This is a genomic window from Rhizobium sp. CSW-27 (assembly GCF_018760785.1).
Classification (GTDB): Bacteria; Pseudomonadota; Alphaproteobacteria; order Rhizobiales; family Rhizobiaceae; genus Neorhizobium.
Window position 1 is genome coordinate 1 of record NZ_JAHHZO010000016.1, and the last position, 56,955, is coordinate 56,955.

The window sequence follows — 56,955 nt, forward strand, 5'->3', positions numbered from 1 at the left end:
CGAAACTTGAGGGCGCGCCTTTCCTTGCCTATAGCGCGGTCGCGCCCGACGGCCGGGTGCGCCTGGGCAACGGGCCGCAGGCGCCCGAACTGCATCTTGCGCCGGTTCTTCTCAGCGGCAATGAAACCCTGCTCTATCTGGCGGCACGGGAGGGGCTCGGCCTGTCCATGATGCCGCACTGGCTGGTTCGGGAGGACCTTGTGGAAGGACATCTGGAGGCGGCCCTGCCTGAAAGCCTCTGGCCCGCCGTCACCTTGCATGCCGTCTATCCCAATCGCAGCTATCTGCCGGCCAAGACACGCTGCTTCCTGGATTTCCTGATCGGCCCCGACGGCATCGGCGGACTTCAGACGCAGTAGACGACAATCGCCCCGGAGAACATGGCGCGTCGAACATACCGGCCGATGCCGCGCTCTCAGGTGAACTGATAAGGTGGATACTCCGGGTTCGCTGGAGGCGAGATGCGCCCTTTGCATCACCGTTCAGTCTGCAATCGCGATTTTCCGAGAGCGGACACACTTCGTGGGGTTCACGTTGCCTATGGGGCGGTTGCGGTCATCAATGCGTCCTTTCGTGATGACGGGCGAAGAGCTGCAACAAAGGGCGCAGCAGCCTGTCTAGTACATCGTCTTCCTATAGTCTTCCTCCAACCCTGCATCGATCTTCCGCATTTCCTCATCCCCTGGCGCACCGGTCGTTTCATCGAGGATCATCTTGATCAACGACGGCATTTGGCTGCGGTCCTGGCGGTGATCTGGATGCCAGATCTGCGAACGCCTGAGGGCCTTTGCACAATGCAGAAAGACCTCTTTCACCTGCACCACGATCGCAAGACTTGGCACCCGGTTGTTGATCGTTATGGTCTCGAGAAGATTCGGATCGACGACCAGTCTGGCAGATCCGTTGACGCGCAAGGTGTCGTCAAAGCCGGGTATCATGAACAACAGTCCGATAGCCGGGTTCGTGATGATGTTGGACAGGCTATCCAATCGGTTGTTTCCCGGACGGTCGGGGATGGCCAGCGTTTCGCTGTTCAGGATTTTTACGAAACCGGCCGGGTCGCCGCGCGGGCTCACGTCGGCGCGGCCATTCAGATCCTGTGTCCCCAGGCAAAGGAACGGCGAATGCCGGATGAAGTCTTGGGCGTGCACGCCAAGAGTTGCCTGTACCTTCTGAACCGCAAGGTCATGCGTCGCCGGATATAGTTCCCGCAGTTTCTCCTCGCGAGTGATCGTAAATCTGTCTCCCATAATTTCCTTCTCCTAAAGGTTGCACGCAGATATGACGTACGTACCTCAATTCTGTCAAGGATCCCCTGCTGTGGTCGTGGCAGCGGTTTCACGGGAATGGGAATGGCTGTTGTGTTGAGACGCTTCTGCCCAGGCCGCTCGGCTCCTCCTTCGTGAGGCCGCTTCCAGAATCGGACTCGTAGAAACGGGCTCGTTTTCCGCTTTTCATATGCGGCATGGCTGGCAGCTTCGGGTGGGCAGCGGAAATCATTTCCGTTTCGCGTCGTCATGCCGGTCATCGCCGCGACGCCGGGCGCCGCTCTTGCGCGTGCGTCTGTGTCGCTTGCGAAGATGCGCTTTCACGCCCATCCCGATCATCATTGCTGCCATCGCCATCGTAGAGGCTTGCGCAGGATCAACGCACGGATGGAAGGGCTTGTCTACTTTGATTGGAGACGAACGAGAAGGTTGAACGATCGTGGCTGTTCCGCAAAACAAGGACGAATTGCTGAAAGCGATAACCGACAATTTCGATCAACTGATGAAAGACTTGGGTGCGATCCCGGTGGCGGTGGTCCATGAATGCAGCCTAGAGGGCCATGCAAAGGGCACGGAGATGAGCGTGGCGAACCTTGCCGCCTATCTTTTGGGGTGGAACGAACTGGTGCTGAAATGGCTCGACCGACACGCAGCCGGTGAGCCAATCAATTTCCCCGAAACCGGCTTTAAATGGAACGAGCTTGGCCGCCTCGCTCAAAAATTTTATCGCGATTATGAAGCGATCTCCTATTCACAACTCCTTGACCGACTGCAAGGCGCCAATGACCGGATTGTCTCGCAGATCAAGGCCCGCACCAACGACGATCTCTACGGGCGCCCCTGGTACGAGGGGAAATGGACGATGGGGCGCATGATCCAGTTGAACACGTCATCGCCCTATGCGAATGCGCGCGGCCGTCTGCGCAAGTGGATGAAGGTTAGGGGCTTCTAGCAGGCTGTTGAAGAAGCCTTGGCCTCATGAATGATTGTCAGTTCGGAAGGCCATGGCGGAGAGGGTGGGATTCGAACCCACGATACGGTTGCCCGTATGCCGCATTTCGAGTGCGGTGCTTTCGACCACTCAGCCACCTCTCCGGTCAATCTGGTCGGCACCTTGGCGGTGCGGTGCGCTACATAGCGATGAACGGGGCGGGTGGCAAGGGAGAAATCGCAGTCTTTCCAGTCTTTTTCCTTGACAGGTCAAGGGGGCTGAATTAATCCCCACGCATTCCGGTATGGGGTATTCCGTCCGGAGCCTTGTCCGGGCTCGCTTCAGGGTCCGGTTTCACCGGCAGACCGGTTCAAAAGAGTTCTTCTTTTGCAATCCTGCTCAAACGTGGACTGATAAAAAGACGGCCTTCCGTTTTGGCGGAAAGAGCCGGATCGAACATGAAAGGATAAAAAATGTTCGCAGTCATCAAGACCGGCGGTAAGCAGTACCGCGTTGCGGCTGACGATGTCGTCACCATCGAGAAACTCGACGTTGCCGCAGGCGAAGTCATCGAATTCAACGAAGTCCTGGTTGTCGGCGAAGGCGCCGATGCCAAGATCGGCGCGCCCTTCGTGGCCGGCGCCGTCGTGAAGGCCGAAGTGGTCGAGCATAACCGTGGCAAGAAGGTTCTGTCCTTCAAGAAGCGTCGTCGCCAGAATTCCAAGCGGATTCGCGGCCATCGCCAGCATCACACGGTCGTTCGCATCACGGCGATCAGCGCCTGACCGGTCCCCAGGATTTTCGAGAGATTTAAAGGAGAACTCCCATGGCACATAAAAAAGCTGGCGGTTCCTCGCGCAACGGTCGCGATTCCAATTCCAAGCGCCTTGGCGTGAAGAAGTTCGGCGGCGAATCGGTCGTTGCGGGCAACATCATCGTGCGTCAGCGCGGCACGCAGTGGCATCCGGGCGCCAATGTCGGCCTCGGCAAGGACTACACCATTTTTGCGCTCACCGCCGGTAACGTCGACTACCGTACCAAGGCCAATGGCCGCGTGTACGTGTCTGTGATGCCGAAAGCGGAAGCCGCGGAATAAAAGCCGGTAGCGCGTTAAAACAGCCGGCGTCTCATCGACCCGGCTGAATACCCGCAAAAGGTTCAGTCAAGAAAACAGGGGAGATGGGGCGCCACCCACCTTCCCTTTTTCTTTGTCCAAAAGGAGGACTGAACCATGCAAGGCGAAATGTTACGGAGCGGCCAGAGCCGGTCGCCCGAAGAGCGGTTGAGACCGCAACGGTTAAGGAGCGATTGCCCCGTCTTATTGTCGCAGAGACTGGTTCTGCGCGCCCCCCACGAAGAAGACATCGACGCCCTTTCCCATCTCGCCAACAACGCCAATATCGCGACCATGGTGTCGCGTATGCCGCATCCATACACGGCAAAAGACGCCGCCGATTTCGTACGACGTACGAAAGCCGGCGAGATTGGCAAGTGCGTCTATGCCATTACCCGAGCCGATAACGGAGCCTTCCTCGGTTGCTGCGCGCTGGAGCCGCATGCCAACGACGCCCTGACGCTCGAGATCGGCTACTGGCTGGGCGAACCCTACTGGAACAAGGGCTATGCGACGGAAGCCGCGCATGCGCTGATCGACATGGCGTTCCGCACCCGCGACATCGACCAGATCGATGCGCGCTGCCGGGTCACCAATGTCGCCTCGCGCCGCGTCATCCAGAAGTGCGGCTTCCAGTTCCAGGGGTCCGGCATGGTCGGCTCGCTGGCGCTTGGCGGCATGGTGCCCGTCGAGTGGTTCCGGCTCGACCGCAAGACCTGGATGTCGCTGAAGAGCTGGGGGGAGATGCGATGACCGCGAACCTCCTCGCAAGGCGGCCCCGCACCGGTGGTATGCTCGGCCCCTGCCCGATCATCGAAACGCGGCATCTGGTGCTGCGTGCGCACCAGATGAGCGATGCCGATGCGATTGCCAGTTCGCTCGGCGACTGGCAGGTCACCCGCATGCTGTCGCGGGTTCCTGCCCCCTACAGCCGCAGCGATGCGGTGGACTGGCTGAACGCCAACCGTGCCAGCACGGACTGGCATTTCGCCATCACCGAGGGCGATGGCGTGCATATCGGCTGTGTCGCGGTGGAATTGCGCCATGGCCAGTGGCATCTGGGCTATTGGCTGAACCGCTTCTACTGGGGGCAGGGGCTGATGTCGGAAGCGGCGGGCGCGGTGGTGGAGCGCTTCTTCCGGCGCATGCCGGAGGCGGTGCTGCATTCCGGTGCCTTTGCCGACAATGCCGCTTCGCTGCGCATCCAGGAAAAGCTCGGCTTCTCCATCCTGCGCTGCGCTGACCTGTTCAGCATGGCGCGCAATGCCATGGCGCCGCACCTGGAAACCCGCCTCACGGCGGAGGCGTTTCGCCAGCCATGACCACGTGATGGCCGGCCCGCAGGAGGAATTGTCGCCTGCGGGCCGGCCGAACGGCTGCCGGAGGCCCCGGCAACCACGATAGGCTTTGACGTGACAGCAAAGCGACGATAACGAAAAGCCCGGAAAACAATCCGGTTATCGTCTCGATCAACCGCATGACGAACGGGCAGAACCCATGAAATTCCTCGACGAGGCAAAAGTCTATATTCGTTCCGGTGATGGCGGCGCAGGCGCCGTCTCCTTCCGCCGCGAGAAGTTCATCGAGTTCGGTGGCCCGGATGGCGGCGATGGCGGCCGGGGCGGCGATGTGTGGATCGAGGCCGTCAACGGCCTCAACACGCTGATCGACTATCGCTACCAGCAGCATTACAAGGCCGGCACCGGCATTCACGGCATGGGCCGCAACCGCACCGGCGCCAATGGCGCCAGCGTCACCATGAAGGTGCCGGTCGGCACCCAGGTCTTCGAGGAAGACAACGAGACGCTGATCGTCGACCTCACGGAAGAGGGGCAGCGCTTCCGCCTGGCTGCCGGCGGCAATGGCGGCTTCGGCAATGCCTATTTCAAGTCCTCCACCAACCAGGCGCCGGATTGGGCCAATCCCGGCCTGCCGGGAGACGAGAAGACCATCTGGCTGCGGCTGAAGCTGATTGCCGATGCCGGTCTCGTCGGCCTGCCCAATGCCGGCAAGTCCACCTTCCTCGCCACCGTCACCCGCGCCCGGCCGAAGATTGCCAATTATCCCTTCACCACCCTGCATCCCAATCTCGGAGTTGCCACCATCGATGGACGCGAATTCGTGCTGGCCGATATTCCGGGCCTGATCGAGGGCGCGCATGAAGGGGTCGGCATCGGCGACCGTTTCCTCGGCCATGTGGAGCGCACCCGCGTGCTGCTGCATCTGGTTTCCGCCCAGGAGGAACATGTCGGCAAGGCCTACAAGACGGTCAAGCACGAGCTGGAAGCCTATGGCGGCGGCCTGGAGGACAAGCCGGAAATCGTGGCTCTGTCGCAGATCGACGTCCTGGACGAGAAGGAACTGAAGAAGAAGGCAAAGGAGTTGCAGAAGGCCTGCGGTTCGCCGCCGCTGCTTCTGTCCGCCGCCGGGCATATGGGTGTCACGGAGGCGCTGCGGGCGCTGCGCGACGTCATCGTGGCCTCCAGCGAAAAGACCGCGCTTCCCGACCGCAGCCTTCCGGCCGCGGATGCGGACGATGCCACCGATGCCGAGGATGAGGGCTGATCCATGTCCCGCAAGGCTTTGAACGCTCATCGCCGGATCGTCATCAAGATCGGCTCAGCGCTTCTGGTGGACCGCAAGACGGGACTGAAGTCCGGCTGGCTCGATTCGGTCTGTGCCGATATCGCGGCGCTGCGGGCGCAGAACATCGAGGTTCTGGTGGTCTCCTCCGGTGCCATCGCGCTCGGGCGCACTGTTCTCGGGTTGGCACCGGGCGCGCTGAAGCTGGAAGAAGGCCAGGCGGCGGCGGCCGTCGGCCAGATCGCGCTTGCGCGTGCCTGGTCGGAAAGCCTGTCGCGGGACGGGATCGTCGCCGGCCAGATCCTGCTGACGCTGGGCGATACGGAAGAGCGGCGCCGGTATCTCAACGGTCGCGCCACCATCAACCAGTTGCTGAAGCTCGGCGCCGTGCCGATCATCAACGAGAATGACACGGTGGCGACCACCGAAATCCGCTATGGCGACAATGACCGGCTGGCGGCGCGCGTCGCCACCATGACCGGTGCCGATCTCCTGGTGCTGCTCTCCGACATCGACGGGCTTTATACGGCCCCGCCGCACCTCGATCCGGACGCCAGGTTCCTGGAGACGATCCCGTCGATCACGCCGGAGATCGAGGCCATGGCCGGCGGCGCCGCCTCCGAGCTTTCCCGCGGCGGCATGCGCACCAAGATCGATGCCGGCAAGATCGCGACAAGCGCCGGCTGCGGCATGATCATCGCCTCCGGCAAGACCGATCATCCGCTGAAGGCCATCGGGGAAGGCGCGCGGTCCTCCTGGTTTGCGCCCTCCGGCACGCCCGTCACGGCGCGCAAGACCTGGATTGCCGGCCAGCTGCAGCCGGCGGGCACACTCACTGTCGATGCCGGCGCCGAAAAGGCGCTCGCCTCCGGCAAGAGCCTGCTGCCGGCCGGCGTGCGCGCCGTCATCGGCCCGTTCAGCCGCGGCGATACGGTGGCGATCATCGGCACACAGGGGCGGGAAATCGCCCGCGGCCTGGTGGGCTACGATGCGGACGAGGCGCGCGCCATTGCCGGGCGCAAGTCCGGTGAGATCGAATCCATTCTCGGCTATGCCGGCCGTGCCGCCATGGTGCACCGGGACGATCTGGTGATCACCGGCCTGCTGCTTGCCGAACCCAGGGACAATGCGGAGGAGGATGCTGCTCATGCTGGATAAGGTTGCCGTTTCCGACATCGATCAGATGATGCAGGCGATCGGTCGCAACGCGAAGACGGCGGCGCGCCGGCTGGCCACGGCCTCGAGCGAGGCGAAGAATGCGGCACTCAATGCCGCTGCCGATGCCATTGTCGCGGCCATGCCTGAAATTCTTGCCGCCAATGCGGCGGATCTGGCTGCGGTTGCCGACAAGGGGCTGCAGCCCTCCTTCATCGACCGGCTGACGCTCAATGAAAAACGCGTCGCGGAAATGGCCGAAGGGCTGAGAGCGATCGCCGGCCTGCCCGATCCGGTCGGCGATGTGATTGCCGCCTGGGAACGCCCGAACGGCTTGAAGATCGAGCGGGTGCGCACGCCGCTCGGCGTGATCGGCGTCATCTACGAAAGCCGCCCGAACGTCACGGCCGATGCCGGCGCGCTGTGCCTGAAGGCCGGCAATGCGGTGATCCTGCGCGGCGGATCCGATTCGCTCCATTCATCGCAGGCGATCCATCGCTGCCTGTCGAAGGGTCTGGCAGCTGCCGGCCTGCCGGAAGAAGCGATCCAGATCGTGCCGGTCGCCGATCGCGCCGCCGTCGGTGCCATGCTCTCCGGCCTCGATGGCGCAATCGACGTGATCGTGCCGCGCGGCGGCAAGAGCCTGGTGGCGCGCGTCCAGTCGGAAGCGCGCGTGCCGGTCTTTGCGCATCTGGAAGGCCTCTGCCACATCTACGTGGACAAGTCCGCCGATCTGGAGATGGCCGTCAATGTGGTGGTGAATGCCAAGATGCGCCGCACCGGCATCTGCGGGGCCGCCGAAACGCTGCTGGTTGATCAGGCCGCGGCCGACACGCATCTGAAACCGATCCTCGAGGCGCTGGCGGCCAGGGGCTGCGAGATCCGCGCCTCCGAGGCGGTCCGCGCACGCATGCCCGGCCTCATCCCCGCGACCGAAGAGGACTGGTGCACGGAATATCTGGAGGCGATCATTTCGGTGACGCTGGTGGATGGCATCGAAGGCGCGATCCGCCACATCAACACCTATTCCTCCAGCCACACCGAGGCGGTGCTGGCGGAGGATCCGGCCGTGGTGGCGCGCTTCTTCAACGAGATCGACTCGGCGATCCTCCTGCACAATGCCTCCACCCAGTTTGCCGATGGCGGCGAGTTCGGCATGGGCGGCGAGATCGGCATCTCCACCGGCAAGATGCATGCGCGCGGCCCTGTCGGCGTCGAGCAGCTGACCTCCTTCAAGTACCGGGTGCACGGCACCGGCCAGACGCGGCCCTGACGCGCGTGGCGGAGGGGGAACGCCTGACACCTTATCTGTCCATGCCGCATGTGGAGCGCGGCATGGTGGTCGGCCTGTTCGGCGGGTCGTTCAATCCGCCGCATCCGGGCCACCGGCTGGTGGCCGAGATCGCGCTGAAGCGGCTCGGCCTCGACCAGCTGTGGTGGATGGTCACGCCCGGCAATCCGCTGAAAAGCCGGTCCGTTCTGTTGCCGCTGGCGGAGCGCATCGCGCTCAGCCGCGAGCTGGCGCGCAATCCGCGCATCAAGATCACCGCCTTCGAGGAGCGGCTGAAGACGAGCTTCACCGCCCATACGCTGGCGCATGTGGTGGCGCGCCATCCGGGCGTGCGCTTTGTCTGGATCATGGGCGCCGACAGCCTGAAGACCTTTCACCGCTGGCAGAAATGGCGGGAGATCGCCGATCTGGTACCGATTGTCGTGGTGGACCGGCCGGGCGCCACGCTTTCCTTCCTCTCCTCGCCGGCGGCGCGTGCGCTCTCCTTTGCGCGGGTTGATGAAAATGCAGCACGATCGCTCGGCCTGCGCCGCCCGCCGGCCTGGACCTTCATTCACGGACCGCGCTCGACGCTGAGCTCCACCGAAATCCGCCAGGCTTCGCGGCAGAGGCCGCGGCCGGCCTTGCACGGGGCTCCCGCGCGTGATCGCGGCGCCTTGAAAGATTAACCATTCGATGCCACCTTCATGATCGTGGATCCTCCGGCGGAGGATTCGCGTCGTGCCTGTTCTGTTCGTGACGAAAGGAAGACCTCTGACAACAGTACACGCCAAGGGGAGAACGCTCAGCGTCATCCCGAAGAGCCTGGAACGTGGCGCCGATGCCGCCGCCCGCGCTCTCGAAGTGGTCCTCGCCAGCCTTGAGGACTCCAAGGCCGAAGATATCGTCACCATCAACATTGCCGGAAAATCCGCGCTGGGCGACTATATGGTCGTGGTCACCGGGCGCTCGAACCGGCATGTGTCGGCAATCTCGGAACACCTTTTGACCGACCTGAAGGACGAGGGATTCGGCAGCGCCCGCGTCGAAGGCATGGACACGGGTGACTGGGTGCTGATTGACACCGGTGACGTCATCATCCATGTGTTCCGACCGGAAATCCGGGAGTTCTACAACATCGAAAAGATGTGGGCGGCTCCCGATGAGGAAGGAACGCTGCACTAGCGGCCGGATCGGTCTGATCTGACGTCGCAGTGCCATGCGCCGCAACGGGCGGCTGGGCAAGGGTCCAGCCGGTAGCCCTTTTTGCGGCAACAGAACATGCGGTGGCAGAAATGCGGATTGGCCTTTTTGCCGTGGGACGGCTCAAAGCCGGACCTGAGAAGGAACTTGCGTCACGTTACCTCGACCGCTTCGCCAAGGCCGGCCCGGCGGTGAGCCTCGAATTTTCGCGCGTGACGGAAGTGAACGAAAGCCGTGCCTCGGCGGCGGAGACCCGCAAGCGCGAGGAGGCAGGCCTGCTGGAGAAGAGCCTGCCCGAGGGGGCGGTGCTGATCCTGCTCGACGAGCGCGGCAAGGCGCTCGACAGTCCTGCCTTTGCAAGCCTGGTCGGCAGATATCGCGATCAGGGCAAGCGGGAGATGATGATCGCCATCGGCGGTGCCGACGGTCTCGATCCTGCCCTCTATGACCGGGCGGATGCCGTCATCAATCTCGGCGCGATGACCTGGCCGCACCAGCTGGTGCGCATCCTGATCGCCGAGCAGCTCTACCGGGCCGTCACCATCCTGTCCGGCCATCCCTATCACCGGGTCTGATCCCCGCGCGACCGGTATGGGGCCTCAGATCTTGCCTACACGATCTTGTTTCTGGTGCTGGCCGGCAAAAGGCCTTAGGTTCGTTCGATCAGGGCCGACGCAACGGGGTGGAATGCGCAAAGGACAAGACAGCACACGCCTGGCGCTGCCGCTGGTTGCGGCGGTTTTTCTTGTCGTGCCTGCCGCACCGCCCCTCAGCGCCCAGACCGTTGAGAACGCCCAGGCGGTCGATATCGGCGCCGCCGCCGATGCGTCGCAGCCCGAAGGCACGCCCGCCCCCTCTCCTGCCGTGGATGCGCTGGAACGCAAGCGCGATGAGACGCGGACCGAGCTGGACGATCTGTCGAAGACGCTTACCCTGTCCGCAGACAAGGCCAGATCGATCGAGCAGGCGATTGCCGCGCTCGACAAGAGCAGCGCCTCGATCCGCCAGGCCCTGATCGAATCGGCTGCCCGCCGCAAGCAGATGGAAGCGACGATCCGCGACAGCGAGGACAGGCTGGCGAAGCTGCGCGTGAAGGAAGACGGCATCCGCGCCTCGCTGCACGAGCGGCGCGGCGTGCTGGCCGAGGTTCTGGCTGCGCTGCAGCGCATGGGCCGCAATCCGCCGCCGGCGCTGCTGGTCACGCCCGAGGATGCGCTCGGATCGGTACGCAGCGCCATCCTGCTCGGCGCCGTGGTGCCCGGCATGCGCGCCGAGGCGGAACGCCTGATGGCGGATCTCAATGCCCTGTCCGATCTGCAGAAGCAGGCGGTGGCGGAGAAGGAGAAGGCGAGCGCCGCCATGAGCGCCAGCCTGGAAGAGGACCGCCGCATGGACCTGCTTCTGGCGGAAAACGACAAGCAGAGCCGGCTGAGCGCCGCAGAGCTGGAGGCCGAGCGGCGGCGTTCGCAGGAGCTTGCCAGCCGCGCCACCAGCCTGCAGGGGCTCATCCAGTCGCTCGAAGGCGAGATTTCGTCCGTGCGCGATGCGATGGCTGAGGCGCGCGAGGAGGAAGAGCGACGCAAGCAGCTGACGGCGGAGCAGCGCGAGAAGGCCGAGCAGCTCGCTGAAAGCGGCGTGCCCGACAAAAACCGCATTGCGCCCGCATATCCCTTTGCGAGCCTCAAGCAAAAGTTGGCCTACCCGGTCGAAGGCGATGTGCTGAGGGCCTATGGCGATCCCGACGGCACGGGGCATCCGGCCAGGGGCCTGACACTCGCCGCAAGCCCCGGCGCCGTTGTCACGGCGCCCGCCGATGGTCTGGTCGTCTTTGCCGGAGCCTTCCGCAGCTATGGACAGATGATCATTCTCAATGCAGGCGATGGGTATCACCTCGTCCTGACAGGCATGGAAAAGGTCAATGTGCGGCAGGGAAAGTTCGTCTTTGCCGGCGAACCGATTGCGGCCATGGGCGAGAAAAGAGTGGCGAGCGCAACGGCGTTGGCGCTGGAAACAGATCGGCCGACGCTTTACATTGAATTCAGAAAGGACGGCACTCCGGTCGATTCGAAGCCGTGGTGGTCCGCAAAGGAAACTGGAAGGGCACGAAATGATTCGTAGGGCTTCTCTTGTCATCGTTGGGGCGCTTCTCGGCGCCACAGCCATGAGTGTCGTCTATTCCGCGGGCGTGCCGGCCCAGGCTGCGGGATCCTCGACCTATCGTGAGCTGTCGATTTTCGGGGACGTGTTCGAGCGTGTGCGCGCCCAGTATGTGACCCCGCCTGACGAACAGAAGCTCGTCGAAAGCGCGATCAACGGCATGCTCTCCTCGCTTGATCCGCATTCCAGCTACATGAATGCCAAGGATGCCGCCGACATGCGCACCCAGACCAAGGGTGAGTTCGGTGGCCTCGGCATCGAAGTCACCATGGAAAACGAGATGGTGAAGGTCATCACGCCGATCGACGACACGCCGGCAGCGCGTGCCGGCGTGCTGGCGGGCGATTTCATCTCCGAGATCGACGGTCAGCCGGTGCGCGGCCTGAAGCTGGAAGACGCCGTCGAGAAGATGCGCGGCCCGGTCAAGACGCCGATCAAGCTGACCATCCTGCGCAAGGGTGCCGACAAGCCCATCGAACTGACCGTTGTGCGCGACACGATTGCCGTGCGTGCCGTCAAGTCGCGCGTCGAGCAGGGCGACGTCGGTTATGTGCGTGTCATCTCCTTCACCGAAAAGACCTATGACGACCTGGAAAAGGCGATCAAGAAGATCAAGGCCGATGTTCCGGCCGACAAGCTGAAGGGTTATGTCCTCGACCTGCGCCTCAACCCGGGCGGCCTGCTCGATCAGGCGATCAATGTCTCGGATGCCTTCCTCGAGCGTGGCGAGGTGGTCTCCACCCGCGGTCGCAACCCGGAGGAAACCCGCCGCTTCAATGCCGGCCCGGGCGATCTGACCGATGGCAAGCCGGTGATCGTGCTGATCAATGGCGGTTCGGCATCCGCATCGGAAATCGTGGCCGGCGCGCTGCAGGATCTGAAGCGGGCGACGGTGCTCGGCACGCGTTCCTTCGGCAAGGGCTCGGTGCAGACGATCATTCCGCTCGGCGATGCCGGCGCACTGCGCCTGACGACGGCGCTCTATTACACGCCGTCGGGCAAGTCGATCCAGGGCACCGGCATCCAGCCGGACATCAAGGTCGAGCAGCCGTTGCCGGCGGAACTGCAGGGCAAGATCCGCCCCGAGGGCGAATCCAGCCTGCCGGGCCATATCCAGGGTCAGAACGAAACCGACGAGGGGTCGGGCTCCAGCGCCTATGTGCCGCCGGAAGCCAAGGACGACGTGCAGCTGAACTACGCACTCGACCTGATGCACGGCACCAAGACGGATCCGTCCTTCCCGCCGCACCAGGACAGCCCGACGGCATCCGCCACCAAGCCCTGATCTTTCGAATATCGGGAACCCGCTCTACCCTTGCGGCAGGGCGGGTTTTCCATGACCGTGCACCGGCCCTGTCCGGTCGCACCGTCCGTGACGACGGATAAGGCCGCGTCGACTGACGCGGCCGGTATTGGGACAGGCTGAACCCGTGGGGACAGATCTTCGAGCACCGCTGGGCGGCAGGGACAGGCGCCGGACGAGGTCCGGGCGCGGCCTGACGCTCGCCGCCGTGCTGACCGGCTGCGGTGCCGCCGCCCTGCTCGCTCTGTCCTTCTATGCCATGCGGTCCTCCGGCCTGCCGCCGGTGGATCCCGTGGCGGTGACGCTTGCGGTTCCGCCGCTGCCTGCGGCATCCGCCGGTGCAGCACCCTCTCCGGAACCGGCTGCCTCTCCTTCCCTCTCTCCCTCTACCCCGGAGGCCGCCTCTGCCGCGCCGCTTGCTGCCGAATCGGGCCGGGCCGGCACGGAGATTGCCCGCACGCGGCTGGAGGATGGCTCGGTCGTGACCACGTTTTCGCCGCGCCGCAGCGAGGCGGGCGGGCCGCGGCTGATCGATGCCCGCCGGCCGGGGCAGGATCCGCGCCTTGCTGCCCTGCCGGATGACGATTTGCTGGAGGATACTCCTTTCGGTCGCCTGCCGGTGCGCGGGCCGGATGGTCTGCGGCCGATGGAGCAATATGCCAGGCCCTGGTCCGGGGCGCGCGGCACCCGCATTGCCATCGTCATCGGCGGGCTCGGCATCAGCCAGACGGGCACGCAGCGCGCCATTCGCCAGCTGCCGGGCTCGGTCACGCTGGCCTTTGCGGCAAGCGGCAACAGCCTGCAGCGCTGGCAGCAGGAGGCGCGCACCGGCGGCCACGAGATCCTGCTGCAGGTGCCGATGGAGCCATTCGATTATCCGGCGAACGATCCCGGTCCGCTGACGCTGGTGACCGGCAGGCCGGCGGCGCAGAATCTCAAGGCGCTGCATCAGGCCATGGGGCGGATGAGCGGTTACACCGGTATCGTGAATTTTCTCGGGGGCCGCTATCTTGCAGATCCGCAGGCGCTGGAACCTGTGCTGCAGGACATCGCGGCGCGCGGCCTTCTGTTCGTCGATGACGGCGCCTTTGCGCAGTCGAAGACGCAGGCCCTTGCGGGGGCGCTCGATCTGCCGCATGGCTTTGCCGATGTGAGGCTGGATGACCAGCTGCAGCGCGACGTCATCTTGCGCAAGCTGGATGACCTGCAGCGGATCGCCGAACGCAGGGGCAGTGCCATCGGCATCGGCACTGCCTTCGACGAAACGGTTGATGCGGTGGCGGAATGGATGAAACAGGCAGAGGGCCGGGGTATCGAGGTGGTCGGCGTCTCCGCCCTCGTCTCCGGACCGCAACAACAGTGAGGACGGGATGAGCCACAACACGCAACGCTCGGCGGACGAACTGCCCTATCGCCCCTGTGTCGGCATCATGGTGCTGAACCGGCAGGGGCTGGTCTGGGTCGGCCGGCGTCTTTCGGAAAACAACAGCGAATCGGACGGCTCGCCGCAGCTCTGGCAGATGCCGCAGGGCGGCATCGACAAGGGCGAGGATCCGCTGAAGGCCGCCCATCGCGAGCTGTTCGAGGAAACCGGCATGACGACCGTCTCGTTTCTTGCCGAGGCGAAGGACTGGATCAATTACGACTTGCCGGCGCATCTGATCGGCATCGGTCTCAAGGGCAAGTTCCGCGGCCAGACGCAGCGCTGGTTCGCCTTTCGCTTCGAGGGCGAGGAAAGCGAGATCAACATCGAGAACCCGCCGAGCGGCCAGCACCAGGAATTCGACGCCTGGGACTGGAAGCCGATGGCGGAGCTTCCCGGCCTGATCGTACCCTTCAAGCGCCCCGCCTATGAACGGGTGGTGGCGGAATTCTCCCATCTCGCCGGCGTGCCCGGTTAACGGCAAGGTCACGTCCCGGGCGCGTCGTCGGTCTGCCGCAGGGCGGCCCTGATCGTCACCGTCAGGTGGTCGATCACGGTTCGGATGCCTGGCGCGTGCCTGAGGTCGCTGTGCACCACCAGCCATGCCTCGCGCATCAGCGGTGCGGCCTCCGGAAAGGCCGGAACGAGACCCCGGCGTTCCGGCCGCAGGAAGTCGGGCAGCATGGCGATGCCGGCGCCGTGGCAGGCCAGCGCCATCTGCATGGACACCTCCCCGGACCACAGGGCAAAGCGGCGCCCGGCGGCGAGCCTTGCCAGCTCATGCTGCTGCGGCGACTGGCGTACCTCGCCATCCGAGCCGATGAAAAGCCAGTCCTGCGGATCGTGCGCGGCCAGATGCTCCGGACTGGCATAGGCGCGGAACGTCACGTCCGCCAGCTTTGTCAGCGTCAGGTCGCCCTCGGCCGGTCGGCTGAGCCGGATGGCGATATCGGCCTCGCGCCGGTCGAGCGCGGCCGTCCGCGCCTCGCCCAGCAGCCGGATCGTCAGGCGCGGATGGTTTTGCGCCAGGCCGCAAAGCGCGGGCGCCACGACGATGCTGCCAAAGGCCGGCGGGGCCGACAGCGTTACCTCTCCCGATATGTCCTCGGCGGCCCCCCGCACCAGCCGGGCAATGGCGTTCGCCTCGCCCTCCATGCGCCGGGCAATCGCGGCGATCCGCTCGCCCTCGGCCGTCAGCCGCAGCCTGCGGCCGCGCCGGTCCACCAGCTTCAGCGCAAGGCTGCGCTCCAGCGCCTCGATGCGGCGGGAAATGGTGGCATGTTCCACGTGAAGCGCGCGTGCCGCAGACAGCAGGCTGCCCTGTTCGGCAAAGGCTGCGAAATGCCGAAGATCGTCCCAGTCCATCGCCTCGATCCCTCGTCCCGCACCGGCGTTTTGCGGCGGCGGCCCTGTCTGTTGTGCAATTCTTCCCATTCACTGGGCAGATTGCGGGAATTTCGCACAGCGCAGCGGCGCCGTACAGTCTGCTGCAAAGGAGATCAGCCATGTCCCATGCGAGCCCGTTTTCCATGCAGTTTTCCGCCATCGGCGGTCCCGAGGTCCTGCAGCCCGTGGAACATTCGCGCCCTGTGCCCGGCCCCGGCGAGGTGCTGATCGCGCAACAGGCGATCGGGCTCAATTTCATCGATGTCTATCATCGCAGCGGCGCCTATCCCCTGCCCCTGCCCGGCATTCCCGGCGTGGAGGGGGCAGGTGTCGTGGAAGCGGTGGGCGAGGGTGTGGAGACTGTCGCGGTGGGCCGGCGGGTCGCCTATGCCGGGGCGGTCGGTGCCTATGCGACGCATCGCCTGCTGCCGGCCTGGCGGGCGATCCCGCTTCCCGATGCGCTGGCCTTCGAGGATGCCGGCAGCAATCTTCTGCGTGGCCTCACCGCGCACATGCTGCTGTCGCATGTCCATCCGCTGCGCCCGGGCATGCGGGCGCTGGTGCATGCCGCGGCTGGCGGTCTGGGCTCCATTCTGGTGCGACTGGCAAAGCGGCTGGGGGCGGAGGTGATCGCCACCGTCGGCCATGCGGACAAGGCCGCCATGGCCCGCGCACATGGGGCCGATCATGTGATCATTGGCCGAGACATCGATCTGGCGGCCGAGGTGGCGGCGCTGACGGCAGGCGAGGGCGTGCATCTGGCGATCGACGGCATCGGCGGCAGCACGCTTGCCCGGACAATCGCCTGCGTGCGTCCCTTCGGCATGACTGCCAGCATCGGCCAGGTGGCGGGTGTCGCGCCGCCGGTGCCGCTTGCCGCCTTGCGCTCCAATGCGCTGTCGCGGCCGAGCGTCATGGCCTTCAGCGCCAACCGGGAGGCCTATGGCCCGGCCGTGGAGGCGGTGCTGGCGCTGATGCAGCAAGGCCTGTTCGACAGGCCGCAGCAGGTCTACGCGCTTGCGGATGCGGCGAGCGCCCATGCCGATCTCGAAGCGGGCCGGATCGTCGGCAGCGCCTGGCTTCGTCCGTAAGGCGATGTGCACGCCGCACACTGTGCAGCAAAAAGCCGGCCACGAGCGGTGGCCGGCTTTCGATCGGCAGCGGCAAGCTTACTCGGCTGCGTCCGCGGATTCGGCGTTCAGCAGGCCGTAGCGCTCTTCGCCGAGCTTGTTCAGCAGTTCGATCTGCGTTTCGAGGAAGTCGATATGGCCTTCCTCATCGATCAGCAGTTCCTCGAACAGCTTCATGGTGACGTAGTCACCGGCTTCATGACAGATATCGCGCGAGGCCTTGTAGGAGGTGCGGGCATCGTATTCGCCGGCAAGGTCGGCTTCCAGCACTTCGCGAACGTTCTGGCCGATGCGCAGCGGGGCCAGCGTCTGCAGGTTCGGGTGGCCTTCCAGGAAAATGATACGGGCCACCAGCTTGTCGGCGTGCTGCATTTCCTCGATGGATTCGGCACGCTCCTTCTTGGCGAGCTTGGTGTAGCCCCAGTCTTCGAGCAGACGGTAGTGCAGCCAGTACTGGTTCACCGCGCCGAGTTCGAGAAAGAGGGCCTCGTTAAGCCGCTCGATGACTCTTTTGTCGCCTTTCAATGTCCGCTCTCCTGTTGTCTTCGTGGAACTTTCTGAGGCGAGACATATAATCGACAACCTCGGCTTCCGTCGAGTGGCGCCGAGCGTGATATTCTTCGGTGGTGCGGATAATGAGATCGACGACGTTCGGGAAACAGCCGCAGCAGCGGCCGCGCTTCTGCATGGCGTGATATACCTTGGCAGGAACGATCAGCTGCCAACAGTCCTCATCGAGGAGGCCGTTGATCACATCCCTGATCTCCCGGTCGGTTATGTAATTGCAACTGCAGACAAGCATGCGTATTAGCCATCAAACATGACGTTGGACGTCCTCTTTTTTGATAAAGAGGATAGCATATGTCAAGAAAAATGAATCGGAGGGTGCCGCGCCCACCCGCCCCGTGGCCGGGCCGGCGCTCACAAGTGCGTGTGTCGGCGGCTTTTGTCTCTTCGCACGGTGGGCGCGGGGTGGGCGCGGGTGGCGGGCCGGCTGCCGCTCAGTGGAAGTTGCGCCCCTTTGGCAGCACCCGGGCATCCTCGCTGAGCAGGGCGGGCGACGATGCCGGCGTCGGCCGGTCAGGCATCCGCTTCTTGCGGGCCAGCCTTTCCCGATGATCCGGTGTCGCGCGCACCACCTCGTCGGCGCGGTCGCACAGTCCGAAGCGGCGCCTGTCCGCCTGCAACAGCCCCAGCATCGGGGTCAGGTCCTCGATCTGGTCGGCAATCACATGGATCACGTCGCTTTCCCGCTGCAGCAGTCCGCGAATGCGCACCAGCCGCGCCGCCATCACCACGGCGCGGTAGCGGGCAAAGATCTTCGGCCGCACGATGATGTTGGCAACGCCCGTTTCGTCCTCCAGCGTCATGAAGATCACCTTGGCGGTGCCGGGGCGCTGGCGGATCAGCACCAGGCCCGCCACCTCCACCCGGCGGTTCTTTTCGGCGGTTCTGAGGGTGGCCGTGGTCACCATGGCTCGCCTCGCGAGTTCCCCGCGCAGGAAGGAAACGGGATGCGCCTTCAGCGACAGAGTGAGGCTGCGGTAATCCTCGATCACCTGTTCGCCCGGCGGCATCTCCGGCAGGTCCATCGCCGGTTCGTGCTGCAGGTCTTCGTGGCCGGCTCGTTCGAACAGCGGCAGACTGTCGCGGGCGCTTGCGGTATCCAGCGCCCGCACCGCCCAGAGTGCCTGGCGCCGGTCGAGACCGAGCGAACGGAAGGCATCCGCTTCGGCCAGCTTCTCGATGGTGGCGCGGTTGAGGCCGGAGCGCAGCCACAGATCGCGGATCGAGCGGTAGCCATCGCCGCGCGCCGCCACCAGTTTCTCGCGTATCTCCGTTTCCGACAGGCCCTTGACCAGCCGGAACCCCAGCCGCACGGATTTCGTCGCCCGGATGACGCCGCGCATGTCCCGGTGCTGTGGCGCCATGCGGCGGGCGTCGAAACCGTGCCCCTCTTCCAGGCCCGCATCCCATTCGGAAAAGTTCACGTCGACCGGCAGCACCTCGACCCCATGCTCGCGCGCGTCGCGCACCAGTTGGGCTGGGGCATAGAAGCCCATGGGCTGCGCATTGAGGATCGCGGCGAGAAACACGTCCGGATAAAGCGCCTTGAACCAGCAGGAGACATAGACCAGCAGGGCGAAGGAGGCGGCATGGCTTTCCGGAAAGCCGTATTCGCCGAACCCCTCGATCTGGCTGAAGCAGCGCCGCGCAAAATCCGGGTCGTAGCCGCGGCGGATCATGTTGCCCACCATCTTGTCGCGGAAATGGTGAATGGTACCGGTGCGGCGGAAGGTGGCCATGGCGCGGCGCAGCTGGTCGGCCTCGCTCGGCGTGAACTCTGCCGCCACGATGGCGATCTGCATGGCCTGTTCCTGGAACAGCGGCACGCCGAGCGTGCGCGCCAGTACCGCCTTCAGTTCCTCGCTCGGATAGGGGATGTCGCGGCCCATCCGCTCATCCTCGCGGCGCTTCAGATAGGGATGCACCATGTCGCCCTGGATCGGGCCGGGGCGCACGATCGCCACCTCGATGACGAGATCGTAGAACTTTCGCGGCCGCAGGCGCGGCAGCATGCTCATCTGCGCCCGGCTCTCGATCTGGAAGACGCCCACCGTATCGGCCCGGCAGATCATGTCATAGACCGCGTCGTCCTGGTCGGCGAGGATCGAGGGCAGGCTTTCCGGCCGCCGGTAATGGCTTTCCAGCAGCCGGAAGGCCTTGGCAAGGCAGGTCAGCATGCCGAGCGCCAGGATATCGACCTTCAGGATGCCGAGTGTGTCGAGATCGTCCTTGTTCCATTCGATCATGAAGCGGCCGGGCATCGCCGTCGGCATGATCGGCACCACCTCGTCCAGCCGGTCGCGGGTGATGACGAAGCCGCCGACGTGCTGGGTCAGGTGGCGGGGAAAATCCATCAACTGGCGGGCATAGGTCAGCACGCGCTGCGTCGTCGCATCCTCAGTGTCGAGCCCGGCATTCTTCGCCTCCCGCTCCGACAGGCCGTCCGTCGACCAGCCCCAGACGGTGCCGGACAGCGCCGACTGCACGTCCTGCGACAGGCCGAAGGCCTTTGCCACCTCGCGTCCGGAAGAGCGGGTGCGATAGCTGGTGACGGCCGCCGCCAGCCCCGCATGCTCCCGCCCATAGGTGCGGTAGATGAACTGGATCACCTCCTCGCGCCGCTCGTGCTCGAAATCCACGTCGATATCCGGCGGCTCGTCCCGCTCGGTCGAGAGGAAGCGGGCAAACAGCAGCGAGGACTTGCGCGGATCGACATCGGTGATGCCGAGACAATAGCAGACGATGGAATTGGCGGCCGAGCCGCGCCCCTGGCAGAGAATGTCCTGCGAGCGGGCATAGTCCATGATGTTGCGCACGGTGAGGAAATAGGGCGCATATTGTTTCTCGCGGATCAGGTCCAGCTCCTCGCGGATCTGCCGGCGGATCGTGTCGGTGATCTCGTGTCCGAACCGTCTTTCCGCACCGGCCTGCACCAGTCGCTCCAGCGTCTCGGAGGGCGTTTCGCCTGAAATGCGCTCCTGCGGATAGTTGTGGCGCAGCTCGCGCAGCGAAAACTGCAGCCTGTCGAAGAAGCGGACGGTTTCGGCCAGCGCCTGCGGATAGCGCCGGAAGATGCCGGCCATGCGGGAGGCGGGCTTCAGGAAGCGCTCGGCATTGGCGGCAAAGCGAAAGCCGGCTTCCTCCACCGTCACATGCGCGCGGATGGCGGTCACCACATCGCAGAGCGGCCGCCGGCCGGGATGGTGATAGAGCGGCTGGTTGGTGGCGATCAGCGGCAGCCGCGCCGCTTCCGCCCACTGGGCCACACTGGCAAAGGCCAGCGAATCGCGTCCGTCATATTCTGCCGAAAGCCCCACGCAGAGATGCGCGCCGAAGCGTTCGCGCAGCCGGGCAAGCAGGCCGGCAAAGGCCTCGCCCGCAGCGGCATCATCGAGCAGATGGCGGCCCGGCAGCACGGCCAGCATCAGCCCATCGCCCCAGGTCATCAGGTCATCGAGAAACAGCCGGCAGTCGCCCTTTTCGCTGCGCAGGTTGCCGGCGCTCAGCAGGCGGCAGAGATTACCCCAGCCGGTGCGGTTGCAGGCAAAGGCCAGCACGTCAGGCGTTGCGCCGGCAAAGGCGAGGCGGGCACCCGGCTGCACCTTCAGGTCCACGTCGTCCGGCAGGTCGCGCAGTTTCGCATGGGCGCGCACCACGCCCGCCACCGTGTTGCGGTCGGCAATGCCGAGACCGGAAAGCTCGCCGCGTCGCGCCAGTTCGGCGGCCGCCTGCACCATTTCCTCGGGATGCGAGGCACCCTCCAGGAAGGAGAAATTGGTGCGCGCGCCGATCTCGCAGAAGGCCGGGGGCATGATCATGCAAAGATCCCGTGCATGAACCAGCGCGGATGCGCCACCTCGTCATAAAGACCCTGGCGATAGACCCAGAAGCGCTGGCCGCTGTCGGATTCCAGCCGGAAATAATCCCGCGTCAGCGCCTCCTCCCCGTCCAGCCACCATTCGGCCGACAGCCGCTCCGGCCCTTCGGCCCTGAGCACCCGGTGGGTCAGCCGGCGCCAGCGAAAGCGCATCGGCGGGCCGTCCGGCACCTCCACCGCAAAGGTTTCCAGCGGTTCCGGCCGGGCAAACAGCCGGAGCGGCCGTTCCGCCCGCGACACCGTCACGCCGAGCGGTGCCGCCTCCGGCAGCGGAATGCGGGCCGGTGCCTGCTCAAGGGCAGGCCGCATGCGAACCGCCCGTTCCGGCACATGGCTTTCGCGCAGCTGGCAGGTCTGCAGGCCCTCCGGCCCCAGCCGGGCCGAAACCTGGTCGATGAAATCGGAGAGCGACAGGCGCCGGCGGTCGTCGCCCTCGAAATCGCCCTGGGCACTGTCGAAGGCCTCGTGCTGCAGCACGTTGATCCGCAGGATCTCGAAGCCGAAGCCGGCATCGAGCTCGTCATGCAATCCCTTCAGCCGCTCGGCAAACAGCTTTGCGATGCGCGGCGGATCGCGCAAGGGACGCGAGGCGCCGGCGCTCAGGCGAAACACATGGCCATCCACGCGAAACAGCACCAGTTCGAACACGCGCCCGCCCGCCCCGCGCGCTTCGAGCCCCGGTTTCAGCCCTTCGGCGACGGTCGCGGCAAGGGCCAGAATGTCGTCTTCCGCCCGGATCGGCTCGACCAGCCGCCGCTCCGCCGACAGATGCGCAACCGGCCGGCGCGGCGAGATCGGTTCCTCGTCGGCACCGGTCGCCTGGTCGAGTCTCAGCATCAGTTCGGTGCCGAATCTGCGGGCGAGCGGCGCCCGCGGCGCCTCCACAAGGTCGCCCACCTGCCGCAGGCCCAGCGTGTGAAGGGCCTGCACCAGCGTGTCGTCGAGGCGCAGCGCCGCCACCGGCAGCGGTGCCAGCGCGGCCTCCTCCTCCCCCTCCGCAACGATGCGGTTGCCGTCGAAGCGGGCGAGCGCCCGGCACAGGCCGGGGGCGGAGGAAATCGCGCCGCGCACCGCAAGTCCCATCTGTGTCAGCCGTGTCAGGATCTCCTGCAGCATGGCCGCCTCGCCGCCGAACAGATGCGTGCAGCCGGTGATGTCGAGGAACAGCCCGTCGGCCCCGTCCAGCCCGACCAGTGGGGTGAAACGGTCGCACCAGTCGGCCAGCGCCTCCAGCAGGCGCCGGTCGGCGGCCGCATCCTCCTCGATGACGATCAGGTTCGGACAGATGGCCCGCGCCTCCGCCAGCCCCTGGCCCGCCCGCAGCCCCGCGGCCTCGGCCATTTCGTCGAGTGCCAGAAGGCGCATGCCATTGTCGCGTCGACCGGCCACGACGACGGGTGTGTCGTCAGGACGCCCGTTCGAACGCCCGTTCAAACGCCAGGACAGCCCCCAGCGCCGGCGCAGGATCCGGTCGGTCGGAAGGCGCGGAAAGTGCAGCGCCAGAATGCGCTGCCTTCGGTTCGAAAGCCTGAGCCTGTCTTGCGGGGTCGAGAGCCAGGAAACGGCGGTCATGGGGGTTCCACTCCAGGAAGAGGGAGAGGGGAGCCGGGTTGCGGCTCTTCTCCAGGGTGAGACGGAAGACGGGATGGCCGATGCTGCCGCCAAGCATCGATCCGTCGGGAAGGCGCCGCGCAAGCGCCGGCGCCGGTTCGGCCAGCAAGCGGAAGGCCGCACTCGAGGCCTCCTCCTCACCCGCCTGTCGCAGCAGCAGAAGCGGCCGCCCCGCCGCCTTTGCCCTGAGGCTCAGCCGGCGGCTTTCCGTCAGCCCGAAGGCGGGCGGGTTGCCGCGCACTTCCAGAAGGGTGGCGGCAAACAGGCCGCTTTGCAGCGCCGCCTCCGCCAGCCACAGCGCATCCTCCAGCCGCTGCGGCAGCGCCTGGAAGAAACGGCGGATGTCGAGCCCGAAGGCCTTGAGACCCGGCGCATAGGGCAGGCCCGCCTCGCCTCCCCCCATCCGGTCGCCGATCCACAGGAAGGGAGCGGGTTCCCTCGCCCGTTTTTCCTCCGTCGCCTGCAGAAGAGCCGCCAGTGCCAGCGCCAGGCCGCTCGCCGCCCCGGCATGGCGAAAGCCGAGGCTGCGGATCTCGGTGATCGCATCGAGCGGCAGGCCGCCATCCAGCGCCTGATCGAAGGCCTCGACGCCTGTCGCCAGCCGAGCCTCCCCTGCCCGTCTCCTTGCCGCAACCCCGCCATCCTCGAGGTCCGCCAGTTGTTCCGCCAGTTGTCCGGCCAGTTGTTCGGCCAGCAGCCCGGCCTCTGCGGCCGCCTGCTCCGGCAGGGGCCGGCCTTCCAGCCGGGCGATTGTTTCGCGCAGGGCAAAAACCCTCTCCTGCGCCAGGGCAGCGTGTGCCATGACGTCGGCTCCATTCGAAATGTTCACTTTATGTTCTTATGGATTCCAGAGGCTGCCGGAAGAGTCAACAGGGCCGGGGGCGAGATTCATTTACGCTGTGCGCCTGCTGCTTGAATCCGCTCTCGAAAAAATTTCCCAAAAACCTTATATGGCTCCCAAAAAGGAGCACACATGGCCCGTGTCGACCAGACCGATGATTGGCGGGATCGCCACGCCCCGACCATCAGCACGTTCGAATCGCTGGCAATCGAGGCCTATGGGAACCTGCCGGAGGAATTCCGCGCACTGACCCAGAACCTCACCATCGAGATCGAGGATTTTCCGGATGACGACGTGTTCGAGGACATGGCGCTGGAAACCCCCTTCGATCTGCTCGGCCTGTTCGAGGGCCGCGGCATTTCCGAGCGATTCACCGTGGAAACCGGCGAACTGCCGAACCGCATCCGCCTCTATCGCCGCCCGATCCTCGATTACTGGGCGGAAAACGAGGAGACTTTGGGGGATATCATCACCCATGTGCTGATCCACGAGATCGGCCATCATTTCGGCCTTTCGGATGACGACATGGAGCGCATCGAGGCAAGCGCCGAAGAGGCGGCCGACCGCACGGGCTGAACGGGTGGGCGCTTCCTGCAGCCCTTGCGCAAAAAAAAGTGCCCCGGAGCCGGTCATCATGTCCGGTCCGGGGCGCCACGATCAAGGGGTCTTACTGCTCTCCGAGCTTCATGCTCGGGTCGTAGTCCTTGCCGTGAACGGTCTTTACCACGGCCTGACCGCAATACATCCTGTTTTCGGCGTGGTTGAAGGTCAGGCTCGGGGCGCCGTGCAGTTCCCACCCTTTGTTGAGGGCGTCGGTCACCCGGTGGCAGAAGCTGGAATCGTCGGGTCCGGTGAGGAAGCGGTAGACTTTCATGCACTCGTCTTTCTGTTTTCAAGAACCTGCACCAGGGCCAGAAGCTTCTCTGCCTCCTCCAGGTGCAGGCGTTCGATCATGCGGCCATCAAGAGTGATGACGTTCAGGTTTTCCGCCTCCGGCCGGGCAAAGGCGGCCGCGATGGCGAGCGCTTCCGCGATCTCTTCCGGCGCGGGGGCAAAGGCCCGGTTGGCGGCCTCTATCTGCGCCGGGTGGATCAGCATCTTGCCGTCGAAGCCCATCTCGCGGCCCTGCCGGCATTCGGCCTCGAACCCGTCCGCATCGCGGAAATCGTTGAAGACGCTGTCGATGAGGCAAAGCCCGTGCGCGCGTGCGGCCAGCACCACCTGCATCAGCCAGGGCACGAGGAAGGTGCGGCCCGGCCGCGGCGGCACGCGGGTCTGCTTGCGCAGGTCGTTGAGGCCGATCACGAAGGCTTGAAGGCGCCCTGCCCTGTCGCCTGTTGCGGCAATTGCCCCGGCCTCGAGGATGCCGCGTGCCGTTTCCATCATCGCCCAGATCGCCACCGTCTTCGGGCAGCCGGCGGCATCGAGCCTCTCCTGAACGGAGAGGATATCGTCCGGGCGCTCCACCTTCGGCAGCAGCACTGCATCGGGCTGAACCGCAAGAACCAGATCGAGATCGGCGGCCGCAAAGGGGGAGGAAAGGTCGTTGATGCGGATGATGCGGGTCTTGCCGTCGCCGGTATGGTCGCAAAGCCGCTCTCGCAGGGCCTCGCGCGCCTCTGCCTTGCGCTCGGGAAAGACCGAATCCTCCAGGTCGAAGATCACCCCGTCGCAGTCAAGATGCGGGACCTTGTCCAGGGCCCGCTGGTTGATGGCGGGGACGCTGAGCAGGGAGCGGCAGGGGCGCGGCATGAAGGACAGGGCGTGGGACATCGCGACTTTGTGACAAGCTTCGGGGTGAGACGCAAGAGCGCACAGGTGCCAAGGCACTTGCAAGTGGAAAGAGAAAGGCCCACATTCACGCAAGAAGAAAGGTTCATAAAACCATGCAGAACATCCGCGCAGTTTTCCTCGGTCTCATCGGCATTGCGGCGATTGGTAGCCTTGTGGTGCTGACGGCTTCCATCACCCTTGCCTTTGCCGGCATGCTGGCCGTCTTCACCGTGGTCAGGGCGCTCACCCCGCGCCTGAAGCCGGTGCCGGTGCGTGCGCGTGCCAAGGGCGCCCGGCCCGACATGCGCGTCTGGAACGACGGTCGCGGCACGATCATCGATCTCTGAGACGCTCCCGCACAGGCTTCCCGAACCGTCTGGTTCATCACCTTGCTCCCGCTGGCCGCCCGGCCAGCCTGCCGTTTGGCGGTCACAGTACCGTTTGACACGAATGTGACCTTCAAATCCTGCGGGAATTGGTCTATGGCAGCATCCGCGTCAAACGTCTCGCGGAGGCAGATCATGGAAAAATTCGTCAAGCTCACCGGCGTTGCTGCGCCGCTTCCGGTCGTCAACATCGACACGGACATGATCATCCCGAAGGATTATCTGAAGACCATCAAGCGCACCGGCCTCGGCAAGGGCCTGTTTGCCGAGGCGCGCTATCGCGACGACGGCTCGCTGAACCCCGATTTCGTGCTGAACAAGCCGCAATATCAGAATGCCAAGATTCTGGTCGCCGGCGACAATTTCGGCTGCGGCTCCTCGCGCGAGCATGCGCCCTGGGCACTGCTCGATTTCGGCATCCGCTGCGTCATCTCCACCTCGTTTGCCGATATCTTCTACAACAACTGTTTCAAGAACGGCATCCTGCCGATCGTCGTCTCCCAGGATGACCTCGACAAGCTGATGGACGATGCCTCGCGCGGGTCCAACGCCGTGCTGACCATTGATCTGGAAGCCCAGGAAATCTCCGGTCCGGACGGCGGCAAGGTTCATTTCGATATCGATCCGGCCCGCAAGCACATCATGCTGGAAGGTCTCGATGACATCGCCACCACGCTGAAGAGCGATACGGCGATTGCCTCGTTCGAAACGAAGATCCAGTCGGAACGTCCCTGGCTCTGAGCCGGCGCCCGCGCCCTCGTCTGACGGGCGCGCACGGGCGTCTTGAACACTCTTTGCCTCGTCCTGCGGCAGGCTCGGTCGGGGTTTGGGGGGAGCGCGTCCCGGATGGCGCGTCATGGTGAGCCTGCCCATTTCCAAGGACACCAGACATGTCTCATTCGCTCTTTCTTCTCCCCGGCGACGGCATCGGCCCCGAGGCCATGGCCGAGGTCCGCAAGATCATCGCCCACATGAACGAGGCCCTCGGCACCGGCTTCACCACCGATGAAGGCCTGGTTGGCGGCTCGGCCTATGATGCGCATGGCGTTGCCATTTCCGAAGAGGATATGGCCAAGGCCATGGCGGCCGACGCGGTCCTGTTCGGCGCCGTCGGCGGTCCGAAATGGGACCACGTGCCTTACGAGGTGCGCCCGGAAGCCGGCCTGCTGCGTCTGCGCAAGGATCTGGAACTGTTCGCCAACCTGCGCCCGGCCATCTGCTATCCGGCCCTTGCCAATGCCTCCTCGCTGAAGCCCGAACTGGTCGAAGGCCTCGACATCCTGATCGTGCGCGAACTGACCGGCGGCGTCTATTTCGGCGAACCGAAGACCATCACCGATCTCGGCAACGGCCAGAAGCGCGCCATCGACACGCAGGTCTATGACACCTACGAAATCGAGCGCATCGCCTCGGTGGCCTTCGAGCTGGCCCGCACCCGCAAGAATGCCGTCTGCTCGATGGAAAAGCGCAACGTCATGAAGTCGGGCGTGCTCTGGAACCAGGTGGTGACGGAAACCCACAAGGCGAAGTTTGCCGACGTGAAGCTGGAGCACATGCTGGCCGATGCCGGCGGCATGCAGCTGGTGCGCGCGCCCAAGCAGTTCGATGTCATCGTCACCGACAACCTGTTCGGCGACATGCTGTCCGACGTGGCCGCCATGCTGACGGGTTCGCTCGGCATGCTGCCGTCGGCCTCGCTCGGCGCGCCGGATGCCAAGACCGGCAAGCGCAAGGCACTCTACGAGCCCGTGCATGGTTCGGCGCCGGATATCGCCGGCAAGGGCATTGCCAACCCGATCGCCATGATCGCCTCGTTCGCCATGTGCCTGCGTTACTCCTTCAACATGGTCGCCGAGGCCGACCGCCTGGAAAAGGCGATCGCCAACGTGCTCGACAAGGGCATCCGCACCGGCGACATCATGAGCGAAGGCGCCACCCGCGTCGGCACCTCCGAGATGGGCGACGCAATCCTGGCCGAGTTCAAGGCCCTCTCCGCCTGATCACGAGCCCGCTCGCAAACCCCGACGACAAGATGCCCCGCACCCGCGGGGCATTCTTCTTCCGGCGACGCGCTGAAAAAATTCATCAGCGCTGCGGAAAAATACTCTCTTCATGACGTGACTGTCACAGAAGCCCGCTAGTGTTCCGCTCTATTGCGGGGAGCGGACCGGATGATCGCCAAGCTGAAGAGACGTCAATCGCGTTACTGCACGGGAAGCAGGGCCAGTTGTCATTTTGCTTTCCTTCTGATGGCCGTCAACTTTACCCTGCTGGCCGTCTTCCTGCTGGATGAGCCGGTATCGGCCCATGTCCGCGAGACCCCCTCCATCCTGAGGCCGATCGGCAGTGCCGTGACGGATTTCGGCAAGTCCGGCTGGATCCTGTTTGCCAGCGCGATCCTCTTCTTCGAGGCCCTGTCCTCTTCGCGCCTCGCACGCCACGGCAAGGCGCGCTTCGAGGCGCTGCTGGTCGTGCATGTGGCTGCCTACGTCTTCCTGTCCGTGGCGCTGTCCGGCCTCGCTGCCAATCTCGCCAAGCGCCTGATCGGCCGGGCGCGGCCCTTCTTCCAGGAGCCTGGCAGCATTCTGGATTTTTCGCCCCTGCATGGCAGCTACCGGTTCGAGAGCTTTCCCTCCGGCCATGCCACCACGGTCGGCGCCATCATGATGGCTGTGGCGCTGATGGCGCCGCGCTATCGGGTCCTCTGTCTTGTGCTGGGCCTCTGGCTCGGTTTTTCCCGCGTCATCGTCGGCGCGCATTTTCCCAGTGACGTGATTGCCGGCCTGCTGTTCGGCGCCTGGTTCTCGGTGTTCATGGCCAGCCTGTTTGCCCGTCACGGGCTGCTGTTCGAGGTGCCCGCCGAGGGGCTGCCGCGCCTTGCCCGCCGCCTTCCGGTGCGGCCCCCCTTGCCCGAGGCGGGCGAGTGGCGCTGGCCGGCCCTGCCCGGCCTTCCTGTGCGTGGATTGCTGAGGATCGGCTGATCCGCCGGCCCTGCGTCAGGGCTGGATGGTGTCGGCTGCCGATGTGCCGTCCGGCGGCGCCGTTTCCATGCCGATGACACGGAACAGAATGTCGCGCGCCCGCTTCTCGTCCCTCTCTTCGACTGCCGCCTGCAAGGCCCTGAGGCTGTCTGGCAAATCGCCGAGAACACCCGGCGAAGTCGTCGCGGCACTGGCACGCAGGATCTTGGGATGCTGCGTCCTCACCGCGTTCCGCACGTCGTAGAACAGTTCCTCGAATTTCTTCTCGCCCGGCCTGCTGCCGGTGACCCTGATCTCGATGCCGCTGTCCGGGTTGTTCGCGTCGCGCACGGAAAAGCCTGCCAGGCGGATCATGTTCTCGGCCAGGTCGCCGATCCGCACCGGCTCTCCCATATCCAGAAGAAAGATGTCGCCGCCTTCCGACAGCGCGCTGGACTGGACGATCAGTTCGACTGCTTCGGGAATCGACATGAAGTAACGCTGCATGTCCGGGTCGGTCACGGTGACCGGGCCGCCCTGGGCGATCTGCTGCTTGAACAGCGGCACGACGGAGCCGTTCGACCCCAGCACGTTGCCGAACCGTACGGCACAGAATTTCTGGTCCTTTCCGGCGGCGGCGGCCCTTGCCGCCATCTGACGCATGATCAGTTCGGCCCAGCGCTTGGTGGCGCCCATCACATTGGTGGGGCGCACTGCCTTGTCCGACGAGATCAGCACGAAGCTGCGCACGCCCGCCTCCAGCGCCACCTTTGCCACAAGTTCTGTGCCGAACACATTGTTCTCGATCCCCTCCAGCGCATTCGCTTCCAGAAGCGGTACGTGCTTGTGGGCGGCGGCATGGTAGAGAACCTCCACGCCCTGCGTCTCAATGGCCTCCTGCAGCCGGGCCTCGTGCGTGATCGATCCAAGCACGGGCACCACCTCGCAGCGCGCCAGACCGGAAAGTTCACGGTCGATCGTATAGAGGGCGAATTCGTTTGCCTCGAACAGCACAAGCCGCCTCGGCTTCCACTGCACGATCAGGCGACACAGTTCCGATCCGATCGATCCGCCGGCGCCGGTCACCATGATCACCCGGTCCTTCAGCATGCGGCCGATCAGTGCCGGATCGGGCGGCACGAAGGAACGTCCCAGCAGTTCGTCGATGCGGATCTCGCGGATCTGGTTGGCGAGATAGCGCCCGTCGACCAGGTCGGTGATGTCGGGGACTGTACGGATCCTGACGCCGAGGCCGCCGATGCGGCCGATCACGCTGCGGCGCCGGTCGGCGGGGAGCGACGACAGCGACAGGATGATCTCCTGGATGCCGTAGAGCTTAATCAGCCTTGGCAGCTGGTTCGGATCATAGACCCGGTAGCCGCCAACATCGCGACCGTGATGGGCAGGGTCTTCATCGAGGAAGCCCACCACATAGCGGTTGCTGGTCCCCCGCAGGGCGGAGGCCAGCTGCACGGAGGACGCGCTTGCGCCATAGATGAAGATCGGCTGCTCCTCGCGCCGCATGCCGGTTCCGTGGCTCAGAATGATCTTGGCGGAAAAGCGCGAGCCGCCGATCAGGGCCGAGCCTATGGCGAAATAGAAGAAGGGGATGGAACGTGGCACGATATCGCGACCGGCCATTTCCAGCAGGAACACGGCCAGGACCCAGATCAGCGTGGCAATGCCCATTGCCCGGATGATCGTCCACATCGCGGTATCCGGCAGGTAGCGGATCACCGCGCGATAGAGACCGAGACGAATGAAGACAGGGATGGCCACCAGCGGCGCGATGAGGGCCAGGAAGATCCGCTCGCCCGTAATCTCCGGCATCCACATGGCATAGCGAAACGCATAACTGGCCCAGAGTGCCACGATCAGCGTAACGACATCGAAGCTGATCAGCAGCACACGCTTCCACAAGCGCGGCGTCGTTTCGATCAGGCGGCGTGCGAGCTCCAGCATCATCGCGTCTGTCCCGGCATCGGGACCCTGCGGCGTTTCGCGGTCCGGTCCGTGCCTGCACAAGATTTCATCGAAGCGTCCTTGTCCGTGTCACCGTGGCCTGTAGGCCTGCGGCAAGAGATGAGGGGGCGGCCCAATCCAGGCGGGTAGTCGTCAGGCCTATATCCACCTGCAGATTGTCAAGCAAGCGACAGGCGATGGCCCGTCTTCCAGAAAGCCCGGCCGCCGCTTTCAGCCATGCGGGCGGCACCGGAACCTGCAGCGGCCTGCGCCCCTGCAGCCGGGCGAGATGCGAGAAGAGATCGCGGGTCGAAACGTCCTCGCCATCGCTGACGAGCAGAATCTCTCCGGCCGCTGCCGGGTGGCTGGCGGCCCGCACCAAGAGGTCGCAGAGATTGCCCACATAGACGAGCGAGCGCCGGTTGTCGCAGGCGCCGAAGGGGGAGGGCAGGCCGCTGGCCGCCCAGCGCATCAGCAGGCGGAAATTGGCACCGACGCCCGGTCCGTAGACGAGGGGAGGGCGCACCACCGTCACCTGCATGCCGCTCCCGGCAGCGATGGCGAACAGCGCCGTTTCGGCCTCCGCCTTGGAGCGGCCGTAGGCATCTTCCGGCGCCGGGGGATCGGCCGGGGTGAAGGGGCGGCCGGGGGCGGTCGTCTCGCCGTTCACCTTGATCGAGCTGACGAAGACGAAGCGCCGGACGCCTGCCGCCGCCGCCTGCCGGGCGAGCGTGCCTGTCCCTGCCACATTCACCTCGCGGAAGGCGGCCTCGGGATCGGCGGTCCTTTCCGTCAGCACATGCGCGCGTCCGGCCAGATGAATCACCGTTTCCACCCCATCGAGCACCGGGCTCCAGTCGGTTGCACCGGAGATCGGGCCGATGGCGACACGCCCGGGCGCGGCCGTGCGGCCCGCGGCGCGAAAGGCAAGCCCGCGATCCTCCAGAAGCCGACAGAGATGGCTGCCGACGAAGCCGGTGGCGCCGGTCACCAGGATCATGGCGCGCCTCCCGTCTTCGGCCGTGCCAGAAGGCGCCTGTAGAGGGCAAGGCTGGCCGGCTGGTCGTCGGAGAGGCCCGCGCCGGCGCAGAGCGCGCCCAAGGCTGCCGCCGCATAGACGACGATGACGATCAGCCAGCCGAGCATGCCATGGCCCGCCAGCGCCGCAAGCGGCATCAGCACGCAGACATTGAGGGCTGCCGCGCCGAGCGTGACCGGCCGTGCCCCGCCAAGCCGGCGCGACAGACGCTGATAGGCGTGCGAACGATGCGCCTCGGTCAGCCTCTGCCGGCGCAGGAAACGTATGCCGAGCGTCACCGTCGCATCGGCGGCGAACAGTGTCGCGAGCAGCAGCCATTGCGGCAGGCTCAGCCAGCCGGCGGCGAGACTCGCCATGGCAATGGCGGCGATCGAAAATCCGAGAAAGGTGCTGCCGGCATCGCCCATGAAGATGCGGGCCGGCGGAAAATTGAAGGCGAGGAAGCCGAGCGCCGCTGCGGCAAGCCCCGCCATGTACCACCATAGCCAGCTCGCGGCTGCGGCCGGATCCGCGAGGGCGGCAATCAGCATGGCCGATGCCATCATCGTCACGGCCTGCTGGCCGGCAATGCCGTCGATGCCGTCCATGAAGTTGAAGAGATTGACCCACCAGACGCCGCCAAGCAGCAGAAGCAGGGCCGCCACGGCAAGCCCCGCCGGGCCTGCATTGCCGGCAAGCGCCGTGCCGCCGCCGGTGGCCGCGATGCCCAGCGCGACGATGAGGATCTGGCCAGGCAGCCGGAAGCGGGCCGGAAGCGGGGTGCGGTCGTCGATCAGGCCGATCGCCGCCATCGCCGTGCCGCACAGGAGCAGGGCAGGGGCCGTAGCGACGCCTCCCGGCAAAAGCAGGCCGGCCAGCACGGTGCCGGCCACGATGCCGACGCCGCCACCGGTCGGTGTCGGCCGCACATGCGAGGAGCGGGCTTCCGGTGCCTGAACGAGGCCGAGCTGCCGCGCCTTGCGGATGAGCAGGAAGACCACGAGCGCGCTCGTTGCCGCGGCAAGGCAGGAAACGATGAGCGGGTGGAGGCTCATGCCGTTGCCCCGCCCGTTCCCTTAGGCGGCATGCCGGCCACCGGCCGCGCCGTGCGGCAGCGTTTCGGGCGCCGTGCCGCCCGTGTCGTATTCCCTCGCTGGCCTGTTCTCATGCGCGCTTCCTGCCGTCGGCCTGTTTTTCGGCTCCGCGCCGCACCGCTTCGCCGGTCGGAACGCTTGACTCAAGCGTGGAATCTTCTAAGGAGTTGGCACGAAGGGAAGCAAGAATGTATCGCGCCGTCATGCACATCGCCGATTCATTTGGTCCGGCACCTGTTGCCGGAGCGCCGCTTCTCGCATGCGCATCCTCCAAAACCAAGGCCAAAACGACGACGAAAACCGTCTGACGTCTCTGGCCTACCGCTCTCTCCCCGGTTCGGCCGGGGACAAGGAACAGCACGCGCGCTGCGTCGTGGTTCCCCCTCCCAGACCCGAGGAGAGAAGAGAAAGAGAGCAGTGAAATGGGTTTCAAGATTGCAGTCGTGGGCGCGACCGGAAATGTCGGCCGGGAAATGCTGAACATCCTGGCGGAACGCGGTTTTCCGGCAGATGAAGTGGTGGCGCTGGCCTCCGCCCGCAGCCAGGGCACGGAAGTCTCCTTCGGCGATAAGACGCTGAAGGTCTCCAATCTCGAGCATTACGATTTCTCCGATACCGATATCTGCCTGATGTCGGCCGGCGGCACCATTTCCCAGAAGTGGTCGCCCAAGATCGGTGCGCAGGGCTGCGTCGTGATCGATAACTCGTCGGCCTGGCGCTATGATCAGGACGTCCCGCTGATCGTGCCGGAAGTGAACCCGGATGCCGTCACCGGCTTTTCCAGGAAGAACATCATCGCCAACCCGAATTGCTCGACGGCCCAGCTCGTCGTGGCGCTGAAGCCGCTGCATGATTTCGCGAAGATCAAGCGCGTCGTCGTCTCCACCTACCAGTCGGTCTCCGGCGCCGGCAAGGAAGGCATGGACGAGCTGTTCTCGCAGACGCGCGCCGTCTTCGTCGCCGATCCGGTCGAATCGAAGAAGTTCACCAAGCGCATCGCCTTCAACGTGATTCCGCACATCGATACCTTCATGGAAGACGGCTACACGAAGGAAGAGTGGAAGGTTCTGGCCGAAACCAAGAAGATGCTCGACCCCAAGATCAAGGTCACCTGCACGGCCGTGCGCGTTCCCGTCTTCATCGGCCATTCGGAATCGGTCAACATCGAGTTCGAGAACGAGATCACCGCCGACCAGGCGCGTGACATCCTGCGCGAGGCGCCGGGTTGCCTCGTCGTCGACAAGCGCGAGAACGGCGGTTACGTCACCCCGGTCGAGTGCGCCGGCGAGGATGCCACCTATATCTCGCGCATCCGCGAGGATGCCACCGTCGAGAACGGCCTTGCGATGTGGGTCGTGTCCGACAACCTGCGCAAGGGTGCCGCTCTCAACGCCGTGCAGATCGCCGAGCTGCTCGTCAATCGCGGCCTGATCAAGCCGCGCAAGCAGGCAGCCTGAAAGCCCTCGCAGCCAGCATAGGGCAGGCAGGACAGGAAGGGGCGCCCCGGATGCGCCGGCCGGACGGTCGCAATGACCCGTTTTGCGGCCGGGGCACCGGGGCGCTTCCGGTTCCACCGCTCGGCTTCACGATATTTTCAGGTTTCACGATATTGTCGCAGACGGCGGCGCGACCCATAACGCCGTCACGAGATCGGGGAGCGGCGGCAGGGGCCGCCGTTCCGGCGCAAGCGAGGCAAAGGCATGACGAAGACAATCCGGGCGGCAGTCCTGGTTCTGGGAATGGTAACGGGCGCGACGGCCGCCGAGGCCGCCACATGCGGCAATGACAGCACCGGCTTCGAGGCCTGGGTGCAGGCCTTCAAGGGCGAGGCGGCAGGGCAGGGCATCCCGCCCCGGGTGCTGGAAACGGCCTTCGCCAGCGTCGGCTACAACCGCCCGACCATCCGCGCCGATCGCGGCCAGAAGAGCTTCAAGCTGTCCTTCGACGAGTTTCTCCAGAAGCGCGGCGCCACGACGATCATTGCACGCGGCAAGACGATGAAGTCGGCCAATGCCTCGCTGTTTGCCGCCATCGAGCGGCGCTATGGCGTGCCGGCCGGGCCGCTTCTGGCGATCTGGGGCATGGAAACCGGTTTCGGCAGCTATATGGGTGACCAGCACACGCTGTCGGCCGTGGCGACGCTTGCCTATGACTGCCGCCGTTCGCAATACTTCACCGAGCAGCTCTATGCCGCCCTGCAGTTGATGGCGCGCGGCGACCTGAGCCCGGATGCCCGCGGTGCCGCGCATGGCGAGATCGGCCAGACGCAGTTCCTGCCGCTCAACGTGATCCGCTACGGTGCGGATGGCGATGGCGACGGTCATATCGACATGGTGCGCTCGCGCGCCGATGCGCTGGCCTCCACGGCGAATTTCCTCGTTGGCCATGGCTGGCAGCCGGGCCTCGGCTATCAGGAGGGCGAGCCGAATTTCGTCGCAATCCAGGGCTGGAATGCCGCAACCGTCTACCAGCAGGCGATCGCCTATATGGGCGCCGAGATCGACCGCCGCTGAGGCATGGAGCCGGCAGGCCCTCCCGGAGGGCTTGCCGCGACCGGCCTGATCGCCGTCAGGCGGACAGCGCCGGCTCGGCAATCTCGGGGCGAATGAAATCGCCGGTCTTGGCATCCATCACCCAGAGCTCGCCGGTCGAGATGTCGAACCAGGCGCCGTGCAGGCGCATGCTGCCGCGCTCTTCCAGAATGCGCACGCAGGGGAAGGTGCGCAGATTGGCGATGGAATTGCGGATCGACACCCGCTCCAGCGCCGTCTGGCGCTCGGCCTGGGTCAGGATTTCGGTGCTCGGGATCTGGTCGGCCGTGGAGCGCAGCATGCCCATCCACTTGCCGATGAAATCGCCGGGCGACAGCGGCTCGTCCAGCGGATCGAGCGCCGCCTGGATGCCGCCGCAGCGGCCATGCCCCATCACCACGATATCGCGGATCTTCAGGGCCTGTACCGCATATTCCAGCGCCGCCGAGGTGGCGTGGAACTGCCCGTCCGGCTCGTAGGGCGGGACGAGGTTCGCCACGTTGCGCACCACGAAGAGTTCGCCCGGCCCGCAGTTGAAGATGGTTTCCGGCGCCGCGCGGGAATCGCAACAGGCAATCATCATCGTGTGCGGCTTCTGTCCGGTCTCGGCAAGCGTCCGGTAGCGCTCGCGTTCCTCCAGATAGCGGCCGCTCATGAAGTCGCGGTAGCCGCTGAGGAGGGAAGCTGGAAAGTCCGTCATGCGCATTGGGTCCTTCGGCCTGAATTCTGAGAGAACCGCTTAAACCGGTGAAGGCAGCGGCTCAACAAGTTTCGCGTCCGCATCCGCCGGGGCAGTCGGTGCCCGGCCGTCCGTCATCACCGCTTGCGCCCGCGCGAGGGATGCATCAGGTGGCGCATCTGCACCATGGCCATCGGTGTCGAGAGGCTGGACGCGTCCGTTTCCAGCGTCAACTCGTCGCCGCCGCGCTTGGCGGTGCGCGCCAGCACTTCGTAGACGCTGGCGGTGGCAAGCTGCAGCGCCTTCTCCTCCTCCATGCCGGAGAGAAGCCGCGCCAGGAAGACGGCCGAGAGCAGGTCGCCGAGCCCGTTCGGCGGATTGTCGATCAGCCGGTGTTCGGCCAGCAGCGCATGGCTGCCGGTAAGGTAGAGATTGCCGGTGCCGCCCGCCATCATCGGCACGGCGGAGGTGACGAGCATGCGCGGTGGTCCGAGTGCCAGCGCCGCATCCATCACCGCCTGATTGCTGTCCAGGCTTGCCCCCGAAAGCCAGGCCAGTTCGTAGCGATTAGGTGTCGCGAGCGAGGCGAGCGGGATCAGGTGGTCGCGGATCGCCTCGGCGGTCGCCTCCGGCACGTAGAGGCCGCCCTTGTCGCCCATCACGGGGTCGCAGACATAGAGCAGATCGGGGGTCTTCGCCTTCAGCGCCTCGACCAGCCGCGCGACGTGGCGCGGCTGCGAGACATGGCCGAAATAGCCGCTCAGCACCGCCTTCACCTCGCCGATCCACGGCGCGCGGATGAGATCGTCGATAACCGCCTCGAATTCGGCCTCGGGAATGACGACGCGAGTCGAGCGGCCGTGGCCCGGATGCCAGGGCAGGATCACGGTCGGCAGCGCCCAGACGGGCAGGCCGAGCGTCTCCAGCGCAAAGACCGCGGCACGATTGCCCACGGAGCCACGCACCACATGGCTCGAAATCACGATGACGGCACTGCCTTCGGACATGAAACACCCCTGTTTTGCCGCTGTTGATCGATTTTTCATGGCTTCATGTCAATAAATCTCATGAAAATGCGCCAAACTGTGTCCGAGAACTGCCATAAAGCAGGTCGAGATGGTTGTTCGGGTCCGAAGCAACACAACGGGAGGAAAGCATGCCGGCCAGAAAGAATCCAAAACGGGAAAAGCAGATCGAGCTGGCCAGGGCGGCCCTGCCCGAGGGGGGCGGAGCGGCGCTCGATCCGGAAATCCTGTTCGGACGTGCCAGCGCCGATGACATCATCGCCTACACACCGGAGATGCTGGCCGCCTCTGCCCTGCATGCGGGAACGGAACTGGAGGCATGGACCGGCGATACCGCACGCATCACCATCACGCCGGTCGAGGGCGTGGCGCCGAACGGCGTGCCGGTCTCGGTCCTGACCGTCATCGATCGCGACATGCCCTTCCTGTTCGATTCCGTCATGGGCGAGGTGACCGCCTCCTATCGCGACATCAGTCTGGCCGTCCATCCCATTCTCGACGTGCAGGCCGGCCGGCGGCCCAGCCTCTACGCGCATGAGCGCAGCGAGGCCGGCAGCCGCCATGTCAGCTTCATCCAGGTGCATCTGTGCCCGCTGACGGAGGAACAGGCCGCGGCGCTCATCGAGCGGCTGCGTCAGGTGCTCGACCGGGTGCATTCCGCTATCAGCGACTGGCGCCCGATGCTCGACCTGCTCGATGCCGCCGTCTCCGAACTTCCCGCCAATGGTGGCGGTCGCCGCAAGGGCGACCGCGAGGAAGCCGTTTCCTTCCTCACCTGGCTGCGCAACGGCAACTTCATCTTTCTCGGCATGCGCGAATATGTCTATTCGGGCGAGGGGGCGGCGGCCACCGTGGAGCGCGGCAAGGGCCGCGGCCTCGGCCTTCTTTCCGATCCGGACGTGCTGGTGCTGCGCCAGGGCAAGGATCAGGTGACGACGACGCCGGAAATCCTGCAGTTCCTGCAGGGGCCGGATCTTCTGATCGTCACCAAGGCCAATGTGAAATCCGTCGTCCACCGCCGCGCCTATATGGATTATGTCGGCGTCAAGCGTTTCGATGCCGACGGCCGGGTCACCGGCGAGCTGCGCATCGTCGGCCTGTTCACGGCCACCGCCTACACCCATTCCGTGACGGAAATTCCGCTGCTGCGGGCAAAGGTGGAGCGCGTCGAGGATCATTTCGGCTTCGACCCGGTCAGCCATTCCGGCCGCATGCTGCGCAACACGCTGGAATCCTATCCGCGTGACGATCTGTTCCAGATCGATGCGGAGCTTCTGGCGCGTTATTGCGAGCAGATCATGGAGCTTGCCGAGCGGCCGCGCGTGCGGGCGCTGGCCCGCATCGACCACTTCGACCGCTTCGTCTCGATCCTCGTCTACGTGCCGCGCGAAAACTACAATTCCGCCGTGCGCGAAAAGATCGGCGCCTATCTCGCCGCCACGTTCCAGGGCCATGTCTCCGCCTATTACCCGGCCTTCCCCGAGGGCGGTACGGCGCGGGTGCATTTCATCATCGGCCGGCGCGACGGCAAGACGCCGCGCATCGCCCAGCCGAAGCTCGAAGAGGCGATCCGCGAGATCGCAACCCCCTGGGAGGATCGCTTCGCCGGCCTTGCCGGCCCGGAAAGCCCGGCCATCGAAACCAGCTTCGCCTTCCAGGAGGCGTTTTCGCCGGAAGAGACGCTGGAGGATCTTCAGGACATTCTCGCCTGCGCCAGGGGCGAACCGATCCGCATCTCGCTCTACGAACGCCAGGACGAGGGGCGCCGCATCCTTGCGCTCAAGATCTTCCATGCCGGCGAGCATCTGGCCCTGTCGCGCCGCGTGCCGCTTCTCGAAAATCTCGGCTTCCAGGTGGTGAGCGAGCGCACCTTCGATCTGGTGCTGACGGGCAGCGATGCGCGCGTCGTGCTGCACGACATGGAACTGGAACTTCCGGAGGGCCGGGCGATCGATCTGGAGCGCGAGGCGCCGCTGGTGGAAGAGGCCTTCCTCGCCGCCTTTGCCGGGGCCGTCGACAATGACAGCTTCAACCGGCTGGTGCTCCTGACCGGGCTTTCCGTCCGCGAGGTCACGGTGCTGCGCGCCTATGCCCGCTATCTGCGCCAGACGGGCATCGTTTATTCGCAGGCCCATATCGCCGACACGCTCGCCCGCTACCCGGAGATCAGCCGCCGCCTATTCGCCCTGTTCCGCGACGGCTTCGATCCGGCGCTCGGCGAACGCCAGCGCGAGCGCAAGCTGTCTGACCATCACGAGGCGATCGAGGCGGCGCTGACGGCCGTTCCGAATCTCGATGACGACCGGACGCTGCGCCGTTTCGTCAATGCCATCGATTCCACGCTGCGCACCAACTATTTCCAGACCGGTGCCGATGGAAAACCGAAGCCGGTTCTGGCCTTCAAGCTCGATCCCAAGCTGCTCGACGGCCTGCCGCAGCCGCGCCCCTTCCGCGAGATCTTCGTCTACGGCACGGAAGTGGAAGGCGTGCACCTGCGCTTCGGCAAGGTGGCGCGCGGCGGCCTGCGCTGGTCGGATCGCGGCGAGGATTACCGCACCGAGGTGCTTGGCCTCGTCAAGGCGCAGCAGGTCAAGAACGCCGTCATCGTGCCGGTCGGCGCCAAGGGCGGCTTCTTCCCAAAGCGCCTGCCGTCGCCTGCCCAGCGTGACGCTTTCTTCAACGCCGGCAAGGACGCCTACAAGACCTTCATCCGCACGCTTCTGTCGATCACCGACAACATCGTTGGCGGCGAGGTCGTCGGCCCGGCCGACACGCTGCGGCTGGATGGCGACGATCCCTATTTCGTCGTGGCGGCCGACAAGGGCACCGCGACCTTCTCCGACACCGCCAACGGGCTGGCGCAGGAGGCCGGCTTCTGGCTGGATGATGCATTCGCCTCGGGCGGCTCGGCCGGCTATGACCACAAGAAGATGGGCATCACCGCCCGCGGTGCCTGGGAAGCGGTCAAGCGCCATTTCCGCGAAATGAACGTCGATATCCAGGCAACGCCGTTCAGCGTGGCGGGTGTCGGCGACATGTCCGGCGACGTGTTCGGCAACGGCATGCTGTTGTCGCGCCACATCCGCCTGATTGCCGCCTTCGACCATCGCGACATCTTCATCGACCCGAACCCGGACGTGAAGAAGAGCTTTGCCGAGCGCAACCGCATGTTCAAGCTGCCGCGCTCCAGCTGGCAGGATTATGACCGCTCGGTGATGTCGGAGGGGGGCATGATCATCGCCCGCTCGGAGAAATCCGTGAAGCTGACGCCGCAGGCGAAGGCCGCGATCGGCCTCGACAAGGACGTCGCCACCCCCTTCGAGATCATGACGGCGATCCTGAAGAGCCCGGTCGACCTCCTGTGGTTCGGCGGCATCGGCACCTATATCAAGGCCCAGTCGGAGACCGATGCGGAGGTGGGTGACCGCGCCAATGACCCGATCCGCGTCACCGCCTCCGAGGTGCAGGCGAAGGTGATCGGCGAGGGCGCCAATCTCGGCGTCACGCAGAAGGGCCGCATCGCCTATGCGCTGGGTGGCGGCCGCATCAATTCCGATGCGATCGACAATTCGGCGGGCGTCAACTCCTCCGACGTCGAGGTCAACATCAAGATTGCGCTGAGCCCCGCCATGCAGGATGGTCGCCTGCCGCGCGACAAGCGCGACAAGCGCGACAAGTTGCTGGCTTCCATGACCGACGAGGTGGCGGGCCTCGTGCTGCGCAACAACTACCTGCAGACCCTGGCGATTTCGCTGACGACACGGCGGGGAAGCCGCAACCGCGAGGAACTGGCCCGGCTGATGTCGGCGCTGGAGGCGCGCGGCGAGCTGAACCGCAAGGTGGAAACCCTGCCGGACGATGCGGAACTGGCCGAGCGCTATGCGGCCGGCAAGCCGCTGACACGGCCTGAGGTCGGCGTGCTGCTCTCCTATGCCAAGATCGTGCTCTTCGATGCGCTGGCGGCAAGCGACCTGCCGGACGATCCCTATTTCGGCGCGGTGCTGAGCGGCTATTTCCCTCGCCAGATGCAGAAGCCCTATGCGGCAGACATCGCCCACCACCGCCTGCACCGGGAAATCATCGCCACGGTACTGGCCAATGAGGTGATCAACCGCGGCGGCCCGGGCTTTACCCAGATGCTGAGCGATATCAGCGGCCGGGGCCAGGTGGATGTGGTCAAGGCTGCCTTCATCGCCCGCGATGCCTATGACTTGCCGAAACTCTGGGCCGCCGTCGATGCGCTCGACGGCCAGCTGGACGGCGAGACGCAGAACGATCTCTACGAGCAGATCGGCGAGATCTTCGTCGGCGCCACCATCTTCATCCTGCAGACCGGCATGACCGCCGGCCCGGTGGAGGCGGCGGTGGCGCGCATACGCTCCGGCATTCGCAGCCTGCGCGGTGCGATCTCGAAAACCTCGCCGCGGGCGGAAAACCTCTCGGACGAGCTGCCGGAGGAACTGACGGAAGAGCTGAACATCCTGCCCAATCTGGTGCTGGTGCCGGAGATCATGCTGATCTCGGAGCGCAGCGGCGCGCCGCTGTCGCGGGCAACGGAGGTTTACTTCCACGCCACCGAGACCTTCCGCGTCAACCGCTTCCTGGAGGCGGGAGAACGCTTCAGCACGGCGGATCACTACGAGAACCTCGCCATCATCCGCAGCCTGCAGCAGATCGCCGCGGCGCGCCGCGATATCGTCACGGTCGCGCTTTCCAGCCATGGCAAGGAGCGTAGGCCGCTGGAAGCCTGGCTTGCCAGCGACCGGCTGCGGCTGAACCGCATCAGCAGCGAACTGCTGGCGCTCAGCGAAGGCGGCGATACCTCGCTGGCGCGCATGATGGTGGCGGCGAGCCTGTTCAACGACCTTGCCCAGAGCAGCCATCGGTGATCCAATGGCTCCCCTGAGGTTCAAGGGGAGGCGCGCCGTGACGGTGACGGAAATGGAGACGGCGCAGCGCGCGCCCTCTCGCGGAATCTGGGGCTGGATGCTGTTCGACTGGGCAGCCCAGCCCTTTTTCACGGTGGTCACCACCTTCGTCTTCGGACCCTATTTCGTCGCCCGGCTGACGCAGGATCCGGTCTCCGCCCAGGCCATGTGGAGCAACATGGCGACGATCTCCTCCATCGTCATCGCCATCCTGTCGCCGGTGCTCGGCGCGATTGCCGATCAGTCCGGGCCACGCAAGCCGTGGATCGCGTTTTTCGCGGTGATCAAGATCGCATCGCTGTCCATGCTCTGGTTCGCGGCACCCGGTTCGCCGCTCATCTGGCCGGTCACCTTCATGATCCTTGCCTCGATCGCGGCCGAATTTTCCGTGGTGTTCAACGATTCGATGATGCCGCGGCTGGTGCCGGCGAGCGAGGTGGGTCGGGTCTCCAACACCGCCTGGGGCCTCGGCTATCTCGGCGGCATGCTGGTGCTGATCCTCGTGGTCGGTTTCCTCGCCGCCGACCCCGCTTCTGGCAAAACGCTGCTCGGCCTGCCGGCGCTGTTGGGGCTTGATCCGAAAACCGGCGAGGATGCCCGCATCACCGGGCCGCTCTCGGCGCTCTGGTATTTCATCTTCATCCTGCCGATGTTCTTCTTCACCCCGGATGCCAGACGCGGCGAGCCGATGGGCACGGCCGTCCGTTCCGGCCTTCGGGAGCTGCGCATCACGCTTGCCGACCTGCTCGGCCGGCGCCGGCTGATCCTGCGCTTCCTCGTCGCCCGCATGCTCTACCAGGATGGCGTCAACGGGCTGCTCATCCTCGGCGGCGCCTTTGCCGCCGGCATGTTCGGCTGGGTCACGCTGGAGATCGGCCTGTTCGGCATCCTGCTCAATGTCGTTGCCATCGTCAGCTGCCTGATCGCCGGGCGTCTCGACCGGTTGTTCGGCTCAAAGGTTGTGGTGATTGCAAGCCTCATCCTGCTTGTCTCCGCAACCCTCGGCATCATCTCGACGGGGCCGGGCTATGTCTTCTTCGGGCTTTTGCCGCTGTCGCCGGCCGATGGCGGCGGCCTGTTCGGAACGGCGGCGGAAAAGGCCTATCTCGATTTCGGCCTTCTGATCGGCATGGCCTTCGGGCCGGTGCAGGCCTCTTCCCGCTCCTTCCTCGCCCGCAGCGTCCATCCGGACGAGGCCGGCCGCTATTTCGGCATCTATGCGCTGTCCGGCCGCGCCACCAGCTTCATGGCGACGCTCTCCTTCTCCCTCGTCACCTATGCCAGCGGCTCATCCCGGCTCGGCATGGCCACGCTGATCGTCTTTCTGACGGCGGGCTTCCTGCTGCTGCTGAGAACGCCCTATCCGGCTCGGGATGTGGCGCGCTGACTATTCTGGTGTGTTCGCAGGGCGGGGCGCGGGCGGGATGGAAAACCCCCTCTGGTTGCCGCCATCTCCCCCACAAGGGAGGAGACAAGGTGTGGCACCGTTTTGCCCAGATGGAGGCACGAAGAAGTTCGGCAGGTTAAGCCCCTTGTGGGGAGGGGCTTAACCTGCCGCGCCGTTCGCGGCTTATTCTCTGCCTTCCTTGGAGTGAAGACCTTTGAGGTCTGCAGGGGGACGGTGCTACAGGCCATCTCCCCCCTTGTGGGGGAGATGGCCGGCAGGCCAGAGAGGGCCTTTTCTTCTGGATCAATGGCCCCATGCCTGATGATGGGGCCATGCTCGCCTCAATGGCGGAAATGCCGCATGCCGGTGAAGACCATGGCGACGCCATGTGCGTCGGCGGCGGCGATAACCTCCTCGTCGCGCATCGAGCCGCCCGGCTGGATCACGGCGGTGGCGCCGGCGGCGATCATCGAGAGAAGTCCGTCGGCAAAGGGCAGGAAGGCTTCGGAGGCAACGGCCGAGCCCTTGGTCATCGGTTCGGCCCAGCCCATGGCCCTTGCTGCTTCCTCGGCCTTCAGGCCGGCGATGCGGGCGGAATCGACGCGGCTCATCTGGCCGGCGCCGATGGCGGCCGTCTGGCCGTCCTTGGCATAGACCACCGCATTCGACTTGACGTGTTTCGCCACCTTGTAGGCGAACTTCATGTCGATCAGTTCCTGCTCGGTCGGGGCGCGCTTCGTCACCACGCGGAGATCGAGATCCTCCACCATCGCATTGTCGCGGGTCTGCACCAGAAGGCCGCCGGAGACGGTCTTGGCGGTGAAGCCGCGCGAGCGCGGGTCGGGCAGGCCGCCGGTCACCAGCAGGCGAAGGTTCTTCTTGGCGGCAATGATCGCCTGCGCCTCGTCGGTGACGTCAGGCGCGATGATGACCTCGGTGAAGACCTTGACGATTTCCGTCGCGGTTTCCGCGTCGAGCAGCGTGTTCAGCGCCACGATGCCGCCGAAGGCCGAAACGCTGTCGCAGGCGAGCGCCCGCTTGTAGGCATCCGTCAGGCTGGAGCCGATCGCCACGCCGCAGGGGTTGGCATGCTTGATGATGGCGCAGGCCGGCGCATTTTCCGGGAAGAATTCGCTCACCAGTTCGAAGGCGGCATCGGTGTCGTTGATGTTGTTGTAGGAGAGCTGCTTGCCCTGCAGCAGCCTGGCGGTGGCAACGCCCGGACGCTTCTCGCCCGTCAGGTAGAAGCCGGCCGCCTGGTGCGGGTTCTCGCCATAGCGCATTTCCTGCGACAGCGCGCCGCCGAGCGTACGGTAGCGCGGGATCTCGATGTCGAGCGCCTCGGTGAACCAGTTGGAAATCATCGTGTCATAGGCGGCGGTGCGGGCATAGGCGCGGGCAGCGAGCTTCTGGCGGAAGGCGTAAGCCGTCTGGCCGTCATTGCTGGCCAGCGTCTGGATCAGCTGCGGATAATCCTGCGGATCGACGACCACGGTCACATAGGCGTGGTTCTTGGCGGCGGCGCGGATCATCGCCGGGCCGCCGATGTCGATGTTTTCGACGGTCGTCGGATAGTCGCCGCCGGCAGCGCGCACCTCCTCGAAGGGATAGAGGTTGATGACGGCAAGATCGATGGCGCCGATCTTGTGCTCTTCCATCGCCTTCACGTGGTCGGCATCGTCGCGGATGGCCAGCAGGCCGCCATGCACGCCGGGATGCAGCGTCTTGACGCGGCCATCCATGATTTCCGGAAAGCCGGTGACGTCGGAGACGTCGGTGACGGCAAGGCCCGCATCGCGGATGGCCTTGAAGGTGCCGCCGGTGGAGAGCAGACGCACGCCGTGCTCGCTGAGCGCCGTCGCCAGTTCCACGATGCCCGTCTTGTCGGAAACCGAGAGGAGGGCGGTGCGGATCTTCACCTGGTCGGGGGCGGGGATCATTTTCGAGACGACGGCCATCGGGATACTCCGTGCTGGTGCGCGCGCCCTTCGGACAATGATCGGGCGCCTGGATGGCTCGCGCGTTAGCACAGCTTGGCGCCGGAGGAAACGGCTGCCGGTGCCGGAGAGCGCTCAAAGCTGCTGCTTCAGCATCCAGCGCAGGTCCACGGTCTCCGGCAGCGAGAAGGCGATCACCAGCTGGCGGCTTGCCCTGATGCCGGAGACATCGGCAAAGAACACGTCTTCCTCGATCTCCACCCGCTGGCCGGGCGCCGAAAACAGCCAGGTGTCGCCGCCGGGCGTTGCCATGGCGATCAGATCGTCGTGGATGCGCTTCAGGCCCACATTGGGATGAATATGGAAGCGGGCGGTGCCCGTCACTCTTCGGCCGTGCTTCGCCTTACCGCTTTCGTCCGGCACGAAGAAATGGTCGTGCCCCTTGATCTTGTCGCCCTTGGCCGCAAGCCCGATCTCGCGCTGGTGGACATAGCCGAAGGCCTCCACATAGCCGTCATGGCTCGCCTTCAGCCAGTCATTGCCATAGGCATCCTCCCAGCGGGTGGCGGTCACCGCGCCGATGCCGGAGGCCATCAGCGGACCGAGGAAGGTCGATTGCAGGATTCGCTGCGAGGAGGTTTCGCCGAGCGTCACCGTCGAATGGGTGGCGGTGGCGCGCGACAGAAGCCTGAGTTTCGCATCCGCGAATTTCGGCGCCCCCGCATTGACGATGAAGCGGCTGCGGCCGGCCGACATTTCGAAGGACAGGCAGCCGGCATGCGCGCCGGCCGACAGGTCCGCCGATTGCGGCGTGCCGGTATCGACGAGAATGGTCGTCTCGCCGGCGGTCAGCCGGTGGTACTGGCTGTGCGGCAGCGCCTTGAACGGCTTGCCCGCCGTCTCGTCATAGCGCAGCACCGACATGAGTTCCGTGGCGGGCGTGGCGGTTGCACCGTTGAACAGGGCGAGATCGCCGTCCTGGTGACGGAAGAAGCGCAGCGCCGGATAGATGCGGTCGATCGCCGGGATCAGCTTGGCCGGTACGTCGTGGCCGAGGTTGATATAGGTCTGGCGCAGCGGCAGAAGATCGAGCAGCAGCTCCAGCATGGTGCGCGGATTGCGCGACACGTGGCCGCCATCGGCAAGAATCTGCCGCTCCAGTTCCTGATCGAGCTTCACGCCCTCGCGGCGGATCAGCTTGTCGCCGGAGGGCATGGCGAGCGAGGCCATGGCCAGCGCGATGCGGATGCGCAGCCGCGTTTCCCCCTCCGGCAGGGTCGAGATCACCTTGTGCAGATAGAACCGCTGCACGGCAAGGCTCTTCATGAAGCGGCGATAGAAGCTGCCCTCGGCGCCCTGCAGCAGGACCGGCGAATGGGAAAGCCAGGCGATCATCCGCTCGGCCGTCACATGCGGCTGCCAGGCGGTGCCGGAGAGCCGCTTCTGATGCAGGTTCATCCAGGAGGTGGCGATGGCGCGGGCACGGGCGCGGGCTTCGGCATTGCGCAGCGCCCGCATGTGGCGCAGCCAGGCGAAGGAATGCAGCCGTTCGGCAAAGGCGCGCGAGGGGGCGGCCACCAGGAACGGCGATTCGCCCTCGGTTTCCAGCAGCTTTCCGGCCAGCGGAAAGCGCCCGGAAAGAATTTCCTCGGCAATGAAGGGGTCGATGGCGCGCAGGTCCGTCGGCGCCACGATCAGCCGCTCCGGCACGTCGAGGCCCAGGCGACAGCGCTGCATGGCAAGCGTCGTGATCCGGCGGCCCAGGCGACGGCGCGCCTCGGTCATCCCCAACGCAAGATGTCTGCGGCGCTCGGCGAACAACATGACCAATACCGGAAATCCCTGATGGACCCCTCCCGTGCCCGGGCAGCGGGCACGGTCCATTCCTGTGGCCGACTGTGGTCGCTTATGGTGAAGAAAGTCTTACCGGCGGCGCAACGTGCAGGCGAAAAAGCCGTCCATGCCGCCCGCATAACCTTCGTCCGGCGCGATCATGGCCGGCGTGGTGCGAAAATCGCCGGCAGGCGAGATCGCTTCCTCCAGGCCGGGCCAGTCCTCGCGGCGGGCCGGCACGCGCTCCACCGCCGGGTTTTCCTTGAGAAGGGCTGCCACCAGATCCTCGCCCTCCAGCGGGTCGAGCGAACAGTTGGAGAAGACGACAAGGCCGCCGGGCTTCACCAGCGTCAGCGCGTGGCGCAGCATGCGCCCCTGCAGTTCCGCCAGCTTCTCGATGTCCTTCATGCTCTTGGTCCACAGCACGTCCGGATGCCGGCGCGTGGTGCCGGTGGAGGAGCAGGGCGCATCGAGCAGCACGCCGTCCAGCAGTTCGTCCGGCCTGTAGGCGAAGAGATCGATGTTCAGCACCTCGGCCGGCAGCGAAAGCCGGGCGAGATTTTCCTTCAGCCGTTCGGCCCGGTTGGCGGATTGCTCGATGGCGATCACCTCGGCACCGAGCACGGCAAGCTGCGCGGTCTTGCCGCCGGGGGCGGCGCAGAGATCGGCAATGCGCTTGCCGGCGAGCGGGCCGAACAGGCGCGCCGGCAGGCTGGCGGCGGCATCCTGCACCCACCAGACACCCTCGGAAAAGCCGGGCAGGGCGGCGACGCTGCCCTCGAAGGCGGCAAGCCGCAGGCTTCCCGTCGGCAGAAGCCGTGCATTCAGCCGCTCAGCCCAGAGCGCGGGATCGGCCTTGACCGTGAGATCGATCGGCGCCGGCGTCAGCTGCGCCTCGGCGATCCGCCGTGCTTCCGCTTCGCCATAGGCCTTCACCAGCCGCGCATGGAACCAGCCCGGCACCGGCAGAATGGCCTCGCTTGCGGCGAGAATCGCGTCGCGCTCGCGCACCATGCGCCGCAGAAGCGCGTTCACCAGCTTGGCAAAGCGGCGGTTGCGCGGATCGCGATTGGCCTGCTCCACGGCAAGGTCGACAGCCGCATGCGATGGCACGTCGAGATAGAGGATCTGGGCGGCCGCGGTGGTCAGCACGTGCTGCAGTGCGCGCGCCCCTTCCGGCAGCGGCTTGTCCAGCATGAGGGACAGGCTCTTTTCGATGCGCGGCAGGTGGCGAAGCGTGGTGTTGAGGATTGCGCGCACCAAAGCGCGGTCGGCATCGCTCAAGGCCCTGTAGGCCGGGTTGCCATGGCCGGCATCCAGCATGCCGTCAAGCGGCGTCTTCTTGTCGATCACCGCCGCCAGGATCTTGGCGGCGGCCATGCGCACGTCAAGGCCCGGCTTGTCGGAGGCCTGTACCGGCTTTGTGCCCGGGGCCCCGGCGGATTTTCCGCCCGGTTTCGACCGGCGGCTCTCAGTCTTCGGTGTGTTCGGGGACGTGTCGTCTGCGGTCAAGACCAGGGACCCTTGCGCGGTTCATCGTGGCGACGCACCGGACCGGTGGTCGGCACGGAACGCGATTTGCGCGTGGGTCTATCAGCCGCGCGGCCGCGCGTCGAGGCAGGAGCGCCGAAATAGGCCGGGCCGGTGTCGACGGAGCGGGCATCGGCAGGTCGGTAGCCGCCCGAATGCTCCCCCGAGTGCCCCTCGGCCGCCATGGCCTGAAGCGCCGCGATGCGGTTGCCTGTGTCCGGATGCGTGGAGAACAGGTTGTCCATCCGCTCGCCCGACAGCGGATTGATGATGAACATGTGGGCGGTGGCGGGGTTGCGCTCGGCATCGTCATTGTGAATGACATGCGCCGCGCCGGCGATCTTGGCGAGCGCCGAGGCGAGCCAGAGCGGATTGCCGCAGATTTCCGCACCGCGCCGGTCGGCGGAATATTCGCGCGTGCGGCTGATCGCCATCTGCACCAGCATGGCGGCAAAGGGGGCGACGATCATCGCCACCAGCACGCCGATGAAGCCGAGCGGATTGTTGTTGTCGCGATTGCCGCCGAAAAAGAAGGCGAAGTTGCCGAGCATGGAGATCGCACCCGCCAGCGTCGCCGTGATCGTCATGGTCAGCGTGTCGCGGTTCTGGATATGTGCCAGTTCATGCGCCATCACGCCCGCCACCTCCTGCGGGGTGAGTTGTTCCAGCAGGCCGGTGGAGGCGGCGACCGCGGCGTTTTCCGGATTGCGGCCGGTGGCAAAGGCATTCGGCTGCGGGTTCTGGTAGATGTAGACGCGCGGCATCGGCAGGCCGGCATTGGCGGCAAGATCTCGGATCATGTGGTAGAATTCCGGCGCATTGTGCGCGTCCACCTCCTGGGCGCGATAGGCCGACAGCACCATCCGGTCGGAATTCCAGTAGGAAAACAGATTCATGCCGGCGGCGATCAGGAAGGCGATCATCATGCCGCCACGTCCACCGATCAGGAAGCCGACGCCCATGAACAATGCGGTCATGAAAGCCAGCAGCATGGCAGTGCGGATCATGTTCATCGTCACGTCTCCGGGCAAAATGGTCGCGGCGCTTCAAGCCTGCCGCCTTTTGCCGTAGGATGTGGTCATTCGGGGCGCCTTTTCAATATTGCGCCTCGAAGAGACCGATCACAGCAGGGCACGAGACAGATCATGCAGACGCCGGACAACGACAATCGCGAAACGGAAGCTCTCGCCGAGGCCGCGCCGAAGGTGCTGTCGCCGGCAGCGCAGCGCGCGCTGCAGGAGGCCGAGGAGCGCCGGGCCCGGGAAAAGCCGCTCGATCTGCCGCCGGAACTGGGCGGCCGCGGCGGTGCCGATCCCGCCCGCTTCGGCGACTGGGAGATCAACGGCCGCGCCATCGATTTCTGAGGCCTTGCCCCGCCGGCCAGCCGGCCGGCCCTGCCGTCCGCAAGGCCGAAGTGCCTCCTGCGCGGCGCTTGTCGCTCACGCCGCGGGCCCGGCGGATGGCTGCTGTTGCGGGGCGGGGCTCTCCGCGTCCGGCATGGCAGCAGGGGCGCAGGCCTCGTTCTCTGCCAGCCAGTCCCTCAGCGCGGCGATGACCGAGAGGCGCAGGCTCGCCTGGCGAATGAGCGCCCGCGTCAGCACCGCGCCGTCACCGGCAAAGCCTGCCTCGGCCATCACCTCGGCGGGCCCGATGCGACGGCGGATCATGATCGCCTCGATGCGTGCCACGGTCATCGGCAGCAGGTAGCGGCCATTGGCGATCATCTCGCCGGTCGCCTCCATCCCCGCCGAGGGCAGGGATGCACCGCCTGTCCGCCGGGCGCTCGCCGCGCCGGTCGCCGAGAAAGTGCCGGTCTTCGGCAGAACGCCCTCCTGCCGCAGGGCCTCCAGAAAGGCGCGCCGCTCCGCGTCGCTTGCGCGCCGCCAGTGCTTCGTCAGCTTGTCGAGCGGGCTGCGCTTGTCTTTCCTGGGCATTCCTTGTCCGGCGTTCTGGCGGTGAAGGTTCGGGGAACGGGCGGGCGAATCAGGACCCGGACCCGACGGTCGGCCAACCGGTAAGCCGCGGGCCGGGGGCTGGCAAGCGGCCTTGATCCGGCGTCCTGCGGCGCCCGGCTCGCACCGGCTGCCGCCTCAGGATCCGGCCCTCAGCGGCAGCGGATCCAGCATGTCCTTCAGCTGCTGCGGATGGCGGATGCCGAACAGGTACCAGTCGATGAGCGATCGGGCCATGCCTGCGGCTTCCGCGCTGTCGAGGATGACGCCCCGTTCGGCACAGGCCTCCTCCAGCACCTGCCGCAGGAAGGACAGGTCTCTGGCTTCCAGCGCGTCATAGGATGAAAACGACATCTCTCCGCCCGATCCGCTTTGCTGGGCGGGAGGTTAGGTCGTATATTAGGCATCGTCAAAGAAAACGCCCGGAGGCTCGCGCGCACTGTCTCATCTGCGCCATGGGTGTGGTTGTTCGGCCACAATTTTCCACCCTGAAATGCAGGGGGAAAAATCTGTCATGCCATCGCGTTGGATCGATGCCGTTTCGGCGCTTGCGGTATCAAACTGTTAACGCTTTGCCTTCTAACGTCTGGATGAAGTGCCGGAAAAGGCATGAAAACCTTGCGCGGTGCCAAGCGGCGTGCCGCCGATTCGCCGGCCACCGAGATGTTATCGGAATTCCAGATGCCCCTCATCGCGATTCTTGACGACCAGGAAACCAATCGCCGCATCTTCGAAAGGCTTGCCTCCTCCATCGAGGAAGGGGTGTCGATCCGTTGCTTTGCCGATCCCGGCCTTGCACTGGCAGCCTTCGAGGGCGGTGTCGTCCCGGATCTCATCGTTACCGACTTCAAGATGCCGGTCATGGATGGCGCTGCCTTCATCCGTGCCCTGCGCAGCCTGCCTGGCTTTTCGGAAATCCCGGTCATCGTCATCACCGTCTATGAGGAGCGCAGCTTTCGCATGCGCGCGCTGGAGGCGGGGGCCACGGATTTCCTGCAGAGCCCGGTCGATCACCAGGAATTCACCACGCGCGCGCGCAACCTGCTGAAGCTGCGCATGCAGCAGCTGCTGCTTGAAAGCCGGGCGCGCAATCTCGCCGTGGAGCTTGCGACCAGCGAGGAATCGCGCGCGGCGGTGCTGCGCGATTCCAGCGAGCGGCTGGCCCAGGTCATCGATACGGTGCCTGCCATGGTCAGCGCCTGCGATGGCAACGGTAACATCCTGTTCGTCAATGCCCTGGTGGGCGCCTTCCTCGACCGCGACCCGGCCGGCCTCGTCGGCCGCAGCAGCGATACGCTGGTCGATCCGGAGCTTGCCGGCCCGAACCGCATGCTGGATCGCAAGGTGTTCCGCAGCGGCCAGCCGCTGCAGAGCTTCGAGCGCGAGCTGACCGGCGCCAGCGGCGAAAAGCGCGTCTTCCTCACCACCAAATCGCCGCTGCGCGACAGCAACGACATCGTCGTCGGCGTCGTCACCAGCGCGCTCGACATTACCGATCGCAAGCGCGCCGAGCAGCATCTCCTGCATGTGGCGCGCCACGACGCGCTCACCAATCTGCCCAACCGCAATTTCCTGCTCGACCGGTTGCGCCGCGAGGTCGCCCGTGCTCGCCGCGGCGACCGCGCCTTTGCCCTGCATTTCGTCGATATCGACGAGTTCAAGAGTATCAACGAGCTGCTGGGGCATGATGCGGGCGATGCCTTCCTGAAGGAAGTGGCGCACCGCCTGCGGGGGCTTGTCGAGGCGGATGACATGGTGGCGCGTGTCGGCGGCGACCAGTTCGCCATGCTGCAGACCATCTCGCAGGGCGGCATCAGCGCCATCCAGTTCGCCGAGCAGGTGATGGAGGCGGTGGCGCAGCCCTTCATCAGCGAAGGCAAGCGCTTCTGCTGCACGGTCAGCATCGGCACCACGCTGCATCCGGCCGATGGCACGGATGTCAACCGGCTGGTCAAGAATGCCGAGCTTGCCATGTACCAGGCCAAGGAAACCGGCGGCAGCCAGGTGCGCTTCTTCGAGACCAACATGGCCGAGCGCATGCGCAACAATGCCGTGCTGGACGGCAAGCTGCGCAGCGCCATCCAGGAGCGGCAGTTCGCCCTGTATTTCCAGCCGCAGATTTCCTCGGCCACCGGCTGCGTGGTGGGGGCCGAGGCGCTGCTGCGCTGGAACCATCCGGAAAACGGCCTGCTCACCCCCGGCGCCTTCCTGTCGCGCGCCGAGGAAAACGGCCTCATCGTGCCGATCAACGAATGGGTGCTGCTGGAGGCCTGCCGCGAGGCGAAATCCTGGCAGCGCATGGGCCTTCGCGACCTGCGCATCAGCGTCAACCTGTCTCCCGTCCAGTTCCGCCGCGTCAACGTGGCGCAACTGGTCGAACGGGCGCTGGCTGTCTCCCAGCTCGAACCGCGCTATCTCGACCTTGAGATCACCGAGAACATCGTGATCGAGAACACCGAGACGGTGGTTGCGGCGCTGCGGCAGATCGCCAGGCTCGGCGTCAGCATTTCCATCGATGATTTCGGCACCGGCTATTCCTCGCTCAACTATATCCGCCAGTTCCCCATCGATCGCATCAAGATCGACCAGTGCTTCGTGCGCAACATGGTGGAGGATCCGAGCGACCATGCGATCGTGCGCACCGTCGCCAATCTCGGGCACAGCCTCGGGCTCACCGTGGTGGCCGAAGGGGTGGAAACCGCCGCGCAGGCCGAACTTCTTAAAGTCGATGGCTGCGACGTGATGCAGGGCTATCTCTATGGCCGCCCGATGCCGTCGGCCCAGTTCGTCGCCTTCCTGCAATCGGGCCGGCGCGCCGAGGTCGAGGCATGAACGCGATGCCCCCGCTGCGGCCCGCCCGGCCCCTCCGCCCGTCGCTGCCGCGAAGCTTCAGGGAGGTGCGCATCCTGCTGCGCAACCGGCCGGATACCGAGCACGAGCTGACGACCAACCGGCTGCTGCTTGCCTCCGGCATTCTCGTCTATCTGCTGGTGGCCGGTGCGCTCGGCTCGGATGCGGCGGCGGCGGCGCTCGATGTCGCGGCCCTGCCGGTCGGCATCTTCGGCTTCTTCGCCTTCGGCCTCTTCGTCCATATCCTCGCCTTTCCCGGCATCTGCCATTATCGGCGGGTCGCCGGCATCATGGCCGATGTGGGGGCCTTTTCCTACGGGCTGCATGTCAGCGGAGAGGCCGGTGCCGGCCTGTTCCTGGTCTATTTCTGGGCGGTGCTGGGCAATGGTTTCCGCTTCGGCGTCGTCTATCTGGCGCTTGCCGCCGTTGCCGCCGTCTCCGGTTTCCTTGCCGTCATCCTCACCACCTCCTACTGGCAGGAGGAGACCAATCTGTCGATCGGGCTGATCGGCGCGCTGATCGTCATCCCCGCCTACACGGCCAAGCTGATCCGCAAGCTGTCGCAGGCCAAGCGCGAGGCGGAGGAGGCAAGCCAGGCCAAGAGCCTGTTCCTGGCCAGCATGAGCCATGAACTGCGCACGCCGCTGAACGCCATCATCGGCCTCAGCGACCTTTTGCTCGGCATGTCGCTGAAGAGCGAGCACAAGGACATGGTGCGCACCATCAGCCGCTCCGGCCGCTCGCTGCTGTCGTTGATCGAGGCGGTGCTCGATCTGTCGCGCATCGAGGCGGGGCAGGTGAAGATCCAGCTGGAGCGGGTGGACCTGCCGCGCCTGCTGAAGGATGTGCGCGCCATTGCCGGCGTTGCGGCCCATGCCAAGGGGCTGCGGCTGGCCCTGCACATGAGCAGCCAGACGCCGCGCTTCGTCATGGCCGATCGCCGCCACCTGGAGGAGATCCTGCTCAACCTCGCCAGCAATGCGGTCAAGTTCACCGAGCGTGGCCATGTGCGCATCGACGTGGATTTCCGCGCCGATGGCGAGGGCACGGCGCTCAAGGTGGAAGTGTCCGATACCGGCATCGGCATCGATCCCTCCGCCCATGGGCGGATTTTCGAGCGGTTCACCCAGGCCGATGGAACGATTCTCGACCGGTTCGGCGGCACCGGCCTCGGCCTTGCCATCGTGCGCCAGCTGGTGCGCGCCATGGGCGGCGATATCGGCGTGGTCAGCGCGCCGGGCGAAGGCAGCACCTTTCATTTCCATCTGCCCGTCGGCGTGGTGACGGCGCAGGACGCGGCCGAGACACGGCTGCCGCCCTTCGTCTATCTCGGCTCCGGTCCGCTTCCCGCGCCGGCCTATGAGGAGGCGATGGCGGTCGCGAGCCTGGAGGAGGGCCTTGCAGCGGTCCGGGACCAGCATCGCAAGGGCCTGCGCCACCCGCTCGTCCTCATCGATTCGCAGATGCGCGATCCGTCGCCGGCCCGCGTCGCCCGCCATCTGCTTCAGGCCTCCCGCCCGGAGGAGGCGCCGCTTCTGGTGCTGGTCAACCGGCAGCCGGAGGAGGTGCGCCTGACGCCGGCCATGCGCGATCTGTTCTTCACCATCGTTGATCCGGAGGCCCCGACCAATCTTGCGGCGCTGGCCGCCATGGCCGATGCGCAGGGCGATCTCGCCGCCGAGGAGATGCCGCCGCAGAAGAAGATGCGCTCGCTCAAGCTGCTGATTGCCGATGACAACAAGACCAACCAGATGGTGCTCGGCAAGATCCTGGAGACGAACGGCCATACCTACGAGGTGGTGGAAAATGGCGAGGCTGCCGTCGAGCGCATGCTGAAGGGCGATCTCGACCTGGTGCTGATGGATGTCAACATGCCGGTGATGAACGGCATCGAGGCCACCAAGTTCTACCGCTTCGCCTCGCTCGGCATGACGGAGATCCCGATCATCGCCGTGACCGCCGATGCGACGGGCGAAGCCCGCCAGCGCTGCCTGGAGGCCGGCATGGCCGAGTGCCTGACCAAGCCGCTCGAACCGCGCCGGCTGCTGGAGGCGATCGAGGCGGTTCTCGGCCCCGAGGATGCGGCAGGCACGGGGGCATCCGATGCCGACGAGCCGGCTGGTGCCCCGCAGGAGCGACCGGTCATCGACACGGCCACCTGCGAGGCGCTGGAGCAACTGGGCGGCCCGGATTTCGTCGACCAGCTGCTGGAGCAGTTCGTCAACGATTCGGTCGATGCGCTGAAGGCGCTGTCGCATGCGGTGGCCGAGGAAAACGTGCAGGGCTTCCGCAATTCGGCGCATGCACTGCGCAGTGCCGCGGCCAATGTGGGGGCGGCGCGTATCTACCAGCTGTGCCTCGACTGGCGCGAGATCAACGATCCCGAACTTGCCCAGCAGGGCGAACTGCACCTGCAGGCGCTGATGAGCGAATTCGAGCGCCTGCAGCAGGAGGTCCGCACGCGGCTCGCCTCCTGACGCAAGCAGCCCGGCCCTTCGTTGCGGCGGCGCCAGGCCGCCGCAACGCCGCAATCAGAGGCTTGCCTCGATGCGCTTGGCCTGTGCACCGCGAAGACGGTCGATCTTGCGCAGATCCGCATCCTCCAGCGCCATGGCGGCCTCCACCCACAGATCCACCACGTCGATCAGTTCCTGGTGGGTGATCGGGTTCACGCGGCGGCGCACGTCGCGCATGGTGCGCTGGATCGCGTGCTTGCGGCTGTTGCGCAGAATATATTCGCGCACGCCTTCCTCGCCACGCCCGTCCTCCACCACCATGTCGACCAGCCCCATCTCGTGCAGCTCGTCGGCGGTGTAGATGCGTCCGCTCATGATCATCTTCGTGGCGCGGGTCGGATCGAGCCTGCGCGACAGGAAGGAATAGGCGCCCATGCCGGGAAACAGGTTGAACAGGATTTCCGGCAGGCCGAACTTCGCCTTGCGCTCGGCAATGATGATGTCGGAGGCAAGAGCCGCCTCGAAGCCGCCGCCCAGTGCATCACCCTGAACCAGCGAGATGAGGAAGATCGGCAGATCGAGGCTCTGCGAGGAGGAATAGACCAGATCGACACAGTCCAGCGCATAGCGGCGCAAGCCCGCGCGGTCGCCCGAACGTATATGATCGGCGAAATAACCGAGATCGCCGCCGAGGTTGAAGATGTTCGGCTGCTTCGAGCCGTTGACCAGATAGAGCAGCGGCGGTTCGTCGGTGGGACGCTCGAACAGCTTCTGGATGCGGGTGCGCAGGGCAGACAGATCGCGAAGCAGGTCCGGCGTATAGCTCGGCGCCTCG

At 65.5% G+C, this 56,955-nt stretch carries 50 protein-coding genes and 1 tRNA gene (1 of these 51 only partly in view); 29 read left to right on the forward strand and 22 right to left on the reverse strand.

Translation table 11 applies throughout. From position 1 onward, the window contains the following. Nucleotides 1-359: LysR substrate-binding domain-containing protein (locus KLP42_RS22415; protein ID WP_252193188.1), on the forward strand; the 359-nt coding region annotated here is incomplete at its 5' end. A 258-nt stretch (nucleotides 360-617) separates the two neighbouring features. On the opposite strand, the gene KLP42_RS22420 is transcribed toward KLP42_RS22415, so the two are convergent. Further along, nucleotides 618-1,250, reverse strand: a complete 633-nt coding sequence (locus tag KLP42_RS22420) for a pyridoxamine 5'-phosphate oxidase family protein (protein ID WP_215569672.1) — start codon at nucleotides 1,248-1,250, stop codon at nucleotides 618-620. A gap of 457 nt (nucleotides 1,251-1,707) precedes the next feature. On the opposite strand from KLP42_RS22420, the gene KLP42_RS22425 reads away from it, so the two are divergent. After that, nucleotides 1,708-2,220: a ClbS/DfsB family four-helix bundle protein gene (locus KLP42_RS22425; protein WP_215569675.1), complete on the forward strand. Its 513-nt coding sequence runs from the start codon at nucleotides 1,708-1,710 to the stop codon at nucleotides 2,218-2,220. 53 nt (nucleotides 2,221-2,273) lie between these two features. On the opposite strand, the gene KLP42_RS22430 is transcribed toward KLP42_RS22425, so the two are convergent. Next, nucleotides 2,274-2,363, reverse strand: a tRNA-Ser gene (locus KLP42_RS22430). A gap of 309 nt (nucleotides 2,364-2,672) precedes the next feature. Here KLP42_RS22430 and rplU point away from each other — a divergent pair. From rplU to KLP42_RS22500, 14 genes are all read left to right on the forward strand, one after another. After that, complete coding sequence (gene rplU / locus KLP42_RS22435) at nucleotides 2,673-2,984, forward strand: 50S ribosomal protein L21 (protein ID WP_143127506.1); 312 nt, start codon at nucleotides 2,673-2,675, stop codon at nucleotides 2,982-2,984. A 41-nt stretch (nucleotides 2,985-3,025) separates the two neighbouring features. Further along, the gene (gene rpmA / locus KLP42_RS22440) at nucleotides 3,026-3,295 is read left to right on the forward strand and encodes a 50S ribosomal protein L27 (RefSeq protein WP_143127507.1); all 270 of its coding nucleotides are present in this window, start codon (nucleotides 3,026-3,028) and stop codon (nucleotides 3,293-3,295) included. A 135-nt stretch (nucleotides 3,296-3,430) separates the two neighbouring features. After that, complete coding sequence (locus KLP42_RS22445) at nucleotides 3,431-4,066, forward strand: GNAT family N-acetyltransferase (RefSeq protein WP_215569677.1); 636 nt, start codon at nucleotides 3,431-3,433, stop codon at nucleotides 4,064-4,066. Next, nucleotides 4,063-4,635, forward strand: a complete 573-nt coding sequence (locus KLP42_RS22450) for a GNAT family N-acetyltransferase (RefSeq protein ID WP_215569679.1) — start codon at nucleotides 4,063-4,065, stop codon at nucleotides 4,633-4,635. The genes KLP42_RS22445 and KLP42_RS22450 overlap by 4 nt, the downstream gene beginning before the upstream one ends. A gap of 175 nt (nucleotides 4,636-4,810) precedes the next feature. Next, nucleotides 4,811-5,878, forward strand: coding sequence for a GTPase ObgE (obgE, locus tag KLP42_RS22455; protein WP_215569681.1), 1,068 nt, complete (start codon nucleotides 4,811-4,813; stop codon nucleotides 5,876-5,878). Nucleotides 5,879-5,881: 3 nt separating this feature from the next. Next, nucleotides 5,882-7,054, forward strand: coding sequence for a glutamate 5-kinase (gene proB, locus KLP42_RS22460; protein WP_215569682.1), 1,173 nt, complete (start codon nucleotides 5,882-5,884; stop codon nucleotides 7,052-7,054). Further along, complete coding sequence (locus tag KLP42_RS22465) at nucleotides 7,044-8,324, forward strand: glutamate-5-semialdehyde dehydrogenase (RefSeq protein WP_215569685.1); 1,281 nt, start codon at nucleotides 7,044-7,046, stop codon at nucleotides 8,322-8,324. Before proB ends, KLP42_RS22465 begins: the two co-directional genes overlap by 11 nt. A gap of 41 nt (nucleotides 8,325-8,365) precedes the next feature. Then, entirely contained in the window at nucleotides 8,366-9,010 is a 645-nt protein-coding gene (locus KLP42_RS22470; protein WP_215569837.1) for a nicotinate-nucleotide adenylyltransferase, read from the forward strand. A 52-nt stretch (nucleotides 9,011-9,062) separates the two neighbouring features. Next, nucleotides 9,063-9,506: a ribosome silencing factor gene (gene rsfS / locus KLP42_RS22475; RefSeq protein ID WP_143127513.1), complete on the forward strand. Its 444-nt coding sequence runs from the start codon at nucleotides 9,063-9,065 to the stop codon at nucleotides 9,504-9,506. A gap of 110 nt (nucleotides 9,507-9,616) precedes the next feature. Continuing rightward, the gene (gene rlmH / locus KLP42_RS22480; protein ID WP_215569687.1) at nucleotides 9,617-10,099 is read left to right on the forward strand and encodes a 23S rRNA (pseudouridine(1915)-N(3))-methyltransferase RlmH; all 483 of its coding nucleotides are present in this window, start codon (nucleotides 9,617-9,619) and stop codon (nucleotides 10,097-10,099) included. 139 nt (nucleotides 10,100-10,238) lie between these two features. Further along, entirely contained in the window at nucleotides 10,239-11,642 is a 1,404-nt protein-coding gene (locus tag KLP42_RS22485; protein ID WP_215569839.1) for a murein hydrolase activator EnvC family protein, read from the forward strand. Next, nucleotides 11,632-12,966 carry a S41 family peptidase gene (locus KLP42_RS22490; protein WP_215569689.1) on the forward strand — a complete coding sequence of 445 codons (1,335 nt, stop codon included), beginning with the start codon at nucleotides 11,632-11,634 and terminating at the stop codon, nucleotides 12,964-12,966. The genes KLP42_RS22485 and KLP42_RS22490 overlap by 11 nt, the downstream gene beginning before the upstream one ends. A gap of 145 nt (nucleotides 12,967-13,111) precedes the next feature. Continuing rightward, nucleotides 13,112-14,347, forward strand: coding sequence for a divergent polysaccharide deacetylase family protein (locus KLP42_RS22495; RefSeq protein ID WP_215569691.1), 1,236 nt, complete (start codon nucleotides 13,112-13,114; stop codon nucleotides 14,345-14,347). 7 nt (nucleotides 14,348-14,354) lie between these two features. Next, nucleotides 14,355-14,885 (forward strand): RNA pyrophosphohydrolase, encoded by a 531-nt coding sequence (locus tag KLP42_RS22500; RefSeq protein ID WP_215569692.1) that lies wholly within the window; start codon nucleotides 14,355-14,357, stop codon nucleotides 14,883-14,885. Between the two features lie 8 nt (nucleotides 14,886-14,893). On the opposite strand, the gene KLP42_RS22505 is transcribed toward KLP42_RS22500, so the two are convergent. Then, entirely contained in the window at nucleotides 14,894-15,772 is an 879-nt protein-coding gene (locus tag KLP42_RS22505) for a LysR family transcriptional regulator (RefSeq protein WP_215569694.1), read from the reverse strand. Nucleotides 15,773-15,912: 140 nt separating this feature from the next. Between KLP42_RS22505 and KLP42_RS22510 the strand changes: the two genes are divergently transcribed. Next, nucleotides 15,913-16,884 (forward strand): quinone oxidoreductase family protein, encoded by a 972-nt coding sequence (locus tag KLP42_RS22510; protein ID WP_215569696.1) that lies wholly within the window; start codon nucleotides 15,913-15,915, stop codon nucleotides 16,882-16,884. Between the two features lie 78 nt (nucleotides 16,885-16,962). On the opposite strand, the gene bfr is transcribed toward KLP42_RS22510, so the two are convergent. From bfr to KLP42_RS26995, 5 genes are all read right to left on the reverse strand, one after another. Continuing rightward, nucleotides 16,963-17,448, reverse strand: a complete 486-nt coding sequence (bfr, locus tag KLP42_RS22515) for a bacterioferritin (protein WP_215569698.1) — start codon at nucleotides 17,446-17,448, stop codon at nucleotides 16,963-16,965. Further along, nucleotides 17,414-17,731, reverse strand: a complete 318-nt coding sequence (locus KLP42_RS27310; RefSeq protein WP_502941339.1) for a (2Fe-2S)-binding protein — start codon at nucleotides 17,729-17,731, stop codon at nucleotides 17,414-17,416. The genes bfr and KLP42_RS27310 overlap by 35 nt, the downstream gene beginning before the upstream one ends. A gap of 193 nt (nucleotides 17,732-17,924) precedes the next feature. After that, entirely contained in the window at nucleotides 17,925-21,308 is a 3,384-nt protein-coding gene (locus KLP42_RS22525; protein ID WP_215569702.1) for an error-prone DNA polymerase, read from the reverse strand. Then, a complete protein-coding gene (locus tag KLP42_RS22530) occupies nucleotides 21,305-22,801 on the reverse strand; it encodes a Y-family DNA polymerase (RefSeq protein WP_286675499.1) in 1,497 nt (498 codons plus the stop codon). Before KLP42_RS22530 ends, KLP42_RS22525 begins: the two co-directional genes overlap by 4 nt. Further along, a complete protein-coding gene (locus tag KLP42_RS26995; protein ID WP_252193190.1) occupies nucleotides 22,773-23,780 on the reverse strand; it encodes an ImuA family protein in 1,008 nt (335 codons plus the stop codon). The genes KLP42_RS22530 and KLP42_RS26995 overlap by 29 nt, the downstream gene beginning before the upstream one ends. A 171-nt stretch (nucleotides 23,781-23,951) precedes the next feature. On the opposite strand from KLP42_RS26995, the gene KLP42_RS22535 reads away from it, so the two are divergent. Next, nucleotides 23,952-24,395: a metallopeptidase family protein gene (locus KLP42_RS22535; RefSeq protein ID WP_215569706.1), complete on the forward strand. Its 444-nt coding sequence runs from the start codon at nucleotides 23,952-23,954 to the stop codon at nucleotides 24,393-24,395. A 91-nt stretch (nucleotides 24,396-24,486) separates the two neighbouring features. Here KLP42_RS22535 and KLP42_RS22540 read toward each other — a convergent pair whose 3' ends face one another. Beyond that, entirely contained in the window at nucleotides 24,487-24,693 is a 207-nt protein-coding gene (locus tag KLP42_RS22540; RefSeq protein ID WP_215569708.1) for a DUF1737 domain-containing protein, read from the reverse strand. Continuing rightward, nucleotides 24,690-25,592: an HpcH/HpaI aldolase/citrate lyase family protein gene (locus tag KLP42_RS22545; protein ID WP_215569710.1), complete on the reverse strand. Its 903-nt coding sequence runs from the start codon at nucleotides 25,590-25,592 to the stop codon at nucleotides 24,690-24,692. The genes KLP42_RS22540 and KLP42_RS22545 overlap by 4 nt, the downstream gene beginning before the upstream one ends. 113 nt (nucleotides 25,593-25,705) lie before the next feature. Between KLP42_RS22545 and KLP42_RS22550 the strand changes: the two genes are divergently transcribed. The 4 genes from KLP42_RS22550 (at nucleotide 25,706) to KLP42_RS22565 (ending at nucleotide 28,959) form a co-directional block, all read left to right on the forward strand. Next, on the forward strand, nucleotides 25,706-25,939 hold the full coding sequence (locus tag KLP42_RS22550) for a hypothetical protein (RefSeq protein WP_215569712.1): 234 nt from the start codon (nucleotides 25,706-25,708) through the stop codon (nucleotides 25,937-25,939). A 174-nt stretch (nucleotides 25,940-26,113) separates the two neighbouring features. Then, entirely contained in the window at nucleotides 26,114-26,719 is a 606-nt protein-coding gene (gene leuD, locus KLP42_RS22555) for a 3-isopropylmalate dehydratase small subunit (RefSeq protein WP_215569720.1), read from the forward strand. A gap of 149 nt (nucleotides 26,720-26,868) precedes the next feature. Beyond that, nucleotides 26,869-27,978 (forward strand): 3-isopropylmalate dehydrogenase, encoded by a 1,110-nt coding sequence (gene leuB / locus KLP42_RS22560; protein ID WP_215569721.1) that lies wholly within the window; start codon nucleotides 26,869-26,871, stop codon nucleotides 27,976-27,978. A 249-nt stretch (nucleotides 27,979-28,227) separates the two neighbouring features. Then, nucleotides 28,228-28,959 (forward strand): phosphatase PAP2 family protein, encoded by a 732-nt coding sequence (locus tag KLP42_RS22565; protein ID WP_252193191.1) that lies wholly within the window; start codon nucleotides 28,228-28,230, stop codon nucleotides 28,957-28,959. 15 nt (nucleotides 28,960-28,974) lie between these two features. On the opposite strand, the gene KLP42_RS22570 is transcribed toward KLP42_RS22565, so the two are convergent. The 3 genes from KLP42_RS22570 to KLP42_RS22580 all read right to left on the reverse strand — a co-directional run bounded on the left by KLP42_RS22570 (nucleotide 28,975) and on the right by KLP42_RS22580 (nucleotide 32,973). Then, the gene (locus tag KLP42_RS22570) at nucleotides 28,975-30,903 is read right to left on the reverse strand and encodes a polysaccharide biosynthesis protein (protein ID WP_215569725.1); all 1,929 of its coding nucleotides are present in this window, start codon (nucleotides 30,901-30,903) and stop codon (nucleotides 28,975-28,977) included. A gap of 64 nt (nucleotides 30,904-30,967) precedes the next feature. Further along, nucleotides 30,968-31,900: an NAD-dependent epimerase/dehydratase family protein gene (locus KLP42_RS22575; protein ID WP_215569727.1), complete on the reverse strand. Its 933-nt coding sequence runs from the start codon at nucleotides 31,898-31,900 to the stop codon at nucleotides 30,968-30,970. Further along, nucleotides 31,897-32,973, reverse strand: a complete 1,077-nt coding sequence (locus tag KLP42_RS22580; protein ID WP_215569729.1) for an MraY family glycosyltransferase — start codon at nucleotides 32,971-32,973, stop codon at nucleotides 31,897-31,899. Before KLP42_RS22580 ends, KLP42_RS22575 begins: the two co-directional genes overlap by 4 nt. A gap of 461 nt (nucleotides 32,974-33,434) precedes the next feature. On the opposite strand from KLP42_RS22580, the gene KLP42_RS22585 reads away from it, so the two are divergent. Both KLP42_RS22585 and KLP42_RS22590 read left to right on the forward strand, forming a co-directional pair. Continuing rightward, complete coding sequence (locus tag KLP42_RS22585; RefSeq protein WP_215569737.1) at nucleotides 33,435-34,469, forward strand: aspartate-semialdehyde dehydrogenase; 1,035 nt, start codon at nucleotides 33,435-33,437, stop codon at nucleotides 34,467-34,469. 243 nt (nucleotides 34,470-34,712) lie between these two features. Continuing rightward, nucleotides 34,713-35,525 (forward strand): lytic murein transglycosylase, encoded by an 813-nt coding sequence (locus KLP42_RS22590; RefSeq protein WP_215569739.1) that lies wholly within the window; start codon nucleotides 34,713-34,715, stop codon nucleotides 35,523-35,525. A gap of 55 nt (nucleotides 35,526-35,580) precedes the next feature. Here the strand turns inward: KLP42_RS22590 and KLP42_RS22595 are convergent, their stop codons facing one another. Next, entirely contained in the window at nucleotides 35,581-36,243 is a 663-nt protein-coding gene (locus KLP42_RS22595) for a carbonic anhydrase (RefSeq protein ID WP_215569741.1), read from the reverse strand. A gap of 116 nt (nucleotides 36,244-36,359) precedes the next feature. Beyond that, a complete protein-coding gene (pdxY, locus tag KLP42_RS22600; RefSeq protein ID WP_215569743.1) occupies nucleotides 36,360-37,229 on the reverse strand; it encodes a pyridoxal kinase PdxY in 870 nt (289 codons plus the stop codon). 149 nt (nucleotides 37,230-37,378) lie between these two features. Between pdxY and KLP42_RS22605 the strand changes: the two genes are divergently transcribed. Both KLP42_RS22605 and KLP42_RS22610 read left to right on the forward strand, forming a co-directional pair. Further along, entirely contained in the window at nucleotides 37,379-42,136 is a 4,758-nt protein-coding gene (locus tag KLP42_RS22605) for an NAD-glutamate dehydrogenase (protein WP_215569745.1), read from the forward strand. 52 nt (nucleotides 42,137-42,188) lie between these two features. Beyond that, the gene (locus tag KLP42_RS22610) at nucleotides 42,189-43,562 is read left to right on the forward strand and encodes an MFS transporter (protein ID WP_252193200.1); all 1,374 of its coding nucleotides are present in this window, start codon (nucleotides 42,189-42,191) and stop codon (nucleotides 43,560-43,562) included. A 341-nt stretch (nucleotides 43,563-43,903) separates the two neighbouring features. Here the strand turns inward: KLP42_RS22610 and purH are convergent, their stop codons facing one another. The 4 genes from purH to htpX all read right to left on the reverse strand — a co-directional run bounded on the left by purH (nucleotide 43,904) and on the right by htpX (nucleotide 49,875). Further along, complete coding sequence (purH, locus tag KLP42_RS22615; protein WP_215569747.1) at nucleotides 43,904-45,520, reverse strand: bifunctional phosphoribosylaminoimidazolecarboxamide formyltransferase/IMP cyclohydrolase; 1,617 nt, start codon at nucleotides 45,518-45,520, stop codon at nucleotides 43,904-43,906. 114 nt (nucleotides 45,521-45,634) lie between these two features. Then, entirely contained in the window at nucleotides 45,635-47,323 is a 1,689-nt protein-coding gene (locus tag KLP42_RS22620) for a heparinase II/III family protein (RefSeq protein WP_215569749.1), read from the reverse strand. A 99-nt stretch (nucleotides 47,324-47,422) separates the two neighbouring features. After that, nucleotides 47,423-48,850: an RsmB/NOP family class I SAM-dependent RNA methyltransferase gene (locus KLP42_RS22625; RefSeq protein ID WP_502941340.1), complete on the reverse strand. Its 1,428-nt coding sequence runs from the start codon at nucleotides 48,848-48,850 to the stop codon at nucleotides 47,423-47,425. After that, the gene (gene htpX / locus KLP42_RS22630; protein WP_215569751.1) at nucleotides 48,841-49,875 is read right to left on the reverse strand and encodes a zinc metalloprotease HtpX; all 1,035 of its coding nucleotides are present in this window, start codon (nucleotides 49,873-49,875) and stop codon (nucleotides 48,841-48,843) included. The genes KLP42_RS22625 and htpX overlap by 10 nt, the downstream gene beginning before the upstream one ends. Nucleotides 49,876-50,007: 132 nt before the next feature. Between htpX and KLP42_RS22635 the strand changes: the two genes are divergently transcribed. Then, nucleotides 50,008-50,226 (forward strand): DUF1674 domain-containing protein, encoded by a 219-nt coding sequence (locus KLP42_RS22635; protein WP_215569753.1) that lies wholly within the window; start codon nucleotides 50,008-50,010, stop codon nucleotides 50,224-50,226. 75 nt (nucleotides 50,227-50,301) lie between these two features. On the opposite strand, the gene KLP42_RS22640 is transcribed toward KLP42_RS22635, so the two are convergent. Both KLP42_RS22640 and KLP42_RS22645 read right to left on the reverse strand, forming a co-directional pair. Beyond that, nucleotides 50,302-50,796 (reverse strand): DUF1289 domain-containing protein, encoded by a 495-nt coding sequence (locus tag KLP42_RS22640; RefSeq protein ID WP_215569755.1) that lies wholly within the window; start codon nucleotides 50,794-50,796, stop codon nucleotides 50,302-50,304. Between the two features lie 156 nt (nucleotides 50,797-50,952). Further along, nucleotides 50,953-51,168 (reverse strand): hypothetical protein, encoded by a 216-nt coding sequence (locus KLP42_RS22645; RefSeq protein WP_215569757.1) that lies wholly within the window; start codon nucleotides 51,166-51,168, stop codon nucleotides 50,953-50,955. 255 nt (nucleotides 51,169-51,423) lie between these two features. Here KLP42_RS22645 and KLP42_RS22650 point away from each other — a divergent pair, with 255 nt between their 5' ends. Both KLP42_RS22650 and KLP42_RS22655 read left to right on the forward strand, forming a co-directional pair. Next, nucleotides 51,424-53,646, forward strand: coding sequence for an EAL domain-containing response regulator (locus tag KLP42_RS22650; protein WP_252193193.1), 2,223 nt, complete (start codon nucleotides 51,424-51,426; stop codon nucleotides 53,644-53,646). Further along, nucleotides 53,643-56,141, forward strand: coding sequence for an ATP-binding protein (locus KLP42_RS22655; protein WP_215569759.1), 2,499 nt, complete (start codon nucleotides 53,643-53,645; stop codon nucleotides 56,139-56,141). The genes KLP42_RS22650 and KLP42_RS22655 overlap by 4 nt, the downstream gene beginning before the upstream one ends. Before the next feature lie 54 nt (nucleotides 56,142-56,195). On the opposite strand, the gene KLP42_RS22660 is transcribed toward KLP42_RS22655, so the two are convergent. Then, nucleotides 56,196-56,955 carry the 3' portion of a crotonase/enoyl-CoA hydratase family protein gene (locus KLP42_RS22660; RefSeq protein WP_215569761.1) on the reverse strand. Its footprint extends 239 nt past the window's final position, so the window shows 760 of its 999 coding nt (coding positions 240-999); its start codon lies off the right edge, out of view; it ends in the stop codon at nucleotides 56,196-56,198.

Coding starts and splice junctions, on each gene's coding strand:
- KLP42_RS22420 (WP_215569672.1), bottom strand. CDS start 1,250: ATGGGAGACAGATTTACGATCACTCGCGAGGAGAAACTGCGGGAACTA.
- rplU (WP_143127506.1), top strand. CDS start 2,673: ATGTTCGCAGTCATCAAGACCGGCGGTAAGCAGTACCGCGTTGCGGCT.
- rpmA (WP_143127507.1), top strand. CDS start 3,026: ATGGCACATAAAAAAGCTGGCGGTTCCTCGCGCAACGGTCGCGATTCC.
- KLP42_RS22445 (WP_215569677.1), top strand. CDS start 3,431: ATGCAAGGCGAAATGTTACGGAGCGGCCAGAGCCGGTCGCCCGAAGAG.
- KLP42_RS22450 (WP_215569679.1), top strand. CDS start 4,063: ATGACCGCGAACCTCCTCGCAAGGCGGCCCCGCACCGGTGGTATGCTC.
- obgE (WP_215569681.1), top strand. CDS start 4,811: ATGAAATTCCTCGACGAGGCAAAAGTCTATATTCGTTCCGGTGATGGC.
- proB (WP_215569682.1), top strand. CDS start 5,882: ATGTCCCGCAAGGCTTTGAACGCTCATCGCCGGATCGTCATCAAGATC.
- KLP42_RS22465 (WP_215569685.1), top strand. CDS start 7,044: ATGCTGGATAAGGTTGCCGTTTCCGACATCGATCAGATGATGCAGGCG.
- KLP42_RS22470 (WP_215569837.1), top strand. CDS start 8,366: ATGCCGCATGTGGAGCGCGGCATGGTGGTCGGCCTGTTCGGCGGGTCG.
- rlmH (WP_215569687.1), top strand. CDS start 9,617: ATGCGGATTGGCCTTTTTGCCGTGGGACGGCTCAAAGCCGGACCTGAG.
- KLP42_RS22490 (WP_215569689.1), top strand. CDS start 11,632: ATGATTCGTAGGGCTTCTCTTGTCATCGTTGGGGCGCTTCTCGGCGCC.
- KLP42_RS22500 (WP_215569692.1), top strand. CDS start 14,355: ATGAGCCACAACACGCAACGCTCGGCGGACGAACTGCCCTATCGCCCC.
- KLP42_RS22505 (WP_215569694.1), bottom strand. CDS start 15,772: ATGGACTGGGACGATCTTCGGCATTTCGCAGCCTTTGCCGAACAGGGC.
- KLP42_RS22510 (WP_215569696.1), top strand. CDS start 15,913: ATGTCCCATGCGAGCCCGTTTTCCATGCAGTTTTCCGCCATCGGCGGT.
- KLP42_RS22525 (WP_215569702.1), bottom strand. CDS start 21,308: ATGATCATGCCCCCGGCCTTCTGCGAGATCGGCGCGCGCACCAATTTC.
- KLP42_RS26995 (WP_252193190.1), bottom strand. CDS start 23,780: ATGGCACACGCTGCCCTGGCGCAGGAGAGGGTTTTTGCCCTGCGCGAA.
- KLP42_RS22535 (WP_215569706.1), top strand. CDS start 23,952: ATGGCCCGTGTCGACCAGACCGATGATTGGCGGGATCGCCACGCCCCG.
- KLP42_RS22540 (WP_215569708.1), bottom strand. CDS start 24,693: ATGAAAGTCTACCGCTTCCTCACCGGACCCGACGATTCCAGCTTCTGC.
- KLP42_RS22545 (WP_215569710.1), bottom strand. CDS start 25,592: ATGTCCCACGCCCTGTCCTTCATGCCGCGCCCCTGCCGCTCCCTGCTC.
- KLP42_RS22550 (WP_215569712.1), top strand. CDS start 25,706: ATGCAGAACATCCGCGCAGTTTTCCTCGGTCTCATCGGCATTGCGGCG.
- leuD (WP_215569720.1), top strand. CDS start 26,114: ATGGAAAAATTCGTCAAGCTCACCGGCGTTGCTGCGCCGCTTCCGGTC.
- leuB (WP_215569721.1), top strand. CDS start 26,869: ATGTCTCATTCGCTCTTTCTTCTCCCCGGCGACGGCATCGGCCCCGAG.
- KLP42_RS22565 (WP_252193191.1), top strand. CDS start 28,228: ATGGCCGTCAACTTTACCCTGCTGGCCGTCTTCCTGCTGGATGAGCCG.
- KLP42_RS22570 (WP_215569725.1), bottom strand. CDS start 30,903: ATGATGCTGGAGCTCGCACGCCGCCTGATCGAAACGACGCCGCGCTTG.
- KLP42_RS22575 (WP_215569727.1), bottom strand. CDS start 31,900: ATGATCCTGGTGACCGGCGCCACCGGCTTCGTCGGCAGCCATCTCTGT.
- KLP42_RS22580 (WP_215569729.1), bottom strand. CDS start 32,973: ATGAGCCTCCACCCGCTCATCGTTTCCTGCCTTGCCGCGGCAACGAGC.
- KLP42_RS22585 (WP_215569737.1), top strand. CDS start 33,435: ATGGGTTTCAAGATTGCAGTCGTGGGCGCGACCGGAAATGTCGGCCGG.
- KLP42_RS22590 (WP_215569739.1), top strand. CDS start 34,713: ATGACGAAGACAATCCGGGCGGCAGTCCTGGTTCTGGGAATGGTAACG.
- KLP42_RS22595 (WP_215569741.1), bottom strand. CDS start 36,243: ATGACGGACTTTCCAGCTTCCCTCCTCAGCGGCTACCGCGACTTCATG.
- pdxY (WP_215569743.1), bottom strand. CDS start 37,229: ATGTCCGAAGGCAGTGCCGTCATCGTGATTTCGAGCCATGTGGTGCGT.
- KLP42_RS22605 (WP_215569745.1), top strand. CDS start 37,379: ATGCCGGCCAGAAAGAATCCAAAACGGGAAAAGCAGATCGAGCTGGCC.
- KLP42_RS22610 (WP_252193200.1), top strand. CDS start 42,189: ATGGAGACGGCGCAGCGCGCGCCCTCTCGCGGAATCTGGGGCTGGATG.
- purH (WP_215569747.1), bottom strand. CDS start 45,520: ATGGCCGTCGTCTCGAAAATGATCCCCGCCCCCGACCAGGTGAAGATC.
- KLP42_RS22620 (WP_215569749.1), bottom strand. CDS start 47,323: ATGTTGTTCGCCGAGCGCCGCAGACATCTTGCGTTGGGGATGACCGAG.
- htpX (WP_215569751.1), bottom strand. CDS start 49,875: ATGAACATGATCCGCACTGCCATGCTGCTGGCTTTCATGACCGCATTG.
- KLP42_RS22635 (WP_215569753.1), top strand. CDS start 50,008: ATGCAGACGCCGGACAACGACAATCGCGAAACGGAAGCTCTCGCCGAG.
- KLP42_RS22640 (WP_215569755.1), bottom strand. CDS start 50,796: ATGCCCAGGAAAGACAAGCGCAGCCCGCTCGACAAGCTGACGAAGCAC.
- KLP42_RS22645 (WP_215569757.1), bottom strand. CDS start 51,168: ATGTCGTTTTCATCCTATGACGCGCTGGAAGCCAGAGACCTGTCCTTC.
- KLP42_RS22650 (WP_252193193.1), top strand. CDS start 51,424: ATGAAAACCTTGCGCGGTGCCAAGCGGCGTGCCGCCGATTCGCCGGCC.
- KLP42_RS22655 (WP_215569759.1), top strand. CDS start 53,643: ATGAACGCGATGCCCCCGCTGCGGCCCGCCCGGCCCCTCCGCCCGTCG.